51 protein-coding genes and 1 pseudogene (1 of these 52 cut by a window edge) are annotated in these 54,928 nt (G+C 67.1%); 29 read left to right on the top strand and 23 right to left on the bottom strand.

The features are described 5' to 3' along the window. Positions 1 to 1,158, bottom strand: partial view of an FAD-dependent oxidoreductase gene (locus tag KHO22_RS27555; protein WP_211950350.1) — the 5' portion only. 234 nt of this gene lie to the left of the window's left edge; 1,158 of the gene's 1,392 nt are visible here — the first part of the coding sequence; its start codon is at positions 1,156 to 1,158; its stop codon lies beyond the left edge, outside the window. A gap of 564 nt (positions 1,159 to 1,722) precedes the next feature. On the opposite strand from KHO22_RS27555, the gene fur reads away from it, so the two are divergent. Further along, positions 1,723 to 2,163: a ferric iron uptake transcriptional regulator gene (gene fur / locus KHO22_RS27550; protein WP_211950349.1), complete on the top strand. Its 441-nt coding sequence runs from the start codon at positions 1,723 to 1,725 to the stop codon at positions 2,161 to 2,163. 30 nt (positions 2,164 to 2,193) lie between these two features. Beyond that, a complete protein-coding gene (locus KHO22_RS27545; protein WP_211950348.1) occupies positions 2,194 to 2,445 on the top strand; it encodes a hypothetical protein in 252 nt (83 codons plus the stop codon). A gap of 3 nt (positions 2,446 to 2,448) precedes the next feature. On the opposite strand, the gene KHO22_RS27540 is transcribed toward KHO22_RS27545, so the two are convergent. After that, the gene (locus KHO22_RS27540; RefSeq protein WP_211950347.1) at positions 2,449 to 3,360 is read right to left on the bottom strand and encodes a DMT family transporter; all 912 of its coding nucleotides are present in this window, start codon (positions 3,358 to 3,360) and stop codon (positions 2,449 to 2,451) included. 487 nt (positions 3,361 to 3,847) lie between these two features. On the opposite strand from KHO22_RS27540, the gene KHO22_RS27535 reads away from it, so the two are divergent. After that, on the top strand, positions 3,848 to 4,168 hold the full coding sequence (locus KHO22_RS27535; RefSeq protein WP_211950346.1) for a PadR family transcriptional regulator: 321 nt from the start codon (positions 3,848 to 3,850) through the stop codon (positions 4,166 to 4,168). A gap of 165 nt (positions 4,169 to 4,333) precedes the next feature. On the opposite strand, the gene KHO22_RS27530 is transcribed toward KHO22_RS27535, so the two are convergent. The 4 genes from KHO22_RS27530 to KHO22_RS27515 all read right to left on the bottom strand — a co-directional run bounded on the left by KHO22_RS27530 (position 4,334) and on the right by KHO22_RS27515 (position 11,573). Continuing rightward, positions 4,334 to 5,356 (bottom strand): putative 2-aminoethylphosphonate ABC transporter substrate-binding protein, encoded by a 1,023-nt coding sequence (locus KHO22_RS27530; RefSeq protein ID WP_211950345.1) that lies wholly within the window; start codon positions 5,354 to 5,356, stop codon positions 4,334 to 4,336. Positions 5,357 to 5,385: 29 nt separating this feature from the next. Beyond that, positions 5,386 to 7,128, bottom strand: coding sequence for a putative 2-aminoethylphosphonate ABC transporter permease subunit (locus KHO22_RS27525; RefSeq protein ID WP_211950344.1), 1,743 nt, complete (start codon positions 7,126 to 7,128; stop codon positions 5,386 to 5,388). Next, positions 7,125 to 8,219, bottom strand: a complete 1,095-nt coding sequence (locus tag KHO22_RS27520) for a putative 2-aminoethylphosphonate ABC transporter ATP-binding protein (RefSeq protein WP_211950343.1) — start codon at positions 8,217 to 8,219, stop codon at positions 7,125 to 7,127. Before KHO22_RS27520 ends, KHO22_RS27525 begins: the two co-directional genes overlap by 4 nt. Positions 8,220 to 8,297: 78 nt before the next feature. Then, entirely contained in the window at positions 8,298 to 11,573 is a 3,276-nt protein-coding gene (locus tag KHO22_RS27515; protein ID WP_211950342.1) for a bifunctional diguanylate cyclase/phosphodiesterase, read from the bottom strand. Between the two features lie 281 nt (positions 11,574 to 11,854). Between KHO22_RS27515 and KHO22_RS27510 the strand changes: the two genes are divergently transcribed. Next, positions 11,855 to 13,846: a sensor domain-containing diguanylate cyclase gene (locus KHO22_RS27510; protein WP_211950341.1), complete on the top strand. Its 1,992-nt coding sequence runs from the start codon at positions 11,855 to 11,857 to the stop codon at positions 13,844 to 13,846. Here the strand turns inward: KHO22_RS27510 and KHO22_RS27505 are convergent. Then, complete coding sequence (locus KHO22_RS27505) at positions 13,840 to 14,226, bottom strand: hypothetical protein (RefSeq protein ID WP_211950340.1); 387 nt, start codon at positions 14,224 to 14,226, stop codon at positions 13,840 to 13,842. The genes KHO22_RS27510 and KHO22_RS27505 overlap by 7 nt on opposite strands. 267 nt (positions 14,227 to 14,493) lie before the next feature. On the opposite strand from KHO22_RS27505, the gene KHO22_RS27500 reads away from it, so the two are divergent. Further along, entirely contained in the window at positions 14,494 to 14,844 is a 351-nt protein-coding gene (locus KHO22_RS27500) for a four-helix bundle copper-binding protein (RefSeq protein WP_211950339.1), read from the top strand. Positions 14,845 to 14,891: 47 nt separating this feature from the next. Here the strand turns inward: KHO22_RS27500 and KHO22_RS27495 are convergent, their stop codons facing one another. Further along, positions 14,892 to 15,788: a LysR family transcriptional regulator gene (locus KHO22_RS27495; protein ID WP_211950338.1), complete on the bottom strand. Its 897-nt coding sequence runs from the start codon at positions 15,786 to 15,788 to the stop codon at positions 14,892 to 14,894. Between the two features lie 123 nt (positions 15,789 to 15,911). Between KHO22_RS27495 and fumC the strand changes: the two genes are divergently transcribed. Both fumC and KHO22_RS27485 read left to right on the top strand, forming a co-directional pair. After that, positions 15,912 to 17,318 (top strand): class II fumarate hydratase, encoded by a 1,407-nt coding sequence (fumC, locus tag KHO22_RS27490; protein WP_211950337.1) that lies wholly within the window; start codon positions 15,912 to 15,914, stop codon positions 17,316 to 17,318. Between the two features lie 73 nt (positions 17,319 to 17,391). After that, positions 17,392 to 18,339, top strand: a complete 948-nt coding sequence (locus KHO22_RS27485) for a pseudouridine-5'-phosphate glycosidase (protein ID WP_211950336.1) — start codon at positions 17,392 to 17,394, stop codon at positions 18,337 to 18,339. 45 nt (positions 18,340 to 18,384) lie between these two features. On the opposite strand, the gene KHO22_RS27480 is transcribed toward KHO22_RS27485, so the two are convergent. Both KHO22_RS27480 and KHO22_RS27475 read right to left on the bottom strand, forming a co-directional pair. Continuing rightward, on the bottom strand, positions 18,385 to 18,573 hold the full coding sequence (locus KHO22_RS27480; RefSeq protein WP_211950335.1) for a hypothetical protein: 189 nt from the start codon (positions 18,571 to 18,573) through the stop codon (positions 18,385 to 18,387). A 67-nt stretch (positions 18,574 to 18,640) separates the two neighbouring features. Further along, the gene (locus tag KHO22_RS27475; protein ID WP_211950334.1) at positions 18,641 to 19,588 is read right to left on the bottom strand and encodes a LysR family transcriptional regulator; all 948 of its coding nucleotides are present in this window, start codon (positions 19,586 to 19,588) and stop codon (positions 18,641 to 18,643) included. Between the two features lie 114 nt (positions 19,589 to 19,702). Here KHO22_RS27475 and KHO22_RS27470 point away from each other — a divergent pair, with 114 nt between their 5' ends. The 6 genes from KHO22_RS27470 to KHO22_RS27445 all read left to right on the top strand — a co-directional run bounded on the left by KHO22_RS27470 (position 19,703) and on the right by KHO22_RS27445 (position 27,356). Then, the gene (locus KHO22_RS27470) at positions 19,703 to 20,791 is read left to right on the top strand and encodes a tartrate dehydrogenase (RefSeq protein WP_211950333.1); all 1,089 of its coding nucleotides are present in this window, start codon (positions 19,703 to 19,705) and stop codon (positions 20,789 to 20,791) included. A 119-nt stretch (positions 20,792 to 20,910) separates the two neighbouring features. Then, positions 20,911 to 22,266, top strand: a complete 1,356-nt coding sequence (locus KHO22_RS27465) for a dicarboxylate/amino acid:cation symporter (RefSeq protein ID WP_211950332.1) — start codon at positions 20,911 to 20,913, stop codon at positions 22,264 to 22,266. 1 nt (position 22,267) lies between these two features. Next, positions 22,268 to 23,551, top strand: a complete 1,284-nt coding sequence (locus tag KHO22_RS27460; protein WP_230427049.1) for a glycerate kinase type-2 family protein — start codon at positions 22,268 to 22,270, stop codon at positions 23,549 to 23,551. 13 nt (positions 23,552 to 23,564) lie between these two features. Next, positions 23,565 to 24,983: a pyruvate kinase gene (gene pyk, locus KHO22_RS27455; protein ID WP_211950331.1), complete on the top strand. Its 1,419-nt coding sequence runs from the start codon at positions 23,565 to 23,567 to the stop codon at positions 24,981 to 24,983. A gap of 24 nt (positions 24,984 to 25,007) precedes the next feature. Then, positions 25,008 to 26,303 (top strand): phosphopyruvate hydratase, encoded by a 1,296-nt coding sequence (gene eno, locus KHO22_RS27450; protein ID WP_211950330.1) that lies wholly within the window; start codon positions 25,008 to 25,010, stop codon positions 26,301 to 26,303. A 66-nt stretch (positions 26,304 to 26,369) separates the two neighbouring features. Further along, entirely contained in the window at positions 26,370 to 27,356 is a 987-nt protein-coding gene (locus KHO22_RS27445; protein ID WP_211950329.1) for a tripartite tricarboxylate transporter substrate binding protein, read from the top strand. Positions 27,357 to 27,374: 18 nt separating this feature from the next. Here KHO22_RS27445 and KHO22_RS27440 read toward each other — a convergent pair whose 3' ends face one another. Genes KHO22_RS27440 through KHO22_RS27430 form a run of 3 tightly spaced genes read right to left on the bottom strand, consistent with a single transcriptional unit; the run spans position 27,375 to position 30,926 of the window. Beyond that, a complete protein-coding gene (locus tag KHO22_RS27440) occupies positions 27,375 to 28,367 on the bottom strand; it encodes a tripartite tricarboxylate transporter substrate-binding protein (protein ID WP_211950328.1) in 993 nt (330 codons plus the stop codon). Positions 28,368 to 28,396: 29 nt separating this feature from the next. Beyond that, entirely contained in the window at positions 28,397 to 29,896 is a 1,500-nt protein-coding gene (locus KHO22_RS27435; RefSeq protein WP_211950327.1) for a M81 family metallopeptidase, read from the bottom strand. 34 nt (positions 29,897 to 29,930) lie between these two features. Further along, on the bottom strand, positions 29,931 to 30,926 hold the full coding sequence (locus KHO22_RS27430) for a Bug family tripartite tricarboxylate transporter substrate binding protein (protein ID WP_211950326.1): 996 nt from the start codon (positions 30,924 to 30,926) through the stop codon (positions 29,931 to 29,933). 139 nt (positions 30,927 to 31,065) lie between these two features. Here KHO22_RS27430 and KHO22_RS27425 point away from each other — a divergent pair, with 139 nt between their 5' ends. After that, entirely contained in the window at positions 31,066 to 32,103 is a 1,038-nt protein-coding gene (locus tag KHO22_RS27425) for a LysR family transcriptional regulator (protein WP_211950325.1), read from the top strand. A gap of 40 nt (positions 32,104 to 32,143) precedes the next feature. Here the strand turns inward: KHO22_RS27425 and KHO22_RS27420 are convergent, their stop codons facing one another. Beyond that, entirely contained in the window at positions 32,144 to 33,043 is a 900-nt protein-coding gene (locus tag KHO22_RS27420; protein ID WP_211950324.1) for a LysR family transcriptional regulator, read from the bottom strand. A gap of 161 nt (positions 33,044 to 33,204) precedes the next feature. Between KHO22_RS27420 and KHO22_RS27415 the strand changes: the two genes are divergently transcribed. Further along, positions 33,205 to 33,957: an SDR family oxidoreductase gene (locus tag KHO22_RS27415; protein WP_211950323.1), complete on the top strand. Its 753-nt coding sequence runs from the start codon at positions 33,205 to 33,207 to the stop codon at positions 33,955 to 33,957. A 27-nt stretch (positions 33,958 to 33,984) separates the two neighbouring features. On the opposite strand, the gene KHO22_RS27410 is transcribed toward KHO22_RS27415, so the two are convergent. Continuing rightward, positions 33,985 to 34,305, bottom strand: a complete 321-nt coding sequence (locus KHO22_RS27410) for a hypothetical protein (protein ID WP_420839657.1) — start codon at positions 34,303 to 34,305, stop codon at positions 33,985 to 33,987. 401 nt (positions 34,306 to 34,706) lie between these two features. Between KHO22_RS27410 and KHO22_RS27405 the strand changes: the two genes are divergently transcribed. The 3 genes from KHO22_RS27405 (at position 34,707) to KHO22_RS27395 (ending at position 37,629) form a co-directional block, all read left to right on the top strand. Then, on the top strand, positions 34,707 to 36,020 hold the full coding sequence (locus KHO22_RS27405; protein WP_211950321.1) for an MFS family transporter: 1,314 nt from the start codon (positions 34,707 to 34,709) through the stop codon (positions 36,018 to 36,020). 109 nt (positions 36,021 to 36,129) lie between these two features. Then, complete coding sequence (locus KHO22_RS27400; RefSeq protein WP_211950320.1) at positions 36,130 to 37,068, top strand: LysR family transcriptional regulator; 939 nt, start codon at positions 36,130 to 36,132, stop codon at positions 37,066 to 37,068. An 87-nt stretch (positions 37,069 to 37,155) separates the two neighbouring features. After that, positions 37,156 to 37,629 carry an aminoacyl-tRNA deacylase gene (locus KHO22_RS27395; protein ID WP_211950319.1) on the top strand — a complete coding sequence of 158 codons (474 nt, stop codon included), beginning with the start codon at positions 37,156 to 37,158 and terminating at the stop codon, positions 37,627 to 37,629. 48 nt (positions 37,630 to 37,677) lie between these two features. Here KHO22_RS27395 and csgH read toward each other — a convergent pair whose 3' ends face one another. Genes csgH through KHO22_RS27380 form a run of 3 tightly spaced genes read right to left on the bottom strand, consistent with a single transcriptional unit; the run spans position 37,678 to position 40,229 of the window. Then, a complete protein-coding gene (gene csgH / locus KHO22_RS27390) occupies positions 37,678 to 37,989 on the bottom strand; it encodes a curli-like amyloid fiber formation chaperone CsgH (RefSeq protein ID WP_211950318.1) in 312 nt (103 codons plus the stop codon). Between the two features lie 45 nt (positions 37,990 to 38,034). Then, positions 38,035 to 38,838 carry an ethanolamine ammonia-lyase subunit EutC gene (gene eutC / locus KHO22_RS27385; RefSeq protein ID WP_211950317.1) on the bottom strand — a complete coding sequence of 268 codons (804 nt, stop codon included), beginning with the start codon at positions 38,836 to 38,838 and terminating at the stop codon, positions 38,035 to 38,037. Positions 38,839 to 38,846: 8 nt separating this feature from the next. After that, positions 38,847 to 40,229, bottom strand: a complete 1,383-nt coding sequence (locus tag KHO22_RS27380) for an ethanolamine ammonia-lyase subunit EutB (protein ID WP_211950316.1) — start codon at positions 40,227 to 40,229, stop codon at positions 38,847 to 38,849. 292 nt (positions 40,230 to 40,521) lie between these two features. Here KHO22_RS27380 and KHO22_RS27375 point away from each other — a divergent pair, with 292 nt between their 5' ends. Next, on the top strand, positions 40,522 to 42,531 hold the full coding sequence (locus KHO22_RS27375) for an alkaline phosphatase D family protein (RefSeq protein ID WP_211950315.1): 2,010 nt from the start codon (positions 40,522 to 40,524) through the stop codon (positions 42,529 to 42,531). Between the two features lie 50 nt (positions 42,532 to 42,581). Here the strand turns inward: KHO22_RS27375 and KHO22_RS27370 are convergent, their stop codons facing one another. Continuing rightward, positions 42,582 to 43,490: a LysR family transcriptional regulator gene (locus tag KHO22_RS27370; protein WP_211950372.1), complete on the bottom strand. Its 909-nt coding sequence runs from the start codon at positions 43,488 to 43,490 to the stop codon at positions 42,582 to 42,584. Between the two features lie 111 nt (positions 43,491 to 43,601). Here KHO22_RS27370 and KHO22_RS27365 point away from each other — a divergent pair, with 111 nt between their 5' ends. Together KHO22_RS27365 and KHO22_RS27360 are read left to right on the top strand one after the other, a co-directional pair. Next, positions 43,602 to 44,768, top strand: coding sequence for a mandelate racemase/muconate lactonizing enzyme family protein (locus KHO22_RS27365; RefSeq protein ID WP_211950314.1), 1,167 nt, complete (start codon positions 43,602 to 43,604; stop codon positions 44,766 to 44,768). Between the two features lie 49 nt (positions 44,769 to 44,817). After that, positions 44,818 to 45,810, top strand: a complete 993-nt coding sequence (locus KHO22_RS27360; protein ID WP_211950313.1) for a tripartite tricarboxylate transporter substrate-binding protein — start codon at positions 44,818 to 44,820, stop codon at positions 45,808 to 45,810. Positions 45,811 to 45,823: 13 nt separating this feature from the next. Here KHO22_RS27360 and KHO22_RS27355 read toward each other — a convergent pair whose 3' ends face one another. Beyond that, positions 45,824 to 46,498: a GntR family transcriptional regulator gene (locus KHO22_RS27355; protein ID WP_211950312.1), complete on the bottom strand. Its 675-nt coding sequence runs from the start codon at positions 46,496 to 46,498 to the stop codon at positions 45,824 to 45,826. Positions 46,499 to 46,633: 135 nt separating this feature from the next. On the opposite strand from KHO22_RS27355, the gene KHO22_RS27350 reads away from it, so the two are divergent. From KHO22_RS27350 to KHO22_RS27340, 4 genes and pseudogenes are all read left to right on the top strand, one after another. Beyond that, the gene (locus tag KHO22_RS27350; protein ID WP_211950311.1) at positions 46,634 to 47,386 is read left to right on the top strand and encodes an SDR family NAD(P)-dependent oxidoreductase; all 753 of its coding nucleotides are present in this window, start codon (positions 46,634 to 46,636) and stop codon (positions 47,384 to 47,386) included. Between the two features lie 13 nt (positions 47,387 to 47,399). Then, complete coding sequence (locus KHO22_RS27345) at positions 47,400 to 48,593, top strand: acyl-CoA dehydrogenase family protein (RefSeq protein ID WP_211950310.1); 1,194 nt, start codon at positions 47,400 to 47,402, stop codon at positions 48,591 to 48,593. Between the two features lie 26 nt (positions 48,594 to 48,619). Next, positions 48,620 to 48,863 (top strand): annotated as a pseudogene (locus tag KHO22_RS32670) (helix-turn-helix domain-containing protein); the annotation flags it as partial. Between the two features lie 163 nt (positions 48,864 to 49,026). Continuing rightward, positions 49,027 to 49,509 carry a VOC family protein gene (locus tag KHO22_RS27340; protein ID WP_211950309.1) on the top strand — a complete coding sequence of 161 codons (483 nt, stop codon included), beginning with the start codon at positions 49,027 to 49,029 and terminating at the stop codon, positions 49,507 to 49,509. Between the two features lie 54 nt (positions 49,510 to 49,563). Here the strand turns inward: KHO22_RS27340 and KHO22_RS27335 are convergent, their stop codons facing one another. Further along, positions 49,564 to 49,836, bottom strand: coding sequence for a hypothetical protein (locus KHO22_RS27335; protein WP_211950308.1), 273 nt, complete (start codon positions 49,834 to 49,836; stop codon positions 49,564 to 49,566). A 28-nt stretch (positions 49,837 to 49,864) separates the two neighbouring features. Here KHO22_RS27335 and KHO22_RS27330 point away from each other — a divergent pair, with 28 nt between their 5' ends. Then, entirely contained in the window at positions 49,865 to 50,629 is a 765-nt protein-coding gene (locus KHO22_RS27330) for a bestrophin-like domain (protein WP_211950307.1), read from the top strand. A 53-nt stretch (positions 50,630 to 50,682) separates the two neighbouring features. On the opposite strand, the gene KHO22_RS27325 is transcribed toward KHO22_RS27330, so the two are convergent. Continuing rightward, complete coding sequence (locus tag KHO22_RS27325) at positions 50,683 to 51,831, bottom strand: GGDEF domain-containing protein (protein ID WP_211950306.1); 1,149 nt, start codon at positions 51,829 to 51,831, stop codon at positions 50,683 to 50,685. A 208-nt stretch (positions 51,832 to 52,039) separates the two neighbouring features. On the opposite strand from KHO22_RS27325, the gene KHO22_RS27320 reads away from it, so the two are divergent. Continuing rightward, positions 52,040 to 52,507, top strand: coding sequence for a carboxymuconolactone decarboxylase family protein (locus KHO22_RS27320; RefSeq protein WP_211950305.1), 468 nt, complete (start codon positions 52,040 to 52,042; stop codon positions 52,505 to 52,507). Beyond that, positions 52,507 to 53,364: a sigma-70 family RNA polymerase sigma factor gene (locus KHO22_RS27315; RefSeq protein ID WP_230427051.1), complete on the top strand. Its 858-nt coding sequence runs from the start codon at positions 52,507 to 52,509 to the stop codon at positions 53,362 to 53,364. The genes KHO22_RS27320 and KHO22_RS27315 overlap by 1 nt, the downstream gene beginning before the upstream one ends. Before the next feature lie 14 nt (positions 53,365 to 53,378). Here the strand turns inward: KHO22_RS27315 and KHO22_RS27310 are convergent, their stop codons facing one another. Next, a complete protein-coding gene (locus tag KHO22_RS27310) occupies positions 53,379 to 53,903 on the bottom strand; it encodes a phospholipase D family nuclease (protein WP_211950303.1) in 525 nt (174 codons plus the stop codon). Between the two features lie 168 nt (positions 53,904 to 54,071). Here KHO22_RS27310 and KHO22_RS27305 point away from each other — a divergent pair, with 168 nt between their 5' ends. Then, the gene (locus KHO22_RS27305) at positions 54,072 to 54,641 is read left to right on the top strand and encodes a cysteine hydrolase family protein (protein WP_420839659.1); all 570 of its coding nucleotides are present in this window, start codon (positions 54,072 to 54,074) and stop codon (positions 54,639 to 54,641) included. Positions 54,642 to 54,928 lie beyond the last annotated feature (287 nt).

The following is a 54,928-nucleotide window of genomic DNA, read 5'->3' as shown; positions in this document are numbered from 1 at the left end:
CTGGCCGCCCATATAGCTTGGCGCCACGCCATTGCCGGAATAACCGAAACCGTAGGAAATCGCGCGGTTTCCGTTCAGGTAACCGAAGAAGGGGAAGCCGGTCGCCGACCGGTCGGACGGGCCATTCCAGCTGGCGATCACCGGCACATCGCTCAGGGCGGGAAAGAACTCGCGCAGGCTGTGCGTGAGCATCGTCTCGTAGGGGGATGCCTGATTGAAGACCGGCACGATGCGCCCGCGGTAGGAGAACGTGTTGCCGCCTTTGCCAAGCATGAGGCGCCCGTCCCGGGTGGTGCGGTAGTAATAGACGAAGGTGCGCGAATCCAGCACCGACGTGCCATGATCCAGGCCGATGCTGGCCAGCAGGTCGGGACAGCGATCGGTCATGATCATGTCGCTCGACACGATGGCCACCGAGCGCTCGAACTGCGGGAACAGACCAGGCATCCAGGCATTGAGCGCCAGCACGATGTGGCCTGCTTCAACGCGCCCGCTCGGCGTCACGACCGCGGGACGCGCGGCATCGACCAGGGAGATCATGGGCGAGCGCTCATGGATGTCGATGCCCTGACTCAGCGCCACGCGGCGCAGGCCGCGGACCAGTTTTCCCGGGTGCACCGTGCCGGCCAGTGGTGAGAAAAAACCGGAGCGGTTGCGGGCGGAACCCGTTCGCGCGGCAACCTCGACGGTGCTCAGGCGCTGCCAGCTATTGAGCCCCCAGTCCTCCAGCGCCTGCACGACCGGATCGAGCTGACCTTCCTGGGCGGGATTGGTGGCGGTATAGATGGTGCCGTCCATGCGCAGTTCGGCGTCGATCCCATGCGTGCGGCAGAACTCCGCAATAGCGGGGACCGCATCCTCGGACGCCCGTATCAGCCGCATGGCTTCGGTTTCACCGAACAGGCGGGCCAGCGTAAAGAGCTTGGTGGACCAGGTCAGCATGCAGCCGCCGTTGCGTCCGCTTGCCCCAGCCCCACAAATGTCGGCTTCGAGGATCGTGATTTTCAGGGACGGACGTTTTTGCCTGAGTTGCAGCGCGGTCCATAGCCCGGTGAAACCGCCGCCAACGATGCAAATGTCAGCCTGTCTGGTTCCGCGCAATGCGGGGGTGAGATCCGTATCACCAAGAAGGGCTTGTTCCAGCCAGAAGGGGCGCATGGATTCTTCCTAAGTTGGGAGGCCCCATCAAAATACAACATAACGCCACATATTGCCACAAAATGAAACATAGCCGATCGACCTTCTTGCCTTGAGTCCTTTTCCTGGAAAGGAATCCAACCGGCAGGCAAAAAACTTCGGAATCCCCCATTGTAATGAGATCGATTCCCATTTACTATGACATCACTGTCTGACGCAGCGGCAACGCACCAGACAGCCGGCCAGCCTGGCCCCGCCGCGGTACGCGGCGAACCGAGCGGGCCTGCCGGAGAGCATTTCCGGATCGTCGCCACCAGGCGGCATCCTGTTACCGACTTTTGTGGGGACCGCTCCGTAACGCGGAGCGTTTGGCAGTAGCCAGTCGCCGGATGGTCGGGAAAGCAACCAGACCCCGCTTTCCCGGCCGCGTCATCCGTCGACAAGCCAAGCCGCCTTTTTATTCCGCGCGCCGTGCAGCACGGCGCCACGTCCGGGACGCACCGCGAGGGCGTTCCGGACGTCTTCCAGCCTGATTTCAGCCGTTTTCCCAACGCCGTCCGCGGATGGCGCCCGCAGCCGCATGCCATGCCAACCGTGATGCCCGATCCTGCCCACCTCAAGCGCGCCGGCCTCAAGGCTACGTCGCCCCGCATGCGCGTCCTGGAGGTGTTCCGTACCTGCGAGCGCCGCCACCTGAGCGCCGAAGACGTCTACCGCATCCTGCTCTCGCAGGATGACGACGCCGGGCTCTCGACCGTGTACCGCGTGCTCAACCAGCTGGTCCAGGCCGAGATCCTGCTGCGCCACAGCTTCGAATCGGACCACGCCGTGTTCGAGCTCAACGAAGGCGGCCACCACGACCACCTGATCTGCATGACCTGCGGACGCGTCGAGGAATTCCGCGACGAGAGGATCGAACAGCGCCAGCGCCAGGTGGCGGCCGACAACGACTTCGCGCTGCGCGAGCACATGCTGGTCCTGTATGGCATCTGCCCGGAATGCCGGGCCGGAACGCCGGCCGGCTGACACGCGCGGCGCGACTTAGCGGAGCCGACCATGGCGCGACTGACCAAGCCCCTGTCCGAACTGAAGCGCCTGCTCAACTTTTGCCTGCGCCAGGAGCCGGGTTGCCAGGACTGCCAGTTGCACGCGCTGTGCGTGCATCGACCGGATCACACCGGCTGCAACTGGAGCGCAGAAGTGGATTTTCCCGAGCGCACCGAAGCCGATGCCGTGCGCAACCTGCGTCAGGCGCGGCGCGTGGTGATGCTGGTGCGCGAGCGCTACAACGTGGTGGCCGGCGCCTGAAGCTCAGCCGCGCGCAGGCTCGGGTTGCGGCTGCGGCCGGGTCGGGCGAAGCACCATCCACACTGCGCCGCCGATCAGTGCGCCACCCACCAGGTGCGCCCAGGACAGCGACTCGTGCAGGAACAGCGCGCCCCAGACAATGCCGAACGGCGGAATCAGGAACGTGACCGTCAGCGACCGCACCGGGCCCAGGTCCGCAATCAAGCGGTAATAGAGGATATAGGCCAGCGCGGTGCAGACCACGCCGAGCCCCAGCATGGCGGCCCACACGCCGGCGCCGGCATCGGGCAGCGTATTGTGCTGCGCCAGCGCGCCAAGGCTGAACGGCAGCAGGAACAGCGTGGCCCCGACCAGGCTGCCGGCGGCCACCTGGCGGCTGTCCAACCCGCCGCGTTCGGTGATCCAGCGCCGCGTCAGGAAACCGGCCAGCCCGTAGCAAGCCGTCGCCACCAGGCACGCGACCGCGCCGAGCAATACGTGCACGGAAAACGTCATTGGCCCGGTACGCGTGAGCACGGCCACGCCCGCCAGGCCCAGCACCACGCCGGCCGCCTTGGCGCGCGTCAGGCGCTCGGCAAAGAAAAGGGCGCCGATCAGCACGCCCATCAGCGGCGTCATCGCGTTGAACACGGCGGAGTATCCGGCCGGCAGCCAGAGCGCGGCGATGGAATACATGACGAATGGAATCCCAGAATTCACCACGCCCAGCGTGAGCACGGCCGGCCATTTGCCGCGCATGTCCCAACGCAAGCCGAGCATGGGCAGGCAGGCGGCAAGCGTGACCGCGCCAATCAGCACCCGCACGAAAGCGGTCGGCAATGGCCCCAGTACTGGCGCCCCGATACGGAGGAACAGGAAGCTGGCGCCCCAGAGAGCGGCCAGCGAGAGCAGGCGGACGAGATCGGCGGGTTTCATGATTGGGTGACGGCCATCGACATGGGCGGATTAGACGCCCGTGCCCCCTCCCGCCGCAAGCTGTTTTCGGACCTGTTCATCGAAACAGCGAAGCCGGCTTTCGCGGCAAAAATGAGGCCAAAAAATCACAAAAATTGGCGATTCATACTAGTTCATCGCGGAAATCTGCCGATCCGGTCGCATCCTCGCCACATGAGCTTGCAAGTAGCTTTCAGTCGCACCCCTCGGTAGAGGGGGACATGCGACAGGCACGTGACAATGGGACTTCGATCAAATTAAAATCTGGTCTGCGCCAGAGTTAATTGACCCCTCCGACGCATTCCCGACAAGCCGCCAGGATACTGGCGGCTTCTTTTTTGCCGCAAGCAGGCGCAAGCTTGGAATGCCGGCAGCCCAGGCAAGTTGCCATGAGGACCATGCGGTCGCGCATGCTTCACATTGTGAAACTTGCGTCAACCGGCCTCCCCCGTTCCGCGTTGCCTGCCACATGAAACGACAGTTCCTGGGCTTGCTCGCCCGTGTTTACGTCCTGCAGTTCGCCATGGAAGTCCCTGCGACCGTGGCCATGCTCGCAGAAATGCTGATGGAATATGGCTTCCAGGTCGATATCGGCACGGTACGGCCGCTGCTGCGTGCCTTGCAGATGGAAGGCTACCTGCAGAGCGTATTGCGCGACGGCATCGGCCGCGTCTACCTGCTCACCGAGCAGGGCCGTGAAGAATTGCGCGCCAGCCGAGAACGCATCGACGATCTGTACCGTCGCCTGCACGCGCCTGATGCGGAAACCACGGCCCCGAACCAGGCCTGAGTCCCTTCGCTCGCTTGCCACGCGTAGTTGCAGCCTGTCCTCGCGCCGGTAGCGTACCCATTTCTGCGCGTTGCGCGCGTGAATGATTGGTCGCCCAATCAGCAAGAAATGCGCTGGCCGGGCATATTCCCGGCCAGCGCATCCACACGTTCCCTGCCGCCGCGCCTACTTCTTCTCTGCCTTCCCTTCGTAGCGTTTGCTCCACTCGCCCAGAATACGATCGCGATTCGCGCTCGCCCACACAAAGTCATTCTTGATCAGCCGCTTCTCATAATCGGCCGGCAACAGCGCATCCGGCCTGGCAATGCCAGGAACGGCCAGCACGGCGAAGTTCTTCTCGTACAAACCCATGGCCTCGCGCGAGGCCGAGAAGTCGGCCAGCCTGCGCGCCGCCTCCAGGTTTTTCGTGCCCTTGATGATGGCCGTGGCCTCGATATCCCAACCCAGGCCTTCGCTCGGCAGCACGATATCGATCGGCGCGCCTTCCTTCTTTGACTTCATGGCGCGGTATTCAAACGCGATACCGATCGGGAACTCGCCCTGCGCGGCCATCTTGCAAGGCTTGGAGCCCGAGTGCGTGTACAGGCCGATGTTCTTGTGCAGGGCATCCATGTAGTCCCAGCCCTTCTTCTCGCCCATCATCTGCAGCCAGGCGCTGACGTCGAGGAAGCCGGTGCCCGACGAAGCCGGATGCGGCATCACGATCTTGCCCGCATACACCGGCTTGGCCAGGTCCGCCCAAGAGGTCGGCCTGGGCAATCCCTGCTTCTGCGCCTCGACGGTGTTGAAGCAGATCGCCGCGCCCCATACGTCCATGCCCACCCATGCCGGCGGGTTGGCCGCGCTGCGATACTGCGCGTCAATGGCGCCGAGGTTCTTTGGCGCGTACGGCTGGAGCATGCCTTCCTTGTCGAGGATGGCCAGGCTCGAGCCCGCCAGGCCCCACACGGCGTCGGCGCGCGGCGCGGCCTTTTCGGCCAGCAGCTTGGCCGTGACGATGCCCGTGGAATCGCGCACCCACTTGATCTCGATATCGGGGTTCGCCTTCTCGAACGCGGCCTTGTAGGCGGCGATCTGGTCGGCTTCCAGCGCGGTGTAGACCGTCAGCACGGTGGCGGCGTGGGCCTGGGCGGCGGCAAGCAGCGTAAATGCTGCCAACGCCGTGGCGGTACGGGTGAGGCGGAACATGGCTTCTCCTTCGGGGTATGCGGATAGGTTCAGGCTGGCCGGCGCCAGGCCTGCGTGCGGCGCAGCCAGCCGGCCGAGGCGGCGTGCAGCAGCAGCGCGGCCACGATGGCGGTCAGCAGGATCAGCGTCGACATGGCGGCCGCGGGCGCGGTGTCGCCGGCGTCGTCCATGTTCAGCACGGAAATCGCGGCGAGCACGGTGTCGGGGCTGTACAGGAAGATCACCGCCGACACCGTGGTCATCGACGACACGAACAGGTAGCGGAAGATGTCGAGGATGGCCGGCAGGCAGATCGGTACGGTCACGCGCCAGCACGTCACCAGCGGCGCGACGCCCAGCGACAGCGCGGCGGCTTCGAATTCGGTGTCGAGCTGGCGCAGCGCGGCGGCCGCGGTAAGGTGGCCGGTGGTGTAGAAGTGCGCGACGTTGCAGAGCACCAGCAGCGCCATGGTCCCGTAGAGCGCGTGCAAGGGGTTGTCCGGCGCATTGAAGAAGAACACGTAGCCCAGGCCCAGCACCAAGCCGGGTACCGCCATCGGCAGCAGGAAGCCTCCGCGCAGCAGCGCATGCAGCCACGCCGGCCCGCGCGTGCGCTCGGTCAGCCAGGCGCCCAGGAAGATGATCGCCGCGCCGGCGACGGCGCTCAGCAGCGACAGCTTCAGGCTGTTGCGATAGGCCAGCCAGCCGCCGCCGTCCATATTGTCGAAGTCATAGTGGCCCAGCGTGAGCTGCAGGTTGTACGGCCACAGCTTCACCAGCGACGCGCCCACCGCGGTAACCAGCACCGTCAGCAGCGCCGCACTGGCCGTTGCCACCACCAGCAGGCACACGGCATCGCGCATGCGGTCCGGCCCCGGCACATAAACCTGCGCGCGGCTGCTCATCTGCGCGCGCTGGCGGCGCTGCATGGCCATGTCCACGCCGAAGGTCAGCAGCGCCGGCAGCAACAGCAACATGCCGATCAGCGCGCCGGTCTCGAACTTCTGCTGCCCGACCACGGCCTTGTAGGCCTCCAGCGCCAGCACCGGATAGCCGCCGCCGACCACCTTGGGCACGCCGAAATCCGTGATGACGAGCGTCAGCACCAGGCACCCCGCGGCGAACAGCCCCTGGCGCGCGCCGGGCAGCGTCACCGTGCAGAAGGTGCGCCACGGGCTGGCGCCCATGGCGCGCGCGGCCTCGTAGAGCCGCCCATCGGCCAGCGAGAGCGTGGCGACCAGCACCATCAGCGCGTGCGGAAAGGTATAGAAGGCCTCGCCGAGCAGGATGCCCCAGAAACCATAGATGCCGCCTGCGCCAAAGGCGTGCTTGAAGATCCCCTGGTTGCCGAACAGATACACCAGCGCGATGGCCGGAAGCAGCGACGGCGCAAACAGCGGCAGCAGCGCGATGCCACGCCACAGCGGCCGTGCGGCGATGCGCGAGCGCTGCAGCGCATAGGCAAAACCGAAGGCCAGCGGCACGACCAGCGCCACCGTTGCCAGGGCGACTGCCACGCTGCGCCCCAGCAGCGGCAGGAAGTTGGGATTGGCCAGCAGCTCGGCCACGCGCGCACCAAGCGCCCAGCGCCCCGCGCCGTCGAACCAGGCTTGGCGGAACAGCGCCAGCAGCGGCAGCACCAGCGCCACGGCCACACCGGCCAGCCACAACCACTTCATCGCGGATGGCGCGCGATGGGCCACGCCCGCGCCCATCCCGCGGCGCGGTGCCGCGCCGTAGTGCGCCGGGCGGATGGCCGGCATGCCGGCGGTGTCGTGCGCGGCGCGGCTCATGCGAACACCCGCAGCGCCGCCGCCGGCAGTGAGATCCAGAATTTCTGCGTGCCCGCGCCGGGCAGCAGGTGGCGCTCCGAGCGCGGCACGTCGGCGAACAGGATCATGCCCGGCAGGCGCTCGGCCTCCAGCGCCACGCGGTAGCGGCTGCCCAGGAAGGTATGGTCCACCACGCGGGCCAGCAGCCGGTTGGCGTCGCCGTCGGCGGCGTTCAGGCGCACGGCCTCGGGGCGGCAGCACACGCGCCCGGACTCCGGCATGCCGTCGGGCGATGCCACCTCCAGGTCGACGGCGAAGCTGCCGTCGCCCACCACGAAGCGGCCCGGGCCGCCGCGACGGCCGGGCAGCCAGTTGGCCTGCCCGACAAAGTTGGCGACGAAGGCCGAGGCGGGCTGCTCGTAGATCTGCGCGGGCGTGCCGGCCTGCACGATGCGTCCGCCGTCCATCACGGCGATGTGGTCGGCCATCGCCATGGCCTCTTCCTGGTCATGGGTGACCATGACCGTAGTGATGTTGAGCCGGCGCTGGAGCTGGCGAAGTTCGATGCGCAGGTGCTCGCGCACGCGCGCGTCCAGCGCCGACATGGGCTCGTCTAGCAGCAGCAGCGACGGCGCGGGCGCCAGTGCGCGGGCCAGCGCCACGCGCTGCTGCTGCCCGCCGGATAGCTGGCCGGGGTATTTGTGCTCGCTGCCAGGCAGCCCGATCAGGTCGAGCATTTCCGCGACGCGCGCATCGCGGTGCGCCCGACCCATGCCGCGACCATGCAGGCCATACGCCACATTGGCGGCCACCGTCAGGTTGGGAAACAGCGCGTAGGACTGGAACAGGATGCCGTAGCCGCGCGCCTGCGGCGGCAGTCTGGTCAGCTCGCGCCCACCGGCATGGACGCGGCCGGCGTCCTGGCGCTCCAGGCCCGCGATGATGCGAAGCAGCGTGCTCTTGCCACAGCCCGAGGGGCCCAGCAGGCACAGCAATTCACCCTGCCCGACCGACAGCGAGACGCCATCCAGCGCAGCAAAAGCGCCAAAGCGCTTGCTGATGTCTTCTACCGCCAGGAATACCCGGCCCTCCCCGGGCTTGCCTGCCTGCATCACGCCATCTCCGCGAATCCATCTGAACGGATGCCAGCATAGGCAGGCGATATGCCAGGCGTGTGGCAGAACGGCAAACTATTCCGATGGGGCTATCGGCTGATTTTTGGGTTCGGTGCCGGGTTCGCCCGATTCGACGTCGGTTGCGGCGTTGGCTGCGGCGTCGGCTTCGCGCCAGGCATCGGCCGGCAGCATGCGCTCGAAGCCGCTGTCGAGTACCTCGCGCAGGGTCTCGGGGCCCACCGCGCGGCAGAACAGGTAACCCTGCAGCGCATCGCAGCCCTGCTCGCGCAGGAACCTGAACTGCGCCATGCTTTCCACGCCCTCGGCCACGACCTTGAGGTGCAACTGGTGGCCGAGCGCGATGATCGCCGCCGCCACGACCTGGTCATGCCCGGGCGTGGCTACGTCGTCGACGAAGGATTTGTCGATCTTGAGCCGGTTGATCGGCAGCCGCGTCAGGTAGTGCAGGCCCGAGTAACCGGTGCCGAAGTCGTCGATCGAGATCTGCACGCCGAGTTCGCGCAGCCGGCGGAAGGTGTCGATGGTGGTCTCGCCGCCATCGACCAGGATCCCCTCGGTCACCTCGATGGTCAGGCTGGCCGGCGGCAGCCCGCTCTGCTCCAGGCAGCGCGCGACCACGTCGGGAAACCCGGCCTGGCGCAACTGCAGCGGCGAGATGTTCACGGCCACCTCGATCTCGCGGCCCAGCGCAGCGCGCAGCGCCTGGATATCGTGGCAGGCCGTGGCCAGTGCCCATTCGCCGAGCGCGCCGATCAGGCCGCATTGCTCGGCAATGGGGATGAACTCGGCCGGCGACATCGTGCCGCGCTCCGGCGTCTGCCAGGCGATCAGCGCCTCCACGCCGGCCACGGCCAGCGTGGTGGTATCGACGATGGGCTGGTAGCGCAGGTTGAACTCCTGTGCGTCGAGCGCCCGGCGCAGCAGGCCCTCGATGGTGAGGCGTGCCAGGGCCGCTTCTGCCATCTCGCTGGCAAAGCGGCGCTGTTGCGCGCGGCCGCCCTGCTTGGCAGCGTACAGGGCGGCATCGGCCGACTTGAGCAGGTCCGTCAGCGATTCGCCATCGGTCGGGAACATCGCGATGCCAAGCGATGGCGTCACCCGCAGCCGCTGCCCGTCGATGTCGAGTTCCTCGGACACCCGCGCCAGGATCTTCGAGGCGGCCAGCTCGGCCTCGCTGTCCTGGCGCAGTCCGCTCAGCACCACGGCGAACTCGTCGCCACCCATGCGCGCGACCAGGTCGCCCGGACGCACGGCGGCCTTGAGGCGGTCGGCAATTGTACGCAGCACGTCGTCGCCGACCGGATGGCCCAGCGAATCGTTGATGTGCTTGAAATGATCGAGATCGAGCAGCAGCAGGGCCACGCGCTCGCCGTGGCGCCGTGCGTGCAGCAGCAGCGCTTCGCAGCGCTCGGTCAGCTCGGCGCGGTTGGGCAGGCCGGTCAGCGCGTCATGCAGCGCCAGGTGGCGGATGTACTCGTCCACGCGGTGGCGTTCGGTCAGGTCGCAGGCAATGGCCTGGTACTCGCGCGGCTGCCCGTCTTCGGCGGGCAATATGCGCAACGTCACCTGCACCGGCACGCGCGAGCCGCCCTTGCGCACCCATGTCCATTCGCGCTCGTCGACCAGCCCGAGGCGGGCCTTGGCCACCAGCGCCGGCAGCCCGGGCGCGACGGCTTCCCCGAGTTCGCGCGTCAGCTCGCGCGCGCGTTCGGCCAGCTCATCGGCCACATGCAGGTCGGCGTAGCGCATGCCGGCGACCAGCCCGGGATCGGGATACCAGAGCAGGTGCTGGCCCGCACGGTTGATGCCGGTGATGCACCCGTCTTCATCGAAGGTGATGACGCACATGGGCGCGTGGTCGGCCAGGCTCGCATAGCGGCCGGCCTGCACGGCAGCCTGCTGGCGCGCCCGCCACAGTTCATCCAGGTCGGTCAGGATCCAGAGCGAGCGCGCGGGCTCGCCGGAACCGTTGCCGGGCAGACGCGCCATGCCGGCCCGCAGCGGGAAACGGCTGCCGTCGGCGCGCACGCCCTCCAGCTCGCGCTGGGCCGACGCCCGCCCGGACCGCGCGACCGACGCCATCGCAATGCCGGCAACCCCCGGCACCAGCCCGGCCAGCGCCCGGCCCTGCAGGTCCTCGGCACTGGTGCCGAAGAACTGCGCGGCGCGTGCGCTCGCGCTGGTCACGCTGCCCTCGGCATCGGTCACCAGGAATCCGTCCGCGGCTAGCGCCATGCAGGCCTGCAGCATGGCCTGGTCGGCCTCGCGGCGGCTGTCGGCCGCTGCGGCGTCCTGCCGGGCGGCTTGCCGCTGGCGAGCCAGCGCAAAGGTCAGCAGCGTCACCAGCAGCGTGGCCAGCGCGCCGGCGGCGGCAACCATGCGGGCACGGTCGTTGCCGTGGGCCGCTTCGAATGCCGGGCGGGACGCCGCGCGCAGCGTCCAGGTCCGTCCGCCGTAGTCGAACTGGCGTTCGGCGGCGAGCATGGGCAGATGGCCGTCGTCGCGGCGCTCGCCGTCGGTGAGATCGCCGGACACGAGCCTGCCGCGCGCGCTGGCAGGGCCCTCCTGGAGCGCAAGCACCAGTTCGCTGGCGGCACGACCCGTGACGCTGCGCATCAGGTCGCCCAGGCGCAGCGACGCGAAGACATAGCCGATGACCGCCGCGCGCCGGTCCTCGGCGTTGCCAAACGCCTCGCCGCCGCCATACACGGGCAGGACCACCAGCGCGCCAAGCTGGTGCGTCGGCGATTCGGCCTCGCGAATCAGCTCCAGTCCGCCGGTGGCGCGCGGCTCGCCGCTGTCGCGGGCGGCCTCCAGCGCGGCGCGGCGCGCCGGCTCGGACAGCAAGTCGAAGCCCAGCACGCGGGCGTTGCGCCCGGCCGGCGGCTCGATATAGAAGACGGGCACGTAGAGATCGCGCCCCCCCGCCGGGGTAATGCTGAAATCGGACAGGCCGTCGCGGCGGGCGGCGGCAGTCAGGCGGCCCACGCCGTCGCGCCGGACCACCGGGGCATAGCCGACGGATTGCGTGCCGGGGGGCAGCTCGTCGAGCTGCGCCGCGTACAGGTAGTTGCGCCACTGGGCTCGCGACGTGGCCGGGTTGGCCGTCATCAGCGCCGCCATGCCACGCAGCAACTGGTCGTTCTCATGCAGCCGCGCGCGCAGCGCGACCGTGGCATCGGCCAGCAGCGCCTCGAAACGCTGTTGCGCCAGGCGCTGCTCGGGTTGCGCCGCCTGCCGCCAGGCGGCGGCCGTCAACAGCGCGCCGCCCGCGGTAACCAGAAGCGCGAGCAACACGGGCACGGCGGACGACGGCAAACGCAGTTTCATGGCGGACGGGGTTCGTGGGTTGCCGCGCGGCGCGCGCCCGCGCCTTGCAGGCAACGGGGACTATACCTTGGCGCGCCGCATGCGCACAGTCCCGCACCGCACCCGTCTCCCGATGGGAGGGGAGAGCCGCCGGCAAGTTGGCAATGTCAACCCCCGCACATTGCCGACCTGCCGTGACCCCGCCGGGTATGGTAGGGTTGTGCCGCAGGCGTTCCGCCGTGCGCCCCGCCTGCCCGGACCCGGCCCCGCGCGGCAAGCCGAATTCCGAACATCGCCCCCGCATGCCCGTCCTCTTGCCCACGCTGAAAGCGCGTATCGCGTTGATCACCACGGTACTGGCCGCGGTGTTCGGCACGGGCATCGTGCTCACGTCGCTGTACGCGGTGCACCGCGACCTGCATGACGTGCTCCAGGACGAGCAGGACTCGATCGTCAAACTGTCCGCGGACCAGCTCGACACTGCCATGGAAGACCGCATCCTGCTGCTGACGCAGCAGGCCGGGCAGCTTGGCGGCCTGCTTGCCACGGCGCGCAGCGCGCAGGCGCACAGCGCGCTGACCCAGGCACTGGCGCAGGTCCGACGTGCCGTTCCCATTCCCGGCGCGTTCAACGGCCTGATGGTGGTCGACGCGCGCGGCACCGCGCTGGGCGACGGCGGCATGCTCGCCGAAGTCGGCGACCGCAGCTACTTCCGCGAAGCGGCACGCACGCGCACGCCGGTAATCAGTCCACCGATCCGGGCGCGCACCAATGACCGCTTCGGCGTGATCGTGGCGGTGCCGGTCATTTCGGCGCAAGGGCAGTTTGCCGGTCTGGTGGGCGGCTGGCTCGACCTGTCGAGCTCGAACTTTCTCGTGGAGGTGCTGCACAACCGGCTGGGGACCACTGGCTTCTACTGCCTGGTCTCGTCGGGCAGCCGCCCGGTCTACGTGCAGCATCCCGACCCGGCGCAGGCGCGCCAGCCCGCCCGCGCCATCGGCGATACCTGCGGCCAGGACGACCGCGCCGCGCTGTTCGAATTCCTGACGCCAACGCGCCCCGTGGTCTCGCGCTACCTGATGTCGACCACGGGCTGGGAACTCGTGGCACTGCTCCCCGCGCGCGAGGCCTACACGCCGCTGCACCACATGCAGGAGCGCCTGCTGATGCTGACGGGGCTGGCGCTCTTGCTGGTGGCCGCGTCCATCTGGCTGGCCGTGCGCCACCTGCTGGCGCCGCTGACGCGGCTGCATGAGGTGGTCAGGGACAGCACCTCCGACCTGTCCGCCTTCGAACGCCTGCCCGAGCGGCAGCAGCGCGACGAGATCGGCGACCTGGCGCGCGCGTTCACCCGCCTCATGCGCGACGTGCGCGACCGGCGCCACGAACTGGACCGCAGCGAGCGGCGCCTGCGCGCCGTGACCGACACGCTGCCGTCGCTGCTGGCCTTTATCGATACCGATGAGCGCTATGTGTTCAACAATGTCGCCTACGAACACACCTTCGGCATGACGCTGGAGGAACTGCGCGGCAAGACCGTGCGCGAGGTGCTGGGCGAAACGCGCTATGCCAGGGCCCAGCCCTTCCTGCAACGCGCGCTGGCGGGCGCCGTGGTGACCTTCGAGTCCGAAGACACCAATCCCGAATACCACTGCATGGAAACCAGCTACCGCCCCGAATGGAGCGCGGATGGCAGCGAAGTGGTCGGCGTGCATATCCACGTGCAGGACATTACGCCGCGCAAGCTCGAAACCATGCGCCTGTCGCATATTTCCAGCACCGACCACCTGACCCAGCTATTGAACCGCAGCGCGTTCGAAAGCCGGCTGCAGCGCGCCATGGCGGACTGCCGCGAAACCGGCGGGATGATGGCGGTGCTGTACCTGGACATGGACCGCTTCAAGGCCGTCAACGACATCCACGGGCATGCCGCCGGCGACCTGCTGCTGCAGGCCTTTGCCAAGCGCGTGCTCGGCTGCGTGCGCAAGCAGGACGCGGTGGCGCGCGTCGGCGGCGACGAATTCGCGATCATCCTTGAATCCGTCGGCAGCGCGGCCGCGGCCCGCAGCGTGGCCACCGCCATCCTGTGCGCGGTGGGCCAGCGCTTTCACTTCGAAGGCATGTTCGCCGACGTCGACGTCAGCATCGGCGTAGCGCTGTATGACGGCGGCCCCATGCAGGACAGCGAGCTGCTGCGCCTGGCCGATGTGCTGCTGTACCGCGCCAAGAGCGCCGGCCGGGGCCGGTACGAGATCGGCCCGCCGCAACTGGTGACCGTCGACAGCGCTCAGTGAACCGTGCCGCGCGGTGTGCCACCGGCGCCGCCAGGCTCTTCGCCGCCATCGCTGCCTGGCTCATACGACACATGGCGGCCGTCGCTGGACTGGTAGCCCAGTTGCGCGTCGGCGCCGAGCATCTTCTGCCAGGCGATCATCGCCTCGGCCACGGCGTTCGACTCGCCCTTGAAGACCACCACATCGTTGCCGCAGGCCGGGCACTGTCCGCCAAAGACGGCGTCGATGCCGGGCAGCCCGGGCACGTCCAGCTCGTCAAATTCCTGGAATGCGGTCTTGCAGTTGCCGCAGACCAGTTGCGCCGGGCGCAAGGCCTCTTTCTTCGCACGCGCCTCTTCAGCCCGTTGCTGGGGCGTACCCCGTCTTTTTGCCTCGCCCATGATGTCCTTCCTTTCCCGCCACATGTGGAATGCCGCGTTTCCGATTAGAGCACGGCTTGGGGCGGCAAGTGCCGCTGCCATGGCCGTTACTGCGACCGGTTGTGCGGCGCAGGCGGCATTGTAGATCACTGCTGTGCAGCAAACCCGTCCCGGCAGGACGCGTCCGCGCCTGCTATTGTGGATAACGGTTGCCCGCGACTGTCGTTTCAGTCACCGCCGCGGGTTTCTGCCTGTCGCCGTCACCGACCCCCAAAGGAGGACGCTCACATGATCCGACCCACCGTGCAGGAAAACGCCCGCCGCTACGCCGACTGCATTGCCGCCTGCAATGCCTGCGCCGCCGCCGCGCTCAAGTGTGCCGCGGCTTGCCTGGAAGAATCCGACGTGCGCAGGATGGCGCGCTGCATCGCGCTGGACATGGACTGTGCCGGCATTGCGCAGCTAGCCGCGTCCTATATGCTGCGCAACAGCGAATTCGCCCCGCTGGTCTGCGAGGACTGCGCCGAAGTCTGCAAGTGGTGCAAGGAAGAATGCGAGCGGCACGATGCCGAACATTGCCAGGAGTGCGCGCGCGCCTGCGCGGCTTGCATGGAAGCCTGCCTCAAGATGACGGCCTAGCCGTCGACGTGCACCACGGGCCGGCGCCATCAAGGGTGCCGGCCACATCACTGAACGGCTGTCGCCCGGCCTGGCGTCTGCTGGCCGGCAGGTACCGCCATTGCGACAAAGGCGTCGATCAGCCGTGCGTCCCGGCGCTCGCGCAGGCAGTACAGGTACTCATGCAGCTGCGGCGCGCCGCCGGTGAAGCGCAGCACATGCAGATCCGGGTGGCTGGGCACTTCATGCAGCGCGATGACGGAGACGCCAAGGTTGCGTATCACGGCCTCGCGGATCGATTCACGGCTGCCGATTTCCATCTGTGATCCGGGCGAAATGTTGGCCTGCGCGAGCATCTGCTCGGTGGCGATGCGTGTCGTCGAGCCCGCTTCGCGCATCAGCAGGCGGCACCCCGCGAGCATGGCGGGCGTCACCTCCGCTTGCCCCGCCAGCGGATGGGTGCGATGCACCACCAGCACGAGCGGATCCACGCCAAGCAGCAGGCGCGACAGGCGCGGGTCGTCCACGCATTGGGACGACATGGCCACGTCCACGCGGTACTCCTGCAGGGCGTTGAGCACTTCCTGCGAATTGCCCATCTCGACCGTGACGTCGATGGCCGGGTAGCGCGCGCTGAAGCGCCGGATCAGGTCCAGCACGTAATACGGCGCGGTGGCGCCGATGCGCAGGCTGCCGGTGCGCAGGTCGCCTGAATGGCGCAGGAAGAAGTCGATCTCGGTTTCCTGCTGTACCAGCGCCTCGACCCTGGGCAGCAGCGCCAGCCCCGCATCGGACAGCGCCAGGCGCCTGCCGCCGCGATGGAACAGCTCGACGCCATAGGCCTCTTCCAGCGCGCGGATCTGCGCCGTGATGGTCGGCTGCGACAAGCCCAGGCGCTTGGCGGCCTGGGTCACGCTGCCAATGCGTGCCACCATGAAAAAGGACTTGAGCTGGGCGATAAGCATGCTGGTGGCAGGGGATTGACGAAGCTGCCGGACACAATGAAGCACTATTCTAAAGGACGGCCAGGGGCGGCCATGCCGCGCCACAGCCAGTCTCCCTCTCTCCCCGTTGCCAGGAGCTTGTCAATGTCCGCACCGTCTTCCTCCGCCACCCGCATCGAAAAAGACAGTCTCGGCGATGTGCCGGTACCCGCCGACCACCTGTGGGGCGCGCAGACCGAACGCTCGCGCCAGAATTTCCGCATCGGCAATGAAAAGATGCCGCCGGCGCTGATCGAAGCGTTCGCCATCCTCAAACTCTGCGCGGCGCGCGCCAACCGCGAACTGGACGTACTGCCCCAGGAACTGGCCGGCGCCATCGAACAGGCCGCCAGCGAAGTGATAGAAGGCCGCTGGCCGGACGAATTCCCGCTGTCGGTCTGGCAGACCGGTTCGGGCACCCAGACCAATATGAACCTCAACGAGGTCATCTCCAACCGCGCCATCCAGCTGCTCGGCGGCCAGGTGGGCAGCAAGAAGCCGGTGCACCCGAACGACCACGTCAACGCCAGCCAGTCGTCCAACGACAGCTTCCCCACCGCCATGCACATCGCCGCCACGCGCGCGATCCAGCAGAAGCTGCTGCCCGCGCTGGAGCTGATGCAGCAGACCTTCGCGCGCAAGGTGGACGAGTTCGCCGACATCGTCAAGGTCGGCCGCACGCACCTGCAGGACGCGGTGCCGCTAACCCTCGGCCAGGAGTTCTCGGGCTACTTGACGCAGGTGGCCGACGCGCAGTCGCGGCTGCAGCAGGCCATGCTGCGCGCGATGCCGGTCGCGCAGGGCGGCACGGCGGTGGGCACCGGCCTGAACGCGCCGCCGGGATTCGCCGCCGCGTTCGCGCGCGCGCTGGCCGACTACACCGGCCTGCCGTTCGAGCCGGCACCGAACCGCTATGCCCTGCAGGCCGCGCACGACGCGCTGGCCGACCTGTCCGGCGCGCTCAACACCACCGCGTCCTCGTTCCTGAAGATCGCGCGCGACTTCATGCTGCTCGGCTCCGGCCCGCGCGCGGGCTTTGCCGAGCTGCAGCTGCCGGCCAACGAACCGGGCTCGTCGATCATGCCGGGCAAGGTCAATCCCACGCAGGCCGAAGCGCTGGCCATGGTGTGCTGCCGCGTGATCGGCAACCACACCACGGTCACGCTGGCCAACGCGCTGGGCACGCTCGAACTCAATGCGTACAAGCCGGTGATCGTCTACAGCCTGCTGCAGTCGGTGACCCTGCTCGCCGATGCCGCGTCGAGCTTCGCCGAACACATGGTCGAAGGCGTGGCAGCCGACCGCGAGCGCATTGCCGAACTGCTCGAACGCTCGCTCATGCCCGTGACCGCGCTCAATCCGCATATCGGCTACGACAAGGCCGCCGAGATCGCCAAGCTGGCGGTCAAGCGCAACCTGTCGCTGCGCGAGGCGGCGATCGCGTCCGGCCACGTGACCGAGGAACAGTTTGCCGAATGGATTGACCTGAAGGGGATGACCAGAGAGGTGTAACAGCTGGCTTGAGGGGCCGGCCGACCGTCATGCCGGCCCGCGAGCCCGCTCCTCCCCCGCCGATAACATCGATATGGCTTCCCACCTCGCCCAATCCTGGCTGGCCTTCAGCGGACCCGTGGCGGCCGCGCGCGACGCCGGGCGCCCGCTGGTCGCGCTGGAATCGACCATCATCGCGCACGGCATGCCCTACCCGGAAAACGTGCGCACGGCACGCGAGGTGGAAGCCGTGATCCGCGGCCTGGGTGCCGAGCCCGCGACCATCGCGCTGATCGACGGGCGCATCCGCATCGGCCTGTCGGACGATGAACTCGAACGGCTCGGCCGTTCCGGCAAGGCGCACAAGGTGAGCCGCCGCGACCTGCCGGCCGTGCTGGCCAGCGGCGAGCTGGGTGCCACCACGGTGGCGGGCACGATGATCTGCGCGGCGCTGGCCGGCATCGAGGTCTTCGTGACCGGCGGCATCGGCGGCGTGCACCGCGGCGCGCAGGAGACCTTCGATATCTCGGCCGACCTGCAGGAACTGGCGCGGACTTCGGTGGCGGTGGTGTGCGCGGGCGCCAAGTCGATCCTCGACATCGGGCTCACGCTCGAGTATCTCGAAACCCATGGCGTGCCCGTGCTCAGTTGCGGACAGGACAACTTCGCGGCGTTTTACACGCGCGACAGCGGTTTTCGCGCGGACTACCGGCTGGACGATCCCGCCGGACAGGCGCGCTTTATCCGCACCAAATGGGATCTCGGCCTCGCGGGCGGCGTGCTGCTGAGCACGCCGGTGCCGGAAGCGGCGGCGATGCCGTCAGCGGACATCGATGCCTTGACGCAGCAGGCGCTCGATGAGGCGCGCGCGCAGGGCATCACGGGCAAGGCCGTGACGCCGTTCCTGCTGGCGCGCATCAAGGCGCTCACGGGCGGGCGCAGCCTGGCGACCAATATCGCGCTGGTGAAACACAATGCCGAAGTCGGGGCCCGGCTGGCGCTGGCACTGGCCCGGGCGGCACGCGGCGCCGGGCCGGCCTGAGTCCGGCCCGCCGCGTATCAGCGCCAACAGGCCGAAAGCTGCACTTCAGTCCTCCGCCTTCTCCGGCGGCAGCGCCTTGCCCAGCAGCTTGCCCAGCAGGCCGGTCTTGCCGGCGTTCTGCTGGCCCTTCGTCTTCGGCAAAGCGCCGGCGCGGTGGGCGCCTGCCTGCTTCATGCTGTTGGCAATCTTCAGGCCCTTGTTTTTTTCCAGGTCGGTTTTCTTCACGGACATCATCCCAGGAGTCGAGCCCCGCATTGTACGCAGGGCAGCCGGCCCGCGGGGCAAAGCGGGCGGTCGCGTCCTACTTGCCGAATTCGCTGAACTTCAGCGCCAGGAACTCCACGAAGAGCCGGATGCGCGACGACAGCTGGTGGCGCTGCTGGTACACGGCATAGATATTCGCCTCCGGTGTCGCGTACTGGGGCAGTACCTGCACCAGCCGGCCACTGCGCAGGTAGCGCTCGATGTCCCATTCCGCGCGCATCACGATGCCGTGCCCTTCCAGCGCCCAGTGCACCGCGATCTCGCCATCGTTCGTGGTGACGTTGCCGCGCACGTGGATCGACTCCGTGCGCGCCTTCGCGCCCTTGACCGGCGTCAGGCGCCATACGCCATAGGCATCGCTGCCCTGACGGATGCCGATGCAGTTGTGGCGCAACAGGTCCGACGGCGTCTGCGGCACGCCATGCTCGCGCAGGTACTTCGGCGACGCGCACAGCAGGCGCCGGTTGGGTGCCAGCAGCTTGGCGACGATGCGGGCATCGGGCGGCTCGCCAAAGCGCACGCAGACATCGAAAGCGTCTTCGGTCAGCGGCGGCGGGTCGGCCGACAGCTGGAGCTGCACATCGACGTCCGGGTACTTGCGGCTGTATGCCGAGATCACAGGCGCCACGTGCATGCGGCCGAAGCCCAGCGTGGCATTGACGCGCAGCAGGCCGCTGGGCCGGCCCTTGGCGCTGGTCAGCAACTGCTGCAGGTCGTCGATCTCGCCAAGGATGCGGCGCGCATGCTCCAGGAACACCTCGCCCTCGGGCGTCAGGCTCATGCGGCGCGTGGTGCGCGTCACCAGCGGCATGCCGATGCGCGACTCCATCTGCGCGAGCCGCTTGCTGACCGCCGCCGTGGAGATGCCCAGGTCCCGCGCGGCGGCGCTCAGGCTGCCGGCCGTGGCCACGGCAGCAAAGAAGCCCAGTTCCGACGGCTGGATACCGCGCTGGATTCCGGGCTGGATTCCGCTTGTCGAGTCCATTTCGCTGTTAACCCAAAGTTAATAATGGTTTAACTCTAGCGCCGATCCAAAACCTCGTCTACCGGACAGAATCTCCTCACGCAATTCAGCGGTGATCCCGACAGGAGACGAAAGATGAAGACGTACAAGATCGCAACGATTCCGGGCGATGGCATTGGCAAGGAAGTGGTGCCCGCCGGGCGCGAGGTGATGGAAGCGCTGGCCGCCGCGGGCGCCGGCTTCCGCTTCGAGTTCGAGAACTTCGGCTGGGGCGGCGACTACTACCGCCAGCACGGCGTGATGATGCCGGCGGACGGCCTGGACGCGCTGCGCGACAAGGATGCGATCCTGTTCGGCTCGGCCGGCGACAACCAGATCCCCGACCACATCACGCTCTGGGGCCTGCGCCTGAAGATCTGCCAGGGCTTCGACCAGTACGCCAATGTGCGCCCGACGCGCATCCTGCCCGGCATCGACGCGCCGCTCAAGCGCTGCGCGCCCGAGGACCTGGACTGGGTCATCGTGCGCGAGAACTCCGAAGGCGAATACTCCGGCGTCGGCGGCCGCGTCCACCAGGGCCATCCGATCGAAGCGGCGACCGACGTGTCGATGATGACCCGCGTCGGCGTCGAACGCATCCTGCGCTTCGCGTTCAGGCTTGCGCAAGCGCGTCCGCGCAAGCTGCTGACGGTCATCACCAAGTCCAACGCGCAGCGCCATGCCATGGTGATGTGGGACGAGGTCGCCGTGCAGGTGGCGAAGGATTTCCCGGACGTCACCTGGGACAAGGAACTCGTTGACGCCGCCACCGCGCGCATGGTGAACCGCCCGAAATCGCTCGACACCATCGTCGCCACCAACCTGCACGCCGACATCCTCAGCGACCTCGCCGCCGCGCTCGCGGGCAGCCTTGGCATCGCGCCGACCGGCAATATCGACCCGGAGCGCCGCTACCCGTCCATGTTCGAGCCGATCCACGGCTCGGCGTTCGACATCATGGGCAAGGGCCTGGCCAATCCGGTCGGCACGTTCTGGTCCGTCGTGATGCTGCTCGAACACCTTGGCGAACAGGCCGCCGCGCAGCGCCTGATGGCCGCGATCGAAGCGGTTACCGCCAACCCCGCGCTGCATACCGGCGACCTCGGCGGCAAGGCCCGCACGGCCGACGTCACCAGGGCCGTCTGCGACTACCTGGCATCGGGCCAGCAGGCCAGGGCGGCCTGAGCCCCGCCGCGCCCGGCGCCCGCCGGGCCGCGCCAGGTACGCCTGGCACCGCGGACGCACCCAAGCGCCACCAAGAGCGGGTCCGCACGCGCAATTCGCAGAACCAGCAGGAGACAGCAATGATTCAACGGCTATTGGGAAAGCTGTATGTCCAGGTATTGATCGGCGTGACCGCGGGCATCGTGCTCGGCGTGTGGGCGCCCGATATCGGCAGCAGCCTCAAGCCGCTTGGTGACGTGTTCATCAAGCTGATCAAGATGGTGTTCGCACCGATCATCTTCGCCACCGTAGTGCTGGGCATCGCCCGCATGGAGAACATGAAGGAGCTGGGGCGCGTGGGCGTGCGCGCGCTGCTCTATTTCGAACTGCTGTCCACCTTCGCACTGGCACTCGGCCTCATTGTCGTGAACGTCGTCCAGCCGGGCGCGGGCATGAACGTCGACGCTTCGCACCTCGACGCCAAGGCCATCGCCAGCTACACGCACGCCGCCGCGCAGCCGCACACGTTCATGGAATTCCTGATGAACCTGGTGCCGTCGAGCGTGATCGACGCGCTGGCCCGCAACGACATCCTGCAGATCCTGGTGTTCGCCACGCTGTTTGGTATTGCGCTGTCGCATATCGGCCCACGCGCCAGGCCGGTGGTCGATTTTCTTGACTCCTTCACGCACGGCATCTTCACCGTGGTGGGGATGATCATGCGCCTCGCCCCCATCGCCGCGTTCGGCGCCATGGCCTTCACCGTGGGCAAGTACGGCCTGGGCTCGGTGGTCTCGCTCGGCAAGCTGATGGGCACGATGTACCTCACCTGCTTCCTGTTCGTCGTGCTCGTGCTCGGCGGCGTGGCACGCCTGTCGGGATTCAGCCTGTGGAAGTTCCTCAAGTACATCCGCGACGAGCTGTTCACGGTGCTCGGCACCAGCTCGTCGGAATCTGTGGTGCCGCAACTCATGCGCAAGCTCGAGAACGCCGGCGTGTCCAAGCCGGTCGTCGGCCTCGTGGTGCCGTCCGGCCTGACCTTCAACCCCGATGGCCAGTGCATCTACTACACCATGGCCGCCATCTTCATCGCGCAGGCCACCAACACGCCGCTGACGCTGACCGACCAGCTGGTCGTGCTCGGGGTGCTGCTGCTGACGTCGAAGGGTTCGGCGGGCGTGACCGGGTCCGGCTTCATCACGCTGGCGGCCACGCTGGCCTCGCTTGGCAAGATCCCCGTGGCGGGCATGGTGCTGCTGCTCGGCGTGGACCGCTTCATGTCGGAAGCCCGCGCCATCACCAACACGATCGGCAACGCGGTGGGCACGCTCGCGATTGCACGATGGGTCGGCGCCGTGGACCAGCAGCAGCTTCAGGATGCGCTGGACGGCAAGGTCGCCGATGAAGTGCAGGTCGAGGGCGAGCAACCCGAAGCCACGACGATCGGCACCCGCCTGACCCGCGTCGCCGATGCGCATGCCGGACTCCAGCACTGAGATGACGGGACTGACCATGGATGCCCTGCAGGCCCGTTCTCTGCTCCAGAACATGTTCCGCGCCGCCATCGACGCCGCGCAGCCTTCACTGACACTCGCCGCCCACCTGCCCGAACGGCCTCGCGGCCGCACGCTGGTGATCGGCGCCGGCAAGGCCTCCGCGGCCATGGCCCGCGCCTTCGAGGCAGCGTGGCCGTGGCCGGTCGAAGGACTCGTGGTGACGCGCTACGGCTATGCAGTGCCGTGCGAGCGCATCGAGATCGTCGAAGCGGCGCACCCGGTGCCTGACGCTGCCGGCTTCCAGGCGGCGCGCCGCATGCTGGAAATGGTATCGGGCCTGACCGAGGACGATCTCGTGATCAGCCTGGTGTCGGGCGGCGGCTCCTCGCTGCTGCCGTTGCCGCTGGCGGGCGTGTCGCTGGAGGACAAGCAGGCGATCAGCCGCGCGCTGCTTGCCTGCGGCGCCACCATCACCGAGATGAACTGCGTGCGGCGCCACCTCTCCGCGATCAAGGGCGGCCGGCTCGCGGCAGCATGCCATCCGGCGCGCGTCTGCAACCTGCTGCTGTCGGATGTGCCCGGCGACGATCCGATCGATATCGCCTCGGGCCCGACCGTCGCGGACCCGACCACGCGTGACGACGCCACCGACATCATCCGGCGCTACGGCATCGACGTGCCGCGCCATGTGCTCGACGCACTGGCCGGCGAAGCGGCGGAGACCATCAAGCCGGGCGCCCCGCGCCTGCCGCGCATGCAGACCGCGTTGATTGCCACGCCGCGCCTGGCGCTGCAGGCCGCCGCGCGCGTCGCGCAGGACGCCGGCCTGCCAGTGTTCGTGCTCGGCGATGCCATCGAGGGCGAGGCGCGCGAGGTCGGCAAGGTGCTCGGCGGCATCGCGCTGGAAGTCGCGAACCATGACCAGCCGTTCCCCGCACCATGCGTGCTGCTCTCGGGCGGCGAGACCACCGTGACGGTGCGCGGCAAGGGACGCGGCGGGCGAAACGTCGAGTACCTGCTGTCGCTTGCGCTCACGCTGCGCGGGCAGCCCGGTGTCTATGCCCTTGCGGGCGACACCGACGGCGTGGACGGCCAGGAAGACATTGCCGGCGCCATGATCGCGCCCGACACGCTGCGGCGCGCGTGGCAGCTCGGCATCCGACCGCAGGACGCACTGGCCGCCAATGACGGCCACGGCTTCTTCGAGGCCCTTGGCGACGCCGTCGTCACCGGCCCCACCATGACCAATGTGAACGATTTCCGCGCGATCCTGATTGCGCGCTGACCAGGAGTAAAGCATGAGACGCCATCGCAACGCCAAGATCGTGGCAACACTGGGCCCGGCAAGCTCGACGCCGGAGCAGATCGATGCGCTGTTCGAAGCCGGCGCCGATGTGTTCCGGCTCAATTTCAGCCATGGCAGCCATGAAGACCACAAGCTGCGCCTGGACAGCATCCGCGCCATCGAACGCGAACGCGGCCGCCCGATCGGCGTGCTGCTCGACCTGCAGGGCCCCAAGCTGCGCGTCGGCACCTTCGCCGATGGCCCCGTGCAGCTGGCCGCGCAGGCGCCGTTCCGGCTGGATCTCGACACCGCCCTGCCCGGCTCGCAGACCCGCGTCAGCCTGCCGCACCCCGAAATTTTTGCGGCGCTGCGCGAAGGCACCGAACTGCTGCTCGACGACGGCAAGATCCGCCTGCGCGTGGACCAGTGCGGCGCCGACTTCGCGCAGACCACGATCATCAACGGCGGCGCGCTGTCCGACCGCAAGGGCGTGAACGTGCCCGGCGTGGTGCTGCCGCTGTCGGCGATGACCGAGAAGGACCGGCGCGACCTGGACTTCGGCCTGACGCTCGGCATCGACTGGATCGCGCTGTCGTTCGTGCAGCGCCCCGAGGACATCCGGGAGATCAAGGAGATCGTCCAGGGCCGCGCGGGCATCGTCGCCAAGCTGGAGAAGCCCGCGGCGATCCAAAGTCTGGAAGACATCGTCGCCGAAGCGGATGCCGTGATGGTCGCGCGCGGCGACCTGGGTGTGGAGATGCCTGCGGAACTGGTGCCCTCGCTGCAGAAGCAGATCGTGCGCGCCTGCCGCAAGGCCGGCAAGCCGGTGATCGTGGCGACGCAGATGCTTGAATCGATGATCTCCGCGCCGGTGCCGACGCGCGCCGAAGCGTCGGACGTAGCGACCGCGGTCTACGACGGCGCCGATGCCGTGATGCTGTCGGCGGAATCGGCTTCCGGCCGCTACCCGGTCGAAGCCGTGACCATGATGGACAGCATCATCACGCGCACGGAATCGGACCCGCTATACCACGACGCCATCCAGGCTTCGCACACCCCGCCGCGCGCCGAGGCCGCCGATGCGATCGGCTACGCCATCCGCCATGTCGCGGGACTGCTCAAGGTGCCGGCGACGGTGGCCTACACCAGCTCGGGCTACTCGGCCCTGCGCATGGCGCGCGAGCGCCCCGAAGTGCCGATCCTCGGCATGACGCCGCGCGTGGCCACAGCCCGGCGGCTGGCGCTGGCCTGGGGCGTGCATGCCGTGCTGTGCCACGAAGTGCTGGACGTGCTGGAGATGACCGAGCTTGCCAGCCGCACCGTGCTGCAGGAGCGCTTCGGGCAGCGTGGCGAGTCGATCGTCATCTCGGCGGGACTGCCTTTCACGGTCGCGGGGACCACCAACCTGCTGCGCATTGCACAGGTTCAGTAAGCAGAAATTCGACAGGACAAGGACATGTCAACGATCCAGGAAGTGCGGGGCTACGAGATCCTCGATTCGCGCGGCAATCCGACCGTCGCCGCCCAGGTGGTACTCGCCGATGGCTCGACCGGCTTCGCCGCCGCGCCATCGGGCGCCTCGACCGGCTCGCGCGAAGCGATCGAACTGCGCGACGGCGACCGCACGCGCTACTTCGGCAAGGGCGTGCGCAAGGCGGTCGGGCATATCAACGCCGATATCGGCAGCACGGTGGCCGGCATGTCGGCCGCGCACCAGGCCGAGCTGGACGCCTGCCTGATCCGGCTGGACGGCACGCCCGACAAGTCCCGGCTTGGCGCCAACGCCCTGCTGGCCGTGTCGCTCGCCAGCGCACGCGCCGCCGCCGCATCGGCCGGCGTGCCGCTCTACCGCAGCATCGGCAACGGCGGCAACAGCGAACGCGCGACGCGCCTGCCGCTGCCCATGATGAACATCATCAACGGCGGCGCGCACGCGGACAACAGCGTCGACATGCAGGAGTTCATGATCCTGCCGGTCGGCGCCGCGACGTTCTCCGAGGCCATCCGCTGGGGCGCGGAGGTCTTCCATACGCTCAAGTCCGTGCTGAAGCAGCGCGGCCTGTCCACCGCCGTGGGCGACGAAGGCGGCTTCGCGCCGGACCTGAGCAGCAACGAGCAGGCGCTGGAAGTGATCATGCTCGCGATCGAAGCTGCCGGCTTCAAACCCGGGCGCGACATTGCGCTGGGCCTGGACGTGGCCAGTTCCGAGTTCTACCGCGACGGCTTCTACGAACTGCGCTCGGAAGGCCGCGCCTACGACGCCGGCGATTTTGTGAACCTGCTCGCCAAATGGACGCGCCAGTACCCGATCGTCACGATCGAGGACGGCATGGCCGAAGGCGACTGGATGGGCTGGAAGCTGCTGACCAGCAAGCTGGGCGCGCAGGTGCAGCTCGTCGGTGACGATCTCTTCGTCACCAACACGGCGATCCTGCAGGAAGGGATCGAGCGCGGCGCGGCCAACGCCATCCTGATCAAGCCGAACCAGATCGGCACGCTGACCGAGACGCTGGATGCGATCGCCCTCGCCGAGCGGGCCGGCTATGCCTCGGTGATCTCGCACCGCTCCGGCGAGACCGAAGACACCACCATCGCCGACCTGAGCGTCTGCACGGCCGCCACGCAGATCAAGACCGGCTCGCTGAGCCGCTCGGATCGCGTCGCCAAGTACAACCGGCTCCTGTACATCGAGGCCGAGCTGGGCTGCGCGGCGACGTACGCCGGCCGCGCCGCGCTGTCGGTGCCGGCCTGACCCGCCATCCCGCGGAACCGCCTTACCCAAAAGCAGAACCATAACCATCACAACAGGAGACAGCCAATGCGCACTTCCTTTGCTTTGCGGAACATCCTTCGCCTTTCGCTGCTGACCGCCGGACTCGCCGCGTCTTCGGCCGCGCTGGCGCAGGAATGGCCGGCGCGGCCGATCAGCCTGGTGGTGCCGTTCCCGTCCGGCGGCACCACCGACGTGCTGGCGCGCGCGCTCGGGGACCAGTTGTCGAAGAACCTCGGGCAACCGGTCATCGTCGAGAACCGGCCCGGCGCCGGCGCGACGGTTGGCGCGGACTACGTGGCCAAGGCGAAGCCCGATGGCTACACGCTGCTGATGGGCGCGGTGCACCACACCATCGCGACCAGTGTCTACAGGAAGCTTCCCTACAGCTTCCAGAAGGACCTGGCACCGATTGCAACGGTGGCGATGGTACCGAACGTGCTCGTCATCAACGCCGCCAGGACACCGGCGAAGAACGTCGCGGAACTGGTCACGCTGGCGAAGAAGGCGTCCACGGAATTCGCGTATGGCTCCAACGGCAACGGCACGGCGCAGCACCTGATCGGCACGCAGTTCCAGGCGGTGACGGGCGCGCCGCTGCTGCACGTGCCTTACAAGGGCAGCGGTCCGCTGACGACGGACCTGCTGGGCGGACAGGTCACGATGTCGTTCGATACGCTGACCACCGTCCTGCCACACATCAAGGCCGGCAAGCTGAAGGCCCTGGCGGTGACGACGGCAAGGCGATCCAGCGTGCTGCCCGAGGTACCGACGCTCGAAGAATCCGGCCTGAAGGGCTTTGATATCGGCACGTGGTTCGGCGTGCTGGCGCCCGCGGCCACGCCCAGGCCGATCGTGTCCAGGCTCAGCGCCGAGATCGGGAAGATCGTGAAGTCGCAGGACTTCCAGCAGCGCATGCTGGCCGCTGGCGCGGAGCCCATGGCGGGCACCGCCGACGAGTTTGCGAAGCGCATCAATGATGAAACGGCCAGGTTCGCGAAGCTGGTGAAGGATGGGAAGGTGACCATCGAGTAGTCACCGCCGATCGCGGCATCAGTCGCTGGCCGTGAAGCCCGACGCCTCCACCACGGGCTTCCACTGCGCACGCTGGTCGCGGATCATCCTGCGCAGCGTGGCCGCCGGCTGGCCGTTCATCTCCATGCCCAGGGCCGCCATCTTGTCGCGGACATCGGTCGACCGGATCGCATCGAGCAGCGCCTTTTCGAGTTGCGCAACCGTAGCCGGCGGCGTGCCCGCCGGGACGAAGGCCGAGTACCAGCCGGACGCCGATTCAAAGCCCGGCGCGCCAGCTTCCGCGAGCGTCGGCACATCCGGCAGCAGCGACGTGCGCTTCGTGCCCGTGACACCCAGGAAACGGATCTTGCCGGCGCGGTACAGCTCCATCTGGCCGGCCACGGCATCGATGCCGAGCGGCAGCGTGCCGCCGATCTCGTCGGTCAGCATCATCACCGCGCCCCGATAGGCGGTCGGCAACAGCGGCACGCCGATTTCCTTGCCCAGCGTCAGCACACCGAAGTGAATGGTGCCGCCAAGCGTGACCAGCCCGACTCCGCCCCTGGCCGGCTGGCGCTTCACCCACGCCAGGTATTCCTGCATGGTGCGATAGGGCTGGCCCGTCCCCGTCGAGGCGATCAGCGGCACGTCCGCCAGATACGCAACCGGCACGAGATCCTTGTCGGGATCGTAGGGCAGTTGCCTGTAGGTCAGCGGAAAGATGGTGAACGGCGGCGCGGGCGAGATCAGGATGGTCTTGCCATCGGGGTGCGCGCGTCTGACCGTGTCCAGCGCCAGGCGTGCCGAGGCGCCCGGCCGGTTCTCGACCAGCACCGGCGTGTTCAGCGACACGCGCAGCTTCTCCGCCAGCGTGCGCGCGAAGATGTCGAGCGCGCCGCCGGCCGCGAAGCCGACCACGATGCGCGTGGGCGTATCGCCGCCCGCTGCCACGGCGGCATCGGGAACGGCGCTGACGCCGAGGGCCAGGCTCAGGGCAGCCGCCAGGCGCTTCAGGACGATTCGGAACGGCATATTGGCTCCTGTGTGCGGATCGCGGTCGCTCACGCGGCCTGCAGCGTGGTATCGGCTTCGAGCGGATAGATCGGGCGCCGCAGGTTGCGGAACGGGAACAGGCTGTAGTCCGAACTGCAGACACCGGGGCCCGCCACCAGCACGATGTCCTTCGCAATCGGCTCGAATCCCGCGCGGAAGTGCTGGCGCGACTTGATCAGCACGTACTTGCGGCGCGACAGGTCGATGCCCGCGTGCGTGAACACGCCCGTATCGAACGGCTCCTGCGGCTTCTCGCAGACCACTACCAGCGTGCCGCCCACGTCCAGCACGACGGTGCGGCCCAGGCTCAGCTTCATGCCGGTGAACATCGGCCCGGTCACCTGGTAGTGGCCATCGGTAATGCACTGGACCCGGCCGGTCAGCGTCAGCGGGCGGCCCTTCAGGCCCAGCGCGGGCATATCGGTCTTGCCGCCGACATCGAGCGTCACGGTGCTGCCGACGCCGGCTTCGATCAGGTGCGCGACCGCGGCCGGGTCCCAGAACGGCCCCGCCACTACGCCCTCCAGCTCCTGCCGCAGCACTTCGGCCAGCACCGTCATCTCGTCGGTCGGGCCACCGGCGCCGCAGTTGTCGCCGTGGTCGACCAGGATAACGGGTCCCGCCTCGGCGGCACGCGCACGCGCGATCGATGACTCCATCGGCTCGATCGGGAACACGAAATCGGCGCGGCGCTCCCACGCCATTCCGCACAGGTCGTCTAGCAGCCGGCGGCCGGCATCGGCACGGTCGGCATCGGCGACGATCACGACGGTCAGCCCCGTATGCGGAATGTCGGCCAGCGGGAAGCCCCCGAACACCGACGCGTTCAGCACCTCGCCGTCGCGCTCGGCGGCCATGGCGCGGTCCATGATGTCCTTCATCGGCTGCTCGCGCGGCGTCTGGCGCAGCATGTGCGTGAGCATCGGCAGCGTGCGCCACAGCATGACCGGACGGGCCTCGCCGCGCAGCGCGGCCATCAGCGTGCGCGCGGCGCGCGCACCGGTCTCGTAGACATCGACGTGCGGATAGGTGCAGTAGCCCGCGATCACCGTGGCGTTGTCGATCAGCGCCGCGCTGAAGTTCGCGTGGAAGTCGAGCGAGACCGCAATGGGCACATCCGGGGCAACGGCACGGATGCGCGCCAGCAGTTCGCCTTCGGCATCGGCATAGCCTTCGGCCACCATCGCGCCGTGCAGGTCGAGCATCACCGCATCGCAGCCCTCGCGCACCGCGTCGACAATGGTCGCCGCCATCGACTCGAACGCCTCGGCCGTGACCACGCCGCTGGGCACGGCGTTGGCCATCAGCGGCATCACGAACGTATCGCCCTGGCCTTCGACCAGGTCCATGAAGGCGGCCGCGGCGCTGTTGGTGCCACGGCAGGCGCGCACTGCGTCCTCGCCGTGCAAGGGGCCATCGGTGCTGCCGCGGTTGAACGCGTGCAGCGGTGTCGGGATCGGCGAGAAGGTGTTGGTTTCATGCCGCATCAGGGCAATGACAAAACGCATGGCTTGGACTCCGGTTCAGGGCGTGGCGGCGGTTTCAGTTGGCTTCGAGGTCGACGTTGCGCGCGATCGCGCCATAGCGCAGCGTCTCCGCGTGCAGGAAGCGGCGGCTTTCAGCCGGCGGCGTCAGCACGGACTCAAACGCCAGCGTCTGCAGGCGCGCCTGGAAATCCGGCTCCTGGACACTGGCCTTCACTTCCTTGTAGAGGCGGTCGATGGTCTCGGGCGGCGTGCCTGCCCTGACCACGAGGGACAGGTTGGCGCCGATCAGCAGGCCGTCCCTGCTCTCGGGCTTCTGCAGCTCAAGGTTGGGGAACTGCGCCACGGGCTTGCCCTGCAACGCGGCCAGCGGCCGGGCCTTGCCGTCGCTGACATAGTTCACGGAAGAACCGATCACGTCGACATGCGCATAGGTCTGGCCCCCGATCAGGTCCGCCATGGCCGGTGGCGAGCCGCGGTAAGGCACGATGGTGAAGTCCAGCCCGTTTTGGCGCTTCCACTCCGCCAGCGCAAGATGCGCGGCGCCGCCGACCGTATTGATGCTGATCGACACCTTGCCCGGATGCTTGCGGATATACGCCGTCAGCTCGGCCAGGTTGGTCTCCTTGCGGTCCGTGCGCGTGATGATCCAGTGCGGCACGGTATTCAGGACCGTGACCGGCGTGAAATCGGTGTCCGGGCGGTAACGCAGGCCCTTGATCGTGTGCGGATTGATATTGAGCGTGCCGTCGCTCGCGAGCAGCAGCGTGTTGCCGTCGGCCTTTTCCTTGAGCACGGACAGCGCGCCCGGCACCGTGGCGCCGCCGGCGATGTTCTCCACCACCACGGGCTGGCCAAGGCGCGGTTCGAGCTTGCGCGCCAGCGTGCGGCCGATGATGTCGTAGGAACCGCCGGCCGGGAACGGCACCACCAGGCGCAAGGGCCGGTCGGGCCATGCAGCGCCGGCGGCTGCACCGGCATACGTCACCGCCAGCAGGGCCGCGCAGGCGAAAGCACCACGAAGCAGGGCGGGAAGTCGGGTCGTGCGGGTCATCTGTCTCCTTCCGAGGTCCGGGTGCCTCGTCTTGTTGGTTTCGGACCCGGCCGACTATAGGGCATCGCTTCTTGCACAAAAAGCGAATTAAAATGTCGTCAAGTTGAGTAAATGGTTAACTTCCGCCGAAAGCCACGCTATGTCCTCCATCCCCGCTGCCGATCCGCTCGAATCCGCCGGCTTTCCGCTGGGCCGCCTGAAGCTGCGGCACCTGCGCGTGATCGTGGCGCTGGGCGAGATGCAGACCGCGGCAGCGGTGGCCGCGCGGTTCCATGTGAGTCCGGCCGCGGTGTCGAAAACGCTTGCGGAGATCGGGGACATCGTCGGCATGGCGCTGTTCGTGCGCGGGCGCCGCGGACTGGAGCTGACGGAACCGGGCCGCGAGATGGCTGCCCATGCGCAAGTGCTGCTCGCGCAGCTCGAACGCCTGGCCGAATCCATGCAGGCCGTGCGCGCGGGCAACCAGGGCGAATTGCGGGTGGCGTTCCGGACCATGTCGGTGCAGCCGTTCCTGGCGCAGGCCATGAGCGACTTCTATCGCGACAACCCGCGCGTGGAGATCAGCGTGATCGAAGGCGGCATCGGCGAACTGGCCGAGCAGCTGCTGCACGGCTCGCTGGACCTGCTGTTCGCGTACGGCGATCCGCGCCTGTCGCAGGCCGCGCTGCGCAGCACGCCCGTGGTGCCGGCGCAGAAGGTGGTCGTCGTCGCCAGCCCGGATCACCCGCTGCTGGCGCGCCGCAAGCTCACGGCGGAGGCCTTGTCCGAGCAGCAATGGTGCATCCCCGCCACCGGCTCGCGCATGCTTCATCTGTTGCAGACGGCCTTCCACGGGCTCGGGGCACAAGCGCCGTCACGCGGCATTCGTACCAGCGATGTGGCGGCCACGGCCAGCCTGATGCAGACCGGGCACTACCTGTCGGTATTTCCCGAACGCATCGCGGCGCAACTGACCTCGGCCAAGGTGGCCCGGGTGCTTCGCTTCGAGCTGGACGCCCGCGTCGAGCCAGTGGTGGCCGTATGGAATGGCGAGATCACGTCACGCAGCGCCGCGCGGCGCTTTCGCGAATTCGTGCTGCAGCGGGTCGCGCAGGATGGCCTGAGGGATGCCAGGCCACTTCTGGCAGCCCGCGCGGTGGCCGCGGCGGGACGGGTGCCGCGCAGCCTGAAAGACTGAGGATGCCGCGCGGCATTGGCGCATCGGCACGGAGCCACCGCTAGCCGAACACCTCCGCATACACCTGGCTGACCCAGTCAACGAAGACCCGCACGCGCGGCGACAGTTGCCGGTGGTATGGGTAGAGCACCGACACCGGCAGGTCCGGGCATGGCCAGCCGGCCAGCACCTGCACCAGCCGGCCCGCATCGAGATGGGGCTGCACGCGGAAACGCGGCACCTGGATCAGGCCGCAGCCTGACAGCGCGCACACCGTGTAGTTCTCGGCGTCGTTGACCGATACCTCGCTCTCGAGCTTGTACTCGGTGACCGTGCCGTCCACCGTCAGCGTCAGCGGGTAGCGCACATCGTGGCTCGCCGAAAAGAAGCCGACGGACCGATGCGCGGCGAGTTCGTCCGGATGGCGCGGCGTGCCGAAGCGCGCCAGGTAGTCCGGACTGGCGCAGATCACCTCCGGCATCAGCGCGAGCCGCTTCACCACCAGCGAGGAATCGCGCGGCTGGCCCGCGCGCACGACGCAGTCGATGCCTTCCCGCACGAGATCGACCAGCCGGTCGCCGGAGCTGATCACCAGTTCGATCTGCGTATAGCGCTGCCGGAACAGCGCGATGCGCGGCAGGATGATCTCGCGCGCATGCACGCCGTGCAGATCCAGCCGCAGCGTACCGCGCGGATTGGCCGTCGACGTGCTCAGCGCGGCCTCGGCATCTTCGAGTTCGGCCAGGATGCGGCGGCAACGCTCGTAGAACGCCTGGCCGTCGGCCGTCGGCCGCACCTGGCGCGTGGTGCGCTCCAGCAGCCGCGCGCCCAGCGAGGCTTCCATTTCCTTGATCGCGTGGGTGGCCGTTGCGCGCGGGACGTCGAGTGCGCCGGCCGCGCGCGTGAAGCTGCCCAGTTCGACGATGCGGGTGAACAGGCGCAAGGTGTCGAGTCGGTCCATGGAGTATCAATCCGCACAAATGGTCGTTATCGCGCCGGATTGTTGGCCCATGCTGAAAAATCATTTCGCTTTCAGGCCATTTATCCAACGGGCATCAACGCCCATGATAGCTCCATCGAAACCGCACGGGGACACACCCCGGGCCCCCACGGAGACCCATCATGGATGCAATCATTTCCACCAGCGCCCGCAAGGCGGCCATCGTCACCGGCGCTTCGCGCGGCATCGGGCGCGCCATTGCGCTGCGCCTGGCCGCCGACGGCTTTGACGTCGCAGTCGGCTATGCCGGCAATACCGCCCAGGCGGAGGCCACCGTCGCCGCCATCCGCGAGGCCGGCGGCAATGCCATCGCCGTGCAGGCCGACGTAGCGCGGCCCGAAGACGTGACGCGCATGTTCGACGCCGCGCAGGCAGCCTTCGGCCGTGTCGACGTGGTGGTCAACTGCGCCGGCGTGCTGCCCGTGGCAACGATCTCGGAGGAGAACCTCGAAGCGTTCGACCGCGTGGTTGCCACCAACCTGCGCGGTACATTCCTGGTGTTGTCGCAGGCGGCAGGCCGGCTGGGCGCGGGCGGCCGCATCATTGCGCTGTCGACCAGCGTGATTGCGCGCTCGTTCCCTGGCTACGGCCCGTATATCGCTTCCAAGGCCGGCGTGGAGGGACTGGTGCGCGTGCTGGCCAACGAGTTGCGCGGGCGCAATATCACGGTGAATGCCGTGGCGCCGGGCCCGGTGGCGACGGAGTTGTTCATGGAAGGCAAGAGCCAGGCGCAGATCGAGCAGATGGCGAAGCTGCCGCCGCTGGAACGGCTCGGCATGCCGGAAGACATCGCCGCCGTCGTGTCGTTCCTGGCCGGGCCCGATGCGGGATGGGTCAATGCGCAGGTGTTGCGGGCGAATGGCGGGTTCGCGTGAGCCGGGCCCCGTCACCGCGACAAGCCGCTATTCACAACGCTCGCGTGACAGGGACTCCCGCGTATAACCATGCCGCACGCGCAACTGATGCTCGACCGCATCGGCCTGGTCCAGGCACGCGAACATGACATCGTCCTTGACGCGTTGCGGCACGCCTTTGAGCCGCGGTGCCTCGTAGGAAATGCGGCGCGCGCGGCAGCGCAGGAACAACAGGGTCTCGGTCGTGGCGGCGGCCAACTGCTCCTGGTCGATGCGCTTGCATTCGACCAGGTCCTGTGCCCACGATGGCTCGGTTGACACGAGCAGCATCAGGCACAGCCACTTGCGCAGGGAATGGGGCATCGGCATGGGAGTCGGGGACGCTCAGGCACTCATCATTGTCCACCGGCACGCGCGTTTCAAGCCGTCTGGCATGGTTGACCAGAGGCGCACCGGCGAGACAGTGTGTCCAGCGGACTGGACAATGGCCCGCAAGCCCAGCCGCCACGTAACGAATGTTGCAACGCAATAGATTCCTGCACCGTGCCGGGGTGTGCAGCGCCCGCTGATCGGGGTAGGCTTTCAGCCATCAACGCGCCGCAGTGTGCGCGGATTCACGCCAGCCAGTACGGGCCAGACGCCCATCCTCCCGCAGCCGCCCCACCCCGGAACCTGGCGGCGTTCCAACCGGCGCGAGCCCCCCTGCGGCCCTGCTGATCGCGGCCAGCGCCCCCGTGCACCGCCGCGCGCCCCTGACTGCAAAGACAACAATGACCGATCTCACAGCCAACTCCAACCAGGCCGCCGCGCCCTCGGCCGAAGAGGTGCGCAAGCGCGTCTTCGCCATCGTTGCCGCCTCTTCAGGCAACCTCGTCGAATGGTTCGACTTCTACGTCTACGCTTTCTGCGCCATTTACTTCGCGCCCTCGTTCTTCCCCAAGGCCGACCCGACCGCGCAGCTGCTGAACACCGCGGGCGTGTTCGCGGCCGGCTTCCTGATGCGTCCGATCGGCGGCTGGGTATTCGGCACCATTGCCGACCGCCATGGCCGCAAGAACTCCATGCTGATCTCGGTGCTGATGATGTGCTTCGGCTCGCTGCTGATCGCCTGCCTGCCGACCTATGACAGCATCGGCAACTGGGCGCCGGCGCTGCTGCTGCTCGCTCGCCTGATACAGGGTCTTTCGGTCGGCGGGGAGTACGGCACCACGGCCACGTATATGAGCGAGGTAGCCTTGCGCGGACGGCGCGGCTTCTTCTCGTCGTTCCAGTACGTCACGCTGATCGGCGGCCAGCTGCTGGCCGTGCTGGTCGTGGTGATCCTGCAGCAGCTGCTCGATGAAGCGGAACTCAAGGCCTGGGGCTGGCGCATTCCGTTCGTGGTCGGCGCGATCACGGCGGTAGTGGCACTGTTCCTGCGCCGCACGCTGCACGAGACCTCGTCCGCCGCCACCCGTGGCAGCAAGGAAGCCGGCAGCGTGGCGGAGATCTTCCGCCACCACAAGGCCGCCTTCTTCACGGTGCTGGGCTACACCGCCGGCGGCTCGCTGATCTTCTACACCTTCACCACGTACATGCAGAAGTACCTGGTCAACACGGCCGGCATGTCGATCAAGACCGCCAGCTATGTGATGACCGGATGCCTGTTCCTGTACATGTGCATGCAGCCCGTGTTCGGCGCGTTGTCCGACCGCATCGGCCGTCGCAACAATATGCTGCTGTTCGGCGCGCTGGGCACGCTCGCCACGGTGCCGATCCTGACCGCGCTGCGCACGGTGTCGAGCCCCGAGCTGGCGTTCGTGCTGATCGCCGTGGCGCTGGCCATCGTCAGCTTCTATACGTCGATCAGCGGCATCGTGAAGGCGGAGATGTTCCCCGCCGAAGTCCGGGCGCTGGGCGTCGGCCTGGCCTATGCCATCGCCAACGCGGCGTTCGGCGGCTCGGCCGAATACGTGGCGCTCGGGCTGAAGTCCGTCGGCCACGAAACGGTGTTCTACTGGTATGTCACCGGCATGATGGTGATTGCGTTCCTGGTCAGCCTGCGCCTGCCGCGCCAGGCCAAATACCTGCATCACGATCACTGAACGCGGCAGCGGCGGCGGGTGCCGCCGGCTGCGCGTGGCAATATACGGGTGCGGATGCTGCCGCCGGCAGCCCGCGCCCTGAACCGCCCGTCCCCCTCTTCCCGCACCCATGGATCTCAACGCCCTGCGCCTGTTCGTCGACATCGTCGATGCCGGCAACCTCAGCGCCGCCGCGCGCAAGCTCAAGATGACGCGGGCCAATGTCAGCTACCACCTGAAGGCGCTGGAAGAAGAGCTTGGCGTCCAGTTGCTGCGACGGACCACGCGGCACGTCGAACCCACGCCCGTGGGCGCCGGGCTCTATGAGCACGGGCGCAATATCCTGGGCGAGGTCGCCGCGGCCAATGCGCTCATCAGCAATATGGGCAAGAGCATGCAGGGCCATGTGCGCCTGTCGGTGCCGACCGGCCTCGGGCATACCATGCTGTCGCCGCTGCTGGTGCAGTTCAAGCAGCGCTATCCCGACATCCAGCTCGACGTGGTGTTCGACAACCGCGTGCACAACCTGGTATCGGAAGACGTCGACGTGGCCTTGCGCATCATCTCCACGCCGCCCGATTCGGTCGTGGCGACGGAGATCGGCGAAGTCGACTGGGTGGTCTGCGGCGCACCGGCCTACCTGGCCGCGCATCCCGCGCCGCGGGTGCTGGCGGAGCTGGACGGACATGCCGTGGTGTGTGCGTCACCGGTCGGCCAGAAGCTCAAGGTATCCGGCACGCCACCGCAGGGCGGCGCGGCGCGCGAGCAGGTGGTGCTGGAGCCCACGCTGAGCTCCGACAACTTCGCATTCCTGAAGGAAGGGGTGATGGCCGGGCTGGGCATTGGCCTCTTCCCGATCTACGCCATCAGCGACGAACTCGCCAGCGGCACGCTCACGTCGCTGCTGGACGGCTATCGCATCAGTGTGTTCGGCAGCCGGCTTTATATGCTGACCATGCCCAACCGCTACCAGACGCTGGCCACGCGCTGCCTGCTGACCTTCCTGAAGACCGAACTCCAGGCCGTGTGGCCGCGGCTGCACGATACCCCCGCGCCACGCCAGGCCTGACCCCACGGTCTATAGTAGGTACACAAGGAAAACCCTTGATCCCGCCGGTGCCACGCGGTACCGGCCTTCGCATCCAGAGGAGCAATCATGGCCCTGGCAAGCACGCTGGCTCGCTGCATGAGCAGCAAGAATACGCAGTACGACATCGTCCATCACCCCTATACCCTCAGCAGCATGGCCACTGCCGAGGCTGCGCACGTACCCGGAGACCGCCTGGCCAAGACCCTGCTGCTGGAAGACGAGAACGGCTATGTCGCCGCCGTGATCCCGTCGAACCATCACCTGCACATGGCCGCACTGTGTGAGCAGACCGGCCGCAAGCTGGTGCTGGCCCATGAAGACGAGATTCGCGAGGTCTTCAAGGACTGCGACCTCGGGGCGATTCCGCCCGTGGCCATGGCGTATGGCATGCAGACCTATGTCGACGACAGCCTGATGAAACACCCCGACGTCTACTTCGAGGCGGGCGACCACCAGGAACTGGTGCACATGAGCATGGACCAGTTCTCGAAGCTGATGTCGGATGCCGAACCGGGGCACTTCTCGCGGCGCATGATGTAGCCGCGACCCTCGCCAAACGGGCAACGGCCGGCCATGCGCCGGCCGTATTCATTTTGCGCTGCAGTCGAGCGTGTAGCGGGCGACCACCACGTTGCCTTCGCGCAGCGTCAGTCCCACTTCGCACTTGCCGCCCGGCACCGGCGTCACCGCCATGGAAGACACCTGGCTGGGCTGGTTCTGCCGCACGTGCACCGTGCCGCTCTGCGCGACGGCCGACGAGCTGCCCTGCCCGCTGCTGCGCAGCCGGATGTCGTACTGCAGGTCCGCCTCGCGGGCCGCGCTGACATAGGCGGCGATCATCGTCACGCCGTTGGCGGCGTGCGATTCCAGCCAGGCCTGCAGGTTGATTTCGGCTTGCATATCGGTCTCCGTGTCATGACGTGACTGATGACGTGACTGCGGCGCTCAGCCATGCTGGAGCGTGTCGCCCTTGCCGTCCGCATCGCCCGGCAGCGCATGCGCGCTGTCATCCTTGAGCGCCACGCCAGAGCAGCCAAGGGCGGCCGCGCCGCGCAGCAGGAATACCAGCCGGTCGGCCGCCTGCGCATAGGACAGCCCTTCGGCGCGCACATTGGAGATGCAGTTGCGCTCCGCGTCCGTGCGGCCGACGCGCGGCGCATAGGTCAGGTAGATACCCAGGCTGTCGGGCGAACTCAGCCCCGGCCGTTCGCCGATCAGCATCACCACCTGGCGCGCGCCGATCGACTCGCCCACTTCATCGCCAAGCGCCACGCGTGATTGCTCGGCGATCACGACCGGCGCCACGGCCCAGTCCTGCGGCAACCGTTCGCGCACGGCGCACAGCAGCGGCACGCCGTGGCGCTGCGCGGCCAGCGCGGACAGGCCGTCGGCAATCACGAAGACCACATCGGGCACCGGATCGGCATGTGCCTGCGCCAGGCGCGCGCGGCTGGCCTCATCGAGCCTGCGGCCCAGGTCCGGGCGGCGCAGGTAATGCGCGCGGTCCGGCGCCGCGCTGTGGACGAACACGCTGGCAAACCCGGCCTGGCCGAGCGCGGTTTCGACGGCCACACGGTCCAGCGGCAAGTGCACCGCATCGCGCGCCTGCGCATGGGCCAGCCCGAACGCCAGTACGGTGTCGGTCGTCTGGCTGTGCCCGGCGCGGCCGAGCGCAATGCGCGCGCGCGTGAACTGGCGCAACTGCTGCCAGGGGTTGTGCTGCGTGACGGTGGACGGCGGCCTGGTCATGGCGGCGGCTACAGCGAATGCGCCAGTTCAAGCAGCGGCTGCCGGTCCGCGGGCTCCAGCAGGCGTCCGCTGCCATCGGCGATGCCCATGCGCTGCAGCCAGGCCTCGAACTCGGGTGCGGGCCGCAGGCCGAGTACCTCGCGCAGGTACAGCGCATCGTGGAACGACGTGCTCTGGTAGTTCAGCATGATGTCGTCGGCCCCCGGCACGCCCATGATGAAGTTGATGCCGGCCACGCCGAACAGCGTCAGCAGCGTATCCATGTCGTCCTGGTCGGCCTCGGCATGGTTGGTGTAGCAGACGTCGCAACCCATCGGCACGCCCAGCAGCTTGCCGCAGAAATGGTCTTCGAGCCCGGCGCGGATGATCTGCTTGCCGTCATACAGGTACTCCGGCCCGATGAAGCCCACCACGGTATTGACCAGCAGCGGCGAGAACCGCCGCGCCACCGCATAGGCGCGCGCTTCCATGGTCTGCTGGTCCACGCCGTGGTGCGCGTTGGCCGACAGCGCGCTGCCCTGCCCGGTCTCGAAGTACATCACGTTGTTGCCCACCGTGCCGCGCGCCAGCGACTGCGCGGCATCATGCGCCTCGGCCAGCAGCGACAGGCTGATGCCGAATGCGGCGTTGGCGCGCTCGCTGCCGGCCACCGACTGGAACACCAGGTCCACCGGCGCGCCCTGTTCCATCGCGCGCAGCGTGTGGGTGACATGCGTGAGCACGCAGGACTGCGTGGGAATATCAAAGCGGCAGCGCAGGTCGTCGATCATGCGCAGCAAGGACACGATCGCGCCCAGGTTGTCCGATGCCGGATTGACGCCGATGGTCGCATCGCCGCAGCCATACATCAGCCCGTCGATGATCGATGCCGCAATGCCCTTGGGATCGTCGGTCGGATGGTTCGGCTGCAGCCGCACGGACAGGCGGCCCGGCAAGCCGACCGTGCTGCGAAAGCGCGTCACCACGCGGCACTTGCGCGCGACCGCGACGAGGTCCTGGTTGCGCATGAGCTTGCTCACCGCCGCGGCCATCTCCGGCGTGATGCCGCGCGCCACGCGTGCGAGCGCGGCGCTGTCGGTCTCGTGCAGCAAGAGCCAGTTGCGGAAGTCGCCCACCGTGAGGGATGCGATCTCGGCGAAGGCGCCGGCATCGTGGCTGTCGAGGATCAGCCGGCTCACCTCGTCGTCCTCATACGGGACCAGCGCTTCAGACAGGAACTGCGAAAGCGGCACGGCGGCAAGTGCCATGCGCGCCGCCATGCGCTCTTCCTCGCTCGCGGCGGCAATGCCGGCAAGGCAGTCGCCGGAACGCGCGGGACTCGCCTTGGCCAGCAAGGTACGCAGGTCGGCGAAGACGTGGCGGTGCTGGCCAACCGTGTGGAGAAATGCCATGGGCGCGGGCTCCGGGGCTAGGACCCTGTGATGGCATGACGCAATCGCCATCAGGGCAAGTGGTATGCCGGTATGACTACTATAGTCCCTCGGGTTCACACGCAACGCGTTGCTGTCCGGAATGGCTCGATATTGCACACGAGTGCCGCGCCCATGCGCGCCATCCGGACATCGCCCTCTGCGGCGTCGTCCTTCTCCTATATCGATGTCGGTCACCCACCGACAGCGATCTTGCCGATCGGTTCCTAGTATCCAGATGCTACCCATCGGAATCAGCATAAGGAGAAGCGCCATGGACCGCCGCCAGTTCTTCAAGTGGGGAAGTTTCATGACTGTTTCCGTAGCCGCTGGCGGACTCGCCGCATGCGGCGGCGGCGATTCGGAGCCCGCGCCCTCCGACATGGGAAATCCCGAGAACTTCAACTTCCTGCATGGCGTCGCCTCCGGAGACCCGAAGCCCGACAGCGTGGTGGTGTGGACTCGCGTGGACGGCAGCAACGGCCAGCGTCCGGTGCAGGTCCGGCTCCAGGTCTCGCTGCAGCAGGACTTCAGCACGCTGCTCGTCAACCAACTGCTTTCCGCGCTGCCCGACTGGGACTACACCTTGCGCAACAAGGTCACCGGTCTCTCTCCGTCGACGCGGTACTACTACCGCTTCCTGCTCGGCAACCGCGCCAGCACGGTCGGCCGCACGCGCACTGCCGCGGCCGCCGGCACGCCGCTGTCGCAACTGCGCTTTGCCTTCATCTGTTGCCAGGACTGGAACGTCAATCACTGGGCCGGCATGGAAGAGCTCGCGCAGCAGGACCTGGATTTCGTCGTCCATGTGGGCGACTACATCTACGAGGCGGTGCCCGGTGGTTCGCGCAACGGCAATGTGGAGGACCGGCATGGCGTCCTGCAACTGCCGGACGGCACGACGCTGCCGGACGGCTCGATCTACGCGACCACGCTCGCCGACTATCGCTTCCTGTACCGCAGCTATCGCAGCGACCCGCGTTTGCAGGCGCTGCACGCGGCCTTCCCCGTGATCGCCATCTGGGACGACCACGAGTTCTCCGACAACTGCTGGCAGGACCGCCAGACATACAGCGCCACCGACGACGCGACTCCGCGCACCGCGCGGCGGCGCAGCGCCAACCAGGCGTGGTTCGAGTTCCTGCCGGCCGACGTCACGATCGACCTGAACAATCCATCGTTCCAGAACATCCAGATCTACCGGTCGTTCACGTTCGGCAACCTGGCCACGCTGCTGATGACCGACGAACGCCTGTACCGCGCCGACCACATCATTCCGGAACAGTCCACCGGCGGTGCCGTAGGCGCGCGCTTCTTCGTGCGGGCCGACAAACTGGCTGCGGCCGAGGCCGACAAGATCGCAGCCGCAGGCAATGCGCTGACGCCCGTGACCATGCTCGGCGACACCCAGCGCGCCTGGTGGCAGGACCACGTTGTGGGCGCGAATACCACGTGGAAGCTGTGGGGCAACGAGCTGGCGATGCTGCGCATGCAGGTGGACATCCCGCAGGCGCTCGCCGACCTGATCGCCAAGGGCCTCGCGCAGCTCAACGGCGTGCTGGCTCCGCTGGTTGCCGACATGACGACTGCGCTGGCCAGCGACCTGCGCGGCGCCAGGGCAGCGGGCACGCTGGCCGGGCTCACGTATCCCGCGTTGCGCAACGTGGTGTCGCGCGTGGGCATCAGCAGCGCCACCTTCGACGCCACCATCAAGCCTTACATCGACCAACGTCTGCCGTCGATCGAACTGCTTGACCGGATCATCCTCAACGCCGACCAGTGGGATGGCTATAACGCCGAGCGCAAGAACCTGATGGCGTTCCTGAAGGCCAACAGCGTGCACAACGTCGTCACGCTGAGCGGCGATATCCATGCGTTCTTCGCCGGACAGGTGATGGACGACTACGATGCCGCGAGCCCGGCTTCGGTCATGGTCGACCTTGTCACGGCCGGCGTGTCGAGCAACACGCTGCTGAGCCGGCTGCGCGCCAGGGTCGACAACGACCAGGCGTTCGCGGCGCTGCGCGAACTCATCTACAGCAACGCGGGCAGCACGCTGGTGAACACACTCAATGCCACGCTACGCACCTTCAACCCGTGGCTGCGGCACGTCGAAACCAACGCCGAAGGCTATGCGCTGGTGACGCTTACCCCCGCAAAGCTCAGTTGCGCCTTCCATGTGATGAAGCCCCTTGAAGGCACCACGGCGCCCGCACAACCGGCCACGGCCAGCGTGCAGGTGATCGAGGTCGCGTCCGGTGCCACTGACGTCACGGTTGTCTAGGCAGGAGAGCACGGCGAACGCATCCTCTTTTCGAGAGCGCCGGTCAGCGGCTACTTCGCCTGCCCGGCTTCCTGAAACTTCTCGATCAGGAAATCAATGAACGCGCGCGCGCGCGCCGTCTGGTTGCGGCGCTGGGCGTAGTACACAAAAAGGTCGGCGGAAGGCAGCCTGAACTCCGGCAAGACCACCCGCAGCCGTCCGCTTTCCAGATACTTGGCCAGGTCCCATTCCGACCGGATCAGGATGCCGTGCCCATCGAGCGCCCAGCCCAGGACAATATCGCCATCGTTGCTGGACAAGGCGCCATCGACCTTGATGCTCTCATAACGACCGTCATGCTCGAACCGCCAGATGCCATAGGCGTCATCGTTCTGGCGATGGATGATGCAGCGGTGGCCGGACAGTTCCGCGAGCGATCCGGGCGCGCCGTATCTTTCCAGGTACACCGGCGACGCGCAGAGAAAGCGCCGGTTCGACATGATCCGCCGCGCGGCGAGCCGCCGGTCAGGTAGCTTGCCGAACCGGATGGCCAGGTCGATGCCGCTGTCCACCAGGTCCACGGGCCGGTCGGTGACTTCCAGTTGTACCTCCACGTGCGCATAGCGCCTGGCAAACTCCGAAACGAGCGGCGCGATGGTGGTGCGTCCGAACCCGAGTGTCGCGTTCACACGCAACAGCCCCCGCGGCTCGGCGCCGCTGCTCGACACCACGCTCTCCATCTCGCGCAGATCCGCGAGGATTCGCGTGGCATACGCAAGGTAGGTCTCGCCTTCGTTCGTCAGGCTGATGCTCCGGGTGGTGCGATTGACCAGGCGCACGCCGAGCCGGCTTTCCATCAGTGCGAGACGCTTGGTCGCCGCCGGCGGGGTCAGGTCGAGCTCCCTGGCGGCCGCGGAAAGGCTTCCCAGCCGCGCAATCAGCACAAAGAACTCAAGTTCGGATGCCAGTTCAGTTTTCACCGCAAGTGAATAATGATGTGAACCAGATTCAATCTTAGTGCATCCGCCGAAGCCTAAGCTACCGATTCCCGCACCCCGCGCAGCAGCGTTCCGTGTACTAGGAGACACACTGTGAGAATCGTAGAAATCCGCGAGAAGACCCTCCCTATCAGCTCGCCCATCCGCAACGCCTACATTGACTTCAGCAAGATGACCCTCAGCCTGGTCGCCGTGATCACGGACGTGATCCGCGACGGCAAGCCAGTGGTCGGCTACGGCTTCAACTCCAACGGCCGCTACGGCCAGGGCACCCTGATGCGCGAACGCTTCATCCCGCGCATCCTGGAAGCGGATCCGGACTCGCTGGTCGATGCATCGGGAAACAACCTCGACCCGCACAAGATCTGGGACACCATGTTCAAGAACGAGAAGCCGGGCGGACATGGCGAACGCTCCGTCGCGATCGGCACCATCGACATGGCCGTCTGGGATGCGGTGGCCAAGATCGAAGGCAAGCCGCTGTTCCAGTTGCTGGCTGACCGCTACGGCAATGGCCAGGCGGACCGCAAGGTCTTTGTCTATGCCGCCGGCGGCTACTACTACCCGGGGCAGGACCACGGCAAGCTGAAGGACGAGATGCGCAGCTATATCGACCGCGGCTACACCGTGGTCAAGAAGAAGATTGGCGGCGCGTCGCTCGACGAAGACCTGCGCCGTATCGACTCGATTCTGAGCGTGCTGCAGGACGGCCAGAAGCTCGCCGTCGATGCCAACGGTCGCTTTGACCTCGACACGGCCATCCAGTATGCAAAGGCCCTGTCCCAGTACGACCTGTTCTGGTACGAGGAGCCGGGCGATCCGCTCGACTTCGAGCTGCAGGCCACGCTGCGCAACTACTACGACAAGCCGATGGCAACCGGCGAAGACCTGTTCTCGATGCAGGACGCGCGCAACCTGATCCGCTATGGCGGCATGCGCCCGGACCGCGACTACCTGCAGTTCGATTGCGCGCTCAGCTACGGCCTGGTCGAATACCTACGCACGCTCGACATGCTCCGGCAGCACGGCTGGTCAGCGCGCCGCTGCATTCCGCATGGCGGCCACCAGATGTCACTGAACATTGCCGCGGGCCTCGGCCTCGGCGGCAATGAAAGCTATCCTGACCTCTTCCAGCCATTCGGCGGATTCCCCGATGGCGTCAAGGTCGACAACGGCTACGTCAACATGCCGGATCTCCCGGGTATCGGGTTCGAGGGCAAGTTCGATCTCTGCAGCGTCATGCAGCAACTGTCGGCCTGACGGTCCGACCGAGCGGTACAGCGTTCACAACAACACAGCGGAGACAACCATGTGGATCAAGCAAGCAGCCGGGCGTGCCACAACGCTTTGCCTTGTCAGCGGTATTCTTGTCGCATCCGGCTACGCCCGTGCCGAATATCCGGACAAGCCTGTCACCCTGGTTGTCCCGTTCGTGGCCGGTGGGCCGAGCGACAAGATCGCGCGGGATGTTGCCGAGTCCTTGCGCAAGACGCTCGGCACTACGGTGCTGGTCGAGAACACCGCGGGCGCGGGTGGCACCATCGGCACGGCACGCGTCGCGCGCGCCACTCCCGATGGCTACACGCTGCTGGTCCACCATATCGGCCTGGCAACCGCACCCGCGCTGTACAGGAAGCTTGGCTACAAGACCTCGGAACTGGCGTTTCTCGGGCTGATCAACGAAGCGCCATCGACGCTGATCGGCAAGCCCGGCCTGCCACCGAACGGCTTGCCTGAACTGCAGAAGTTCATCGCCGCCCAGGACGGAAAGCTGAACCTCGCAAACGCCGGCGTGGGCTCCGCGTCGCACCTGTGCGGCCTGCTGCTGCAAAGCGCGCTGAAGAGCAACATGACCTTCGTGCCTTACAAGGGCACGGCACCCGCGATGTCCGACATCATGGGCGGGCAGGTAGACCTGATGTGCGAGCAGGCCACCAACAGCACGCCGCAGATCGAGGCGAAGAAGGTAAAGGCCTATGGCGTCACCGGTGCACAGCGATCGGCGGTCCCGGCACTGGCTGCCATTCCGACGTTGAGCGAAGCCGGCCTGCCCGGATTCAACTTCACCGTCTGGCACGGCCTGTACGCCCCGCATGGCACGCCGCCGGCCGTTCTCGACAAGCTCAACAAGGCTCTGCGCGCGGCGCTGAAGGACCCCGCGCTGGTCAAGCGGGAAGAGGCGCTCGGCATCACCGTGATTGCTGATGACCGGCTGTCACCGGCAGGGCACAGGAAGTTCTTCGACGAGGAAGTGAACCGGTGGTCGAAGGTCATCAGCGAGGCGGGCATTCAGCCGGAGTGAATGCCGGCCACTCTCAGGCCGGCTCCCTCTCCAGGATCGCACTGCGCACGTTCTGCACGTGCGCAGCGCCTGCCGCCTCGGCCGCTTCGGGATCGCCGGCCAGCACGGCCGCGGCAATCCGGCGGTAGTCGTCCAGGCGCATCCGTGGCAGCGAAGCGAGCCGGTGCTGCGCGTGCACGATCGGCATGTGGATGGTCGGGAACAGGCGGCGCAGTTCGCGGTTGTCGCCCATCTCCAGCAGCGTCCGATAGAAGTGCCGCCGCGTGCTCGAGAAGGTCTCTCCGTCATGGGCCTTTTCCGCCGCGACCAGGCCCTGTACCGAGGCGCGCAACGCCTGCGCCAGTTCGCGGTTCCCGCAGCCCCGCGTGGCCGCGCGCGCGAGCAGCCCGGTCATGCGTTCCGCGACATCCAGCACGTCCAGGGTTTCCTGCAGGCTCAGCCGGCGGATGATCGCGCCGCGATGGCGCGGGAGATCGACAATGCCTTCGGCGGCCAGCCGCTGCAGCGCCTCGCGCACCGAATTGCGGCCAACGCCGAAATGCGCCACCAGGTCGGTTTCGACCAGCCGCTGGCCGGGCGCGAAACCGCCCAGCTCCAGGCCGTTCACGATCCCGAAGAACACCGTGTCGGACGCGCTGCGGCCCGCCGGGCCGGACGCAACGGGCGCGACGGGGGTATGGCTGGACATAGCAGAGGAAGGAGAGATCGTTCTGGACACGGGCGCGATTCTAATGGATTGGCCGGGCATCGAGGTTCGACACCGTTGACATAGGATGAAATCATCCTACAATCTGGTCCTGAAATGCAAAAAACGGAGACATCCATGAAGGAGACGTTGCTCGGTCTTTCCGGCAAACGGGCGCTGGTCACGGGGGCATCGAGCGGGCTGGGAGCGCACTTTGCTCGCCGGCTGGCCGCGCATGGCGCGGAAGTGGTGCTGGCGGCACGGCGCATCGATGCGCTGCAGTCGGTGGCGAAACAAGTGGAACAGTACGGGCGCGCGCACTGCGTGGCGCTTGATGTGAACGATGCCGCATCGCGCGCGGCGCTGGTGGAGAACGCCGGGCCCGTCGACATCCTCGTCAACAACGCCGGACTGGTACGCGAGGGGCCGGCCCTCACCCATGCCGAGGCAGACTGGGATATGGTGATGGACACCAATCTCAAGGGCATGTTCTTCCTGGCGCAGGCATTGGCCCCCGGCATGCGCGCGCGCGGTGGCGGCAGCATCATCAACGTGGCGTCGATCCTGGGGCTGCGGCAGGCGGGCGGCGTGGTGTCCTATGCGGTGTCCAAGGCGGGCGTCGTGCAACTGACGAAGACGCTCGCGCTGGAATGGGCGCGCCATGGCATTCGCGTGAACGCCATTGCCCCCGGCTACATCGATACCGAACTCAACCGCGACTTCTGGCAGACCGACGCCGGCAAGGCGCTGATCCAACGCATTCCGCAGCGCCGTCTCGGACAGCTCGAAGACCTGGACGGGCCGCTGCTGCTGCTCGCGTCCGATGCCTCGCGCTATATGACGGGCGCCGTGCTGGCCGTCGACGGCGGCCACCTGGTCAACACACTCTGAGGGAATGGCACCCATGTTCACCCCCTGTCCTTCCGAACGCAGCAAGCAGATCGCGGACCGTGTCGAGCGCTTCGTGCGCGACGTCGTGGCGCCGTACGAACAGGATCCGCGCTGCACCGCGCATGGCCCCACCGAGGAACTGGTCGACGAACTGCGCGCCAAAGCGCGCGCGGCGGGCGTCATGACGCCGCACATCCTTGCCGATGGCAGCCACCTGGACCAGCGCGAAACGGCCGCCGTGCTCAAGCGCTCGGGCCTGTCGCCGCTCGGCCCGGTCGCCGTCAATACCATGGCGCCCGATGAGGGCAATATGTTCCTGCTCGGCAAGGTGGCATCCGCCGCGCAGAAAGCGCGCTTTCTCGAGCCGCTCGTGCGCGGCGACGCGCGCTCGGCGTTCTTCATGACCGAGCCCGCCGAAGACGGCGGTGCGGGGTCGGATCCGTCAATGCTGGGCACCACGGCGGTTCGCGACGGCGACGACTGGGTCATCAACGGCCGCAAGAAGTTCATCACCGGCGCCGAAGGCGCCAGGGTCGGCATCGTGATGGCGCGTACCGGCGACGGCGAGCGCGCGCAGGCCACGATGTTCCTGGTCGACCTGCCCCACCCCGCCATTCGCACCGAGCGCGTGATCGACACCATCGACAGCTCGATGCCGGGCGGCCATGCCCTGGTCCTGATCGACAACCTGCGCGTGCCGGCCGACCAGGTGCTGGGCGAAGTCCATGAAGGCTTCCGCTATGCGCAGGTGCGGCTGTCGCCGGCGCGGCTTTCCCATTGCATGCGCTGGTTCGGCACGGTCACGCGCGCGGACGAGATCGCACGCGCGTATGCCACGACACGCAAGGCATTCGGCAAGCTGCTGATCGACCACGAAGGCGTGGGCTTCATGCTGGCGGAGAACCTGATCGACCTGCAGCAGGCGGCGCTGATGATCGACTGGTGCGCCGGCGTGCTCGATACGGGATCGGCGGGCACCAGCGAAAGCTCGATGGCCAAGGTTGCCGTGTCGGAAGCACTGTTCCGCGTCGCCGACCGCTGCGTGCAGATCCTTGGCGGAAACGGCGTGTCGCGCGACACCATCGTCGAGCAGGCCTTCCGCGAGCTGCGCGCGTTCCGGATCTACGACGGCCCGACCGAAGTCCACAAGTGGTCGCTCGCGAAGAAGATCAAGCGCGACACGCTGGGGGCGTCGAAGCATGGCTGACCGGATCCTCGCCTGAGCGTCCGGCCATGACCTCGCGCCGCTCTCCCGTTCAGCGCGCGCTCGCGGTACTGCGCGCGCTCTCCGACCCCGAAGTGCGCCGCATGAGCGACGTGGCGCGCGCCACCGGCCTCTGTCCCGCCACAACCCGCCACGACCTCGCGCCTGCTCGACATGCTCGTGCAGCAAGGGTTCGCCACGCGCGATGACAAACGGCGTTATGGCATCGGCCCCGAGGTATTCCAGCTGGCCGACGTGGGACAGCGCCGTGTCCTTTTTCATTGGCTGAAAATTTTCCTGTCCCGCGAGAGTGTGAGACATTGGAGGGACCGACCACGGCATCCGTCACATCCGGCAGGCCAGGTTTCGCAATATGGGATCCCGCGACAGCTGGACGGTAGCGCATGCCGTGGCTCGACCTTTCAGGAGACACGATATGACCAGCAAGAACACGATCTGTCTTTGGTATGACGGCGATGCCCTTGAAGCCGCGAACTTCTACGCTCAAACCTTTCCTGACAGCGCGGTGCAGGCCGTGCACCGCGCGCCGGGCGACTATCCCGATGGCAAAGAGGGCGATGTCCTGACCGTCGAATTTACCGTAGCCGGCATTCCCTGCCTGGGCCTGAACGGCGGCCCGCACTTCAAGCACTCCGAGGCCTTCTCGTTCCAGATCGCAACAGACGACCAGGCTGAAACCGACCGCTTGTGGAATGCCATCGTGAACAATGGCGGCCAGGAAAGCGAATGTGGCTGGTGCAAGGACCGGTGGGGATTGTCCTGGCAGATCACCCCGCGCGCGCTCACCGCGGCCTACACCGACCCCGATCGCGCCGCAGCCAAGCGCGCCTTCGAAGCGATGATGACCATGCGCAAGATCGACATCGCCGCGATCGAGGCCGCCCGGACGGGGAAGTAGCCTCCCTTTCGCTATGCGAGGCGACGTGCGATGCACGCTGACGTGCATCGCACATTACATTGCTGTGTAGCCGGCATCCTTCCGCAGCCCTTCCCGCCCTGGGCATCGAGCGAAGGATTTCAGCTCGGCTTCGCAAGCCTTCACCACGGCGCGGGCGGGCGTCGATGACATAAACGATTTCTTCCGCCGGCTGAAAATTTTCGACGCATCGCTCTGGCCGAAGCGAGTGTCCATAGAATGGCTTTCCCGTATCCGGTGTCGGTCCGCGCCTGATTCGCATTGAATGCCCGGATCACGGGGCATCGCGATCGCCAGGGCCGGCGCCATCAGGTTGCACTTCTCCTCCCAGGTGGATATGAGCCAGCTCCTGCGACATCCGGCCATCCTCTTCGTGCTGTTGCTGGTCCTCCTCGCCTCGGCCACGGCTGCCGGGTCGCTTGTGCTGCGCCGCATCCGGCCGATCGCCGACGAAGGCCGCGAAGACTTCGCCATCGTGCAGGGCGCCACGCTGACACTGCTGGCCCTGCTGATCGGCTTTACCTTGTCGATGGCGGTGGGGCGTTACGACCAGCGCAAGAACCTGGAAGAAGAGGAAGCCAATGCCATCGGCACGGAATATCTTCGCGCGGACCTGATGGACCCGGAAGGCGGCGACAAGGCCAGGAAGCTGCTGGCCCGCTATCTGGAGCAGCGCATTCGCTACTACCGCGCGCACGGCGAAGCGGACTTGCAGGAGATCAATTCCGCCACGGCGCAGCTTGAGGACGAGATGTGGAAGGTCGTGCGCGACGCCGCGCTGAAGACGCCGAACCCGGTCACCGCGCTGGCGGTCGGCGGCATGAACGACGTCATCAACTCGCAGGGGTATGCGGAAGCCGCGTGGCGAAATCGCATTCCGGTAGCAGCGTGGGGGCTGATGATCGCCATCGCCCTGTTGAGCAGCGTGATGCAGGGCTACGGTGCCCGGACCGCGCCGGCGAGGATCGGGCTGCTGCTGATCCTGCCGCTGACGGTAGCGCTTTCGCTCGCGCTGATCGCGGATGTCGACAGCCCGCGTGGCGGGCTGATCCGCGTTGCGCCACAGAACCTGCTCAGCCTGCAAGACTCCCTCGGCCGCTAGCTGGCGGGCGCTCGCACGCGTTCACCCCTGCCGCAGCAGAGCGGCGCAGCCGCTTACGCCAGTTCGAGCCGGTTCCCGCCCAGCGATTTCGCGCGATACAGCGCCTGGTCCGCAGCGGCAAGCCCGACTGCCAGCGGGGGCACCTCGCCTTCGAACTGCGCCAGGCCGATGCTGACCGTTGCCGCCACGCCGAGGCTGTCGGTCCCGCTGGAAGTCGTCTCGGCAAAGCGCTTCGCGACGGTCTCGCCCAGTGCCCTGGCGCGGCGGGCATCGTCGCCGGACAGCAGCGCGGCGAACTCTTCGCCGCCAATCCGGGCCAGGATCGCGTCCGGCCCCACCACGGTCCGCGCGGTTTCCGCGAACGACTTCAGCACCTGGTCGCCGGTCTGGTGGCCGTAGAGGTCATTGATGGCCTTGAACTGGTCGAGATCGAACGCGAGCACGGATACGGGTCCGCCCCCTGCCCCGCCATCGATGACGCGCGCGCCCTCTTCAAAGAACCACCGGCGATTGCCAAGGCGGGTCAGGTAATCGGTCTGGGATTCGCGCAGGAGCTGGCCGTGGGCTTCCTCGCGCATGAGCTTGAGCAGCGCCATCGGCAGGATGACCGAATACAGGACGCCCTCGTACACCGTGGCCTTGCTCGCGATCGCCTGGATCGCCGGTCCGTATCCGGCCACCAGCCAGGGCAGCACGAATGCACGGCCGGCATAGAGCACGGCATGGACACCCGTCACCGCCACGACGATATACCGCGAATGCAGCCACTTCATCGCATCGCAGCGCAGCATCTCCCAGGCCGTCATGGCGCTGACGAGCGCGATCGGCAATGCGCTGACGTAGTTCCACACCACGTCCTGCCAGCGCGACCCCGCGGCCACCCAGACCAGCGCCATCAGGAAGAGCAGGCCGGCCGGGGCGGCACGGTAGCGCCGGCCGCGCAACGATGCCACGCCGCCCAGGACCAGCAGATAGCCGCTGAGGATGATGAGATTGCTGATGGCGGAGCCAAGCGCGCCGGGCAGCTCCCGACGGCACAGCACGGCGGCGCAGCCCATCGCGAGCGTGGCGAATCCTGCCGCCAGGATCCGCAAGGACCTGCTGCGCCGGGGGTTGGCCCGATGTTCCCACAGCGTCATGCCCGCACTGGCGAGCAGCGTCCCGATCGCAAGGAGGTAAAGAGTAAGAAGATCGACGTGCATCCAGAATGTTAAGACATAGCACCGATACATTGCGGCGGCACGCGGATTTTACGTGGGAAACCGGACAGCCTGATGGCGCCGGCCGACCGATCCAGCCGGCCCAACGGCGGGCAATCCCGGGTCCTGCGAAAAAAAATCTTCGTCGATGTCACACACGTGGGGGCCTGGCTCGTCATGTCGTCGTAACCCCTTGAAAGGAGATTCAACCATGACTGCCAAGCTCGACCCGTTCGCCGCCGCCCCCGCCCAGATGAAGTCCTGGATGGGCACATCGCTCGCCGTGGCGGGCAGCCTTGAACCGAGCCTTGTGTCGCTTGTCGAAGTGCGTGCGTCGCAGATCAACGCATGCGCGAACTGCATTAACATGCACACAGCGGATGCACGCGAGAAAGGCGAGACCGAGCAGCGCCTCTACCTGCTGTCCGCCTGGCGCGAAGCGCCGTGCTACACCGATCGCGAACGCGCGGCGCTCGGCTGGACCGACGCGCTGACCCGGCTGTCGGAAGGCCATGCGCTCGACAGCGCCCGTACGGCGCTCAACGACCACTTTTCCAGGGAAGAGCAGGTGAAGCTCACGCTCATGATCAACGTCATCAACGGCTGGAACCGCCTCGCGGTCGGCTTCGGCCTATGGGTCGATCCGGCCGCGGCGAAGGCTGCCAGGGCTTCGGCCTGATGACGGACGCCAACCTCGCGGATGCCGCGGCAAGCTTCGAGCCGCTGCGGCGCACGCTGATCCGCGTCGCGTACCGGATGCTCGGCTCCGTCGCGGATGCCGAGGACATCGTGCAGGACGCGTACATCCGCTGGGTCGGCGCCGAGCGCGCCGAGGTGCGCGTGGCCGAGGCGTTCCTGCGCCGCATGGTCATGCGGATGTGCCTGGACCAGCTCAAGTCCGCGCGGCACCAGCGCGAAACCTATATCGGCCCGTGGCTGCCCGACCCCGTGCTCGAAGAAGACGGGCAGGAAGACGTCACGCTGCCGCTGATGCTCGCGCTTGAACGCCTGTCGCCGCTCGAACGCGCAGCGTTCCTGCTGCACGATGTCTTCGGGCTGGAATTCGACGAAGTCGCGAAGACCATCCAGCGCGAGCCGGCCGCGTGCCGCCAGCTCGCGGCGCGGGCGCGCACCCATGTGCGGGAATCGCGCCCGCGTTTCCAGGTCGAGAAGGAACGCGGGCTGGAACTGGCGAAGGCGTTCTTCGATGCCTCACGCAGCGGCGACATGAGCGCGCTCGGCGCCATGCTGGCCGCCGATGTCAGCCTGCATGCCGACGGCGGCGGCAAGCGTCCGGCGATCGGCCACCCGGTGCTGGGCTTCGATGAGGTGATGAGGGTGCACGAGCAGCTGTCGAAGTACTTCCAGAAGACGGGGTCGACCTTCGTGCGCGCGGTTTTTATCAACGGCCTCCCCGGCTTTGTCACGCTCGAAGCGGATGGGGAGCTGCAGACGACGGCGCTGGAAATCGAGGACGGGAAGATCGCGGCGATTTACGTGGTGCGCAATCCGGAGAAACTGCGGCATTTGCATTAGCCGGGAGAGGGCCGTCAGCGCCCGGGATAGGGCTTGCCCAGATCCCAGCGTGACTGCCAGTGCGTGATGTACTGGCGCGAGACCTCCGGCATGTCTCGAATGACGACCACGTTTTCGGAGTTGGCCGTCTCGGCGGACGGCGCATAGTTGAAAGAGCCGGTTTGCACCGTATTGCCATCGACGATGATCGTCTTGTCGTGATGGATGTGGAAATGGTCGTTGGTGCGCAGCTCCACGCCGTTGCGGGTCACGAAGTCCATGGCCGCCATGCTCGCCTTGCCCAGGTTGCGCGTCTTGTCGATGACCACGCGCACCTGCACGCCGCGATTCCTGGCATCGACCAGCGCCTGCATGATGTCCGGGGCCTGGAACGCGTAGGCGAGCACCTGGATGCTGTGCTTCGCGCTGCAGATCGTCTCCAGAACCAGCGTTCGCGCCGAGCCTTCCGGAGAGAAGCCGACCTGAACACCGGGTTCGGCCTGGGAAAGCGCTGGAATGCTGAGCAGGGTCGCCAGCGCGATGCATCGAATGATCGTCATGCTTCAGGACCTATGTATGTGCAGGCCGGATACGGCCTTGCCTGCCGGATTCTAGTCCACCGGTGCGGATCGCATGATGGTCGCCCGGCCTGGCTTCCTGGCGCTTCCTTTCATGATGTCCGTGGTAGAGTCGATCGTCCTTCCCCAACGCGAAGCCCTATGTCGCCCATGCAAGTTCCGGCGCTTGTTCCTGCGAGAACCGCTCTGGTGGTCATGCACTATCAGACCGACATCCTGGAGCTGTATCCGTCGGTCGCACCCACTCTGCTGTCCAATACGCGCAAACTGTGCGACGCTGCGCGGGCCAGGGGCGTCAGCATCTATTTCGCGAAGATCCATTTCAGTCCGGGCTATCCGGAAGTCAGTCCCTTGAACCGGAACGGGCAGGGAATCAGGCAACTGGGTCTTTTCGTCGACGATCAGATCTCGCCGGAACTCGGCCGGCGGGACACGGAGCCGCTCATCATCGCGCATCGCGCCAGCGTGTTCTTTGGTACTGACCTGCAGCTGCGCCTTTCCGCGCAGGGAATCGACCACCTGCTCATGGTGGGCATTGCGTCGACCGGCGTGGTGCTGTCGTCGGTTGCGTATGCGAGTGATGCGGACTTCCGCCTGTTCACGGTCAAGGACTGCTGCTACGACCCGGATCGGGTCGTGCACGATCATCTCTTTTCAACGGCGTTCGATTCGCGCACAACGGTGCTCTCGCTCGCCGATGCCCTGTCATGGCTTGCCTGACGTTTGCCGGACTTTCGCGGCAAACGTCTTGTCGCCGGCGCGCGTTGCGTGCTCGCGATGGCACACGTCCCTTGATGCCTGAATAAAGGTTCATCGTCAATTTGCGAGAGTGACTGAGGGTCGCTGAACGACCCGAAGCGGCCTTGCAGGTTTTCGCGACGGCTACGACTGCTATTGAGCTTCCCAAGCCCAAGCCTGTGCCCGGCGTTCGCGAAGAAACGACTATAAAAGGGAACGGCAGCGCCGAGATGACCGATAACCCATTGGTGCGAGCTCGCGGCGATTCG

The sequence above is a fragment of the Cupriavidus yeoncheonensis genome (genome assembly GCF_905397275.1).
In the GTDB taxonomy this organism is placed as follows: domain Bacteria; phylum Pseudomonadota; class Gammaproteobacteria; order Burkholderiales; family Burkholderiaceae; genus Cupriavidus; species Cupriavidus yeoncheonensis.
Note: the sequence above shows the minus strand (reverse complement) of the source record. Positions and strands in the feature narration are given on the sequence as shown.

Excerpts from the sequence above, each read along its gene's own strand:
- fur (WP_211950349.1), top strand. The coding sequence starts at position 1,723 with ATGCCAACCGTGATGCCCGATCCTGCCCACCTCAAGCGCGCCGGCCTC.
- KHO22_RS27545 (WP_211950348.1), top strand. The coding sequence starts at position 2,194 with ATGGCGCGACTGACCAAGCCCCTGTCCGAACTGAAGCGCCTGCTCAAC.
- KHO22_RS27540 (WP_211950347.1), bottom strand. The coding sequence starts at position 3,360 with ATGAAACCCGCCGATCTCGTCCGCCTGCTCTCGCTGGCCGCTCTCTGG.
- KHO22_RS27535 (WP_211950346.1), top strand. The coding sequence starts at position 3,848 with ATGAAACGACAGTTCCTGGGCTTGCTCGCCCGTGTTTACGTCCTGCAG.
- KHO22_RS27530 (WP_211950345.1), bottom strand. The coding sequence starts at position 5,356 with ATGTTCCGCCTCACCCGTACCGCCACGGCGTTGGCAGCATTTACGCTG.
- KHO22_RS27525 (WP_211950344.1), bottom strand. The coding sequence starts at position 7,128 with ATGAGCCGCGCCGCGCACGACACCGCCGGCATGCCGGCCATCCGCCCG.
- KHO22_RS27520 (WP_211950343.1), bottom strand. The coding sequence starts at position 8,219 with ATGCAGGCAGGCAAGCCCGGGGAGGGCCGGGTATTCCTGGCGGTAGAA.
- KHO22_RS27515 (WP_211950342.1), bottom strand. The coding sequence starts at position 11,573 with ATGAAACTGCGTTTGCCGTCGTCCGCCGTGCCCGTGTTGCTCGCGCTT.
- KHO22_RS27510 (WP_211950341.1), top strand. The coding sequence starts at position 11,855 with ATGCCCGTCCTCTTGCCCACGCTGAAAGCGCGTATCGCGTTGATCACC.
- KHO22_RS27505 (WP_211950340.1), bottom strand. The coding sequence starts at position 14,226 with ATGGGCGAGGCAAAAAGACGGGGTACGCCCCAGCAACGGGCTGAAGAG.
- KHO22_RS27500 (WP_211950339.1), top strand. The coding sequence starts at position 14,494 with ATGATCCGACCCACCGTGCAGGAAAACGCCCGCCGCTACGCCGACTGC.
- KHO22_RS27495 (WP_211950338.1), bottom strand. The coding sequence starts at position 15,788 with ATGCTTATCGCCCAGCTCAAGTCCTTTTTCATGGTGGCACGCATTGGC.
- fumC (WP_211950337.1), top strand. The coding sequence starts at position 15,912 with ATGTCCGCACCGTCTTCCTCCGCCACCCGCATCGAAAAAGACAGTCTC.
- KHO22_RS27485 (WP_211950336.1), top strand. The coding sequence starts at position 17,392 with ATGGCTTCCCACCTCGCCCAATCCTGGCTGGCCTTCAGCGGACCCGTG.
- KHO22_RS27480 (WP_211950335.1), bottom strand. The coding sequence starts at position 18,573 with ATGATGTCCGTGAAGAAAACCGACCTGGAAAAAAACAAGGGCCTGAAG.
- KHO22_RS27475 (WP_211950334.1), bottom strand. The coding sequence starts at position 19,588 with ATGGACTCGACAAGCGGAATCCAGCCCGGAATCCAGCGCGGTATCCAG.
- KHO22_RS27470 (WP_211950333.1), top strand. The coding sequence starts at position 19,703 with ATGAAGACGTACAAGATCGCAACGATTCCGGGCGATGGCATTGGCAAG.
- KHO22_RS27465 (WP_211950332.1), top strand. The coding sequence starts at position 20,911 with ATGATTCAACGGCTATTGGGAAAGCTGTATGTCCAGGTATTGATCGGC.
- KHO22_RS27460 (WP_230427049.1), top strand. The coding sequence starts at position 22,268 with ATGACGGGACTGACCATGGATGCCCTGCAGGCCCGTTCTCTGCTCCAG.
- pyk (WP_211950331.1), top strand. The coding sequence starts at position 23,565 with ATGAGACGCCATCGCAACGCCAAGATCGTGGCAACACTGGGCCCGGCA.
- eno (WP_211950330.1), top strand. The coding sequence starts at position 25,008 with ATGTCAACGATCCAGGAAGTGCGGGGCTACGAGATCCTCGATTCGCGC.
- KHO22_RS27445 (WP_211950329.1), top strand. The coding sequence starts at position 26,370 with ATGCGCACTTCCTTTGCTTTGCGGAACATCCTTCGCCTTTCGCTGCTG.
- KHO22_RS27440 (WP_211950328.1), bottom strand. The coding sequence starts at position 28,367 with ATGCCGTTCCGAATCGTCCTGAAGCGCCTGGCGGCTGCCCTGAGCCTG.
- KHO22_RS27435 (WP_211950327.1), bottom strand. The coding sequence starts at position 29,896 with ATGCGTTTTGTCATTGCCCTGATGCGGCATGAAACCAACACCTTCTCG.
- KHO22_RS27430 (WP_211950326.1), bottom strand. The coding sequence starts at position 30,926 with ATGACCCGCACGACCCGACTTCCCGCCCTGCTTCGTGGTGCTTTCGCC.
- KHO22_RS27425 (WP_211950325.1), top strand. The coding sequence starts at position 31,066 with ATGTCCTCCATCCCCGCTGCCGATCCGCTCGAATCCGCCGGCTTTCCG.
- KHO22_RS27420 (WP_211950324.1), bottom strand. The coding sequence starts at position 33,043 with ATGGACCGACTCGACACCTTGCGCCTGTTCACCCGCATCGTCGAACTG.
- KHO22_RS27415 (WP_211950323.1), top strand. The coding sequence starts at position 33,205 with ATGGATGCAATCATTTCCACCAGCGCCCGCAAGGCGGCCATCGTCACC.
- KHO22_RS27410 (WP_420839657.1), bottom strand. The coding sequence starts at position 34,305 with ATGCCGATGCCCCATTCCCTGCGCAAGTGGCTGTGCCTGATGCTGCTC.
- KHO22_RS27405 (WP_211950321.1), top strand. The coding sequence starts at position 34,707 with ATGACCGATCTCACAGCCAACTCCAACCAGGCCGCCGCGCCCTCGGCC.
- KHO22_RS27400 (WP_211950320.1), top strand. The coding sequence starts at position 36,130 with ATGGATCTCAACGCCCTGCGCCTGTTCGTCGACATCGTCGATGCCGGC.
- KHO22_RS27395 (WP_211950319.1), top strand. The coding sequence starts at position 37,156 with ATGGCCCTGGCAAGCACGCTGGCTCGCTGCATGAGCAGCAAGAATACG.
- csgH (WP_211950318.1), bottom strand. The coding sequence starts at position 37,989 with ATGCAAGCCGAAATCAACCTGCAGGCCTGGCTGGAATCGCACGCCGCC.
- eutC (WP_211950317.1), bottom strand. The coding sequence starts at position 38,838 with ATGACCAGGCCGCCGTCCACCGTCACGCAGCACAACCCCTGGCAGCAG.
- KHO22_RS27380 (WP_211950316.1), bottom strand. The coding sequence starts at position 40,229 with ATGGCATTTCTCCACACGGTTGGCCAGCACCGCCACGTCTTCGCCGAC.
- KHO22_RS27375 (WP_211950315.1), top strand. The coding sequence starts at position 40,522 with ATGGACCGCCGCCAGTTCTTCAAGTGGGGAAGTTTCATGACTGTTTCC.
- KHO22_RS27360 (WP_211950313.1), top strand. The coding sequence starts at position 44,818 with ATGTGGATCAAGCAAGCAGCCGGGCGTGCCACAACGCTTTGCCTTGTC.
- KHO22_RS27355 (WP_211950312.1), bottom strand. The coding sequence starts at position 46,498 with ATGTCCAGCCATACCCCCGTCGCGCCCGTTGCGTCCGGCCCGGCGGGC.
- KHO22_RS27350 (WP_211950311.1), top strand. The coding sequence starts at position 46,634 with ATGAAGGAGACGTTGCTCGGTCTTTCCGGCAAACGGGCGCTGGTCACG.
- KHO22_RS27345 (WP_211950310.1), top strand. The coding sequence starts at position 47,400 with ATGTTCACCCCCTGTCCTTCCGAACGCAGCAAGCAGATCGCGGACCGT.
- KHO22_RS27340 (WP_211950309.1), top strand. The coding sequence starts at position 49,027 with ATGACCAGCAAGAACACGATCTGTCTTTGGTATGACGGCGATGCCCTT.
- KHO22_RS27335 (WP_211950308.1), bottom strand. The coding sequence starts at position 49,836 with ATGGCGCCGGCCCTGGCGATCGCGATGCCCCGTGATCCGGGCATTCAA.
- KHO22_RS27330 (WP_211950307.1), top strand. The coding sequence starts at position 49,865 with ATGAGCCAGCTCCTGCGACATCCGGCCATCCTCTTCGTGCTGTTGCTG.
- KHO22_RS27325 (WP_211950306.1), bottom strand. The coding sequence starts at position 51,831 with ATGCACGTCGATCTTCTTACTCTTTACCTCCTTGCGATCGGGACGCTG.
- KHO22_RS27320 (WP_211950305.1), top strand. The coding sequence starts at position 52,040 with ATGACTGCCAAGCTCGACCCGTTCGCCGCCGCCCCCGCCCAGATGAAG.
- KHO22_RS27315 (WP_230427051.1), top strand. The coding sequence starts at position 52,507 with ATGACGGACGCCAACCTCGCGGATGCCGCGGCAAGCTTCGAGCCGCTG.
- KHO22_RS27310 (WP_211950303.1), bottom strand. The coding sequence starts at position 53,903 with ATGACGATCATTCGATGCATCGCGCTGGCGACCCTGCTCAGCATTCCA.
- KHO22_RS27305 (WP_420839659.1), top strand. The coding sequence starts at position 54,072 with ATGCAAGTTCCGGCGCTTGTTCCTGCGAGAACCGCTCTGGTGGTCATG.